At 65.9% G+C, this 57,671-nt stretch carries 47 protein-coding genes, 1 tRNA gene and 1 pseudogene (2 of these 49 only partly in view); 29 read left to right on the top strand and 20 right to left on the bottom strand.

Going from position 1 to position 57,671, the window contains the following annotated elements; genetic code table 11:
- The 5 genes from ACF8O7_RS04700 to ACF8O7_RS04680 all read left to right on the top strand — a co-directional run.
- Positions 1–191: the final stretch of a TIM barrel protein gene (locus ACF8O7_RS04700; protein WP_277849785.1), read on the top strand. It extends 631 nt beyond the left edge of the window; 191 of the gene's 822 nt are visible here — the last part of the coding sequence; its start codon lies off the left edge, out of view; its stop codon occupies positions 189–191.
- Between the two features lie 14 nt (positions 192–205).
- The gene (locus ACF8O7_RS04695) at positions 206–1,219 is read left to right on the top strand and encodes a Gfo/Idh/MocA family protein (RefSeq protein WP_026062169.1); all 1,014 of its coding nucleotides are present in this window, start codon (positions 206–208) and stop codon (positions 1,217–1,219) included.
- A 12-nt stretch (positions 1,220–1,231) separates the two neighbouring features.
- Entirely contained in the window at positions 1,232–2,164 is a 933-nt protein-coding gene (locus tag ACF8O7_RS04690) for a TIM barrel protein (protein WP_392442560.1), read from the top strand.
- Between the two features lie 39 nt (positions 2,165–2,203).
- A complete protein-coding gene (locus ACF8O7_RS04685) occupies positions 2,204–3,376 on the top strand; it encodes a Gfo/Idh/MocA family protein (protein WP_133073973.1) in 1,173 nt (390 codons plus the stop codon).
- A gap of 120 nt (positions 3,377–3,496) precedes the next feature.
- Positions 3,497–4,378 (top strand): MurR/RpiR family transcriptional regulator, encoded by an 882-nt coding sequence (locus ACF8O7_RS04680; RefSeq protein WP_016452430.1) that lies wholly within the window; start codon positions 3,497–3,499, stop codon positions 4,376–4,378.
- 83 nt (positions 4,379–4,461) lie between these two features.
- On the opposite strand, the gene ACF8O7_RS04675 is transcribed toward ACF8O7_RS04680, so the two are convergent.
- The gene (locus ACF8O7_RS04675; protein WP_043791482.1) at positions 4,462–5,790 is read right to left on the bottom strand and encodes a dicarboxylate/amino acid:cation symporter; all 1,329 of its coding nucleotides are present in this window, start codon (positions 5,788–5,790) and stop codon (positions 4,462–4,464) included.
- Positions 5,791–6,013: 223 nt separating this feature from the next.
- Here ACF8O7_RS04675 and ACF8O7_RS04670 point away from each other — a divergent pair, with 223 nt between their 5' ends.
- Positions 6,014–8,665 carry a PAS-domain containing protein gene (locus tag ACF8O7_RS04670; RefSeq protein ID WP_392442557.1) on the top strand — a complete coding sequence of 884 codons (2,652 nt, stop codon included), beginning with the start codon at positions 6,014–6,016 and terminating at the stop codon, positions 8,663–8,665.
- Positions 8,666–8,691: 26 nt separating this feature from the next.
- Here the strand turns inward: ACF8O7_RS04670 and ACF8O7_RS04665 are convergent, their stop codons facing one another.
- Positions 8,692–9,330, bottom strand: coding sequence for a response regulator transcription factor (locus ACF8O7_RS04665; protein WP_016449908.1), 639 nt, complete (start codon positions 9,328–9,330; stop codon positions 8,692–8,694).
- A gap of 528 nt (positions 9,331–9,858) precedes the next feature.
- Between ACF8O7_RS04665 and ACF8O7_RS04660 the strand changes: the two genes are divergently transcribed.
- Together ACF8O7_RS04660 and ACF8O7_RS04655 are read left to right on the top strand one after the other, a co-directional pair.
- Positions 9,859–10,887 carry a porin gene (locus ACF8O7_RS04660; RefSeq protein WP_016449909.1) on the top strand — a complete coding sequence of 343 codons (1,029 nt, stop codon included), beginning with the start codon at positions 9,859–9,861 and terminating at the stop codon, positions 10,885–10,887.
- 236 nt (positions 10,888–11,123) lie between these two features.
- Positions 11,124–11,288 (top strand): hypothetical protein, encoded by a 165-nt coding sequence (locus ACF8O7_RS04655; protein WP_016449910.1) that lies wholly within the window; start codon positions 11,124–11,126, stop codon positions 11,286–11,288.
- 59 nt (positions 11,289–11,347) lie between these two features.
- Here the strand turns inward: ACF8O7_RS04655 and ACF8O7_RS04650 are convergent, their stop codons facing one another.
- The 4 genes from ACF8O7_RS04650 to ACF8O7_RS04635 all read right to left on the bottom strand — a co-directional run bounded on the left by ACF8O7_RS04650 (position 11,348) and on the right by ACF8O7_RS04635 (position 14,501).
- Entirely contained in the window at positions 11,348–12,106 is a 759-nt protein-coding gene (locus ACF8O7_RS04650; protein ID WP_209802113.1) for a hypothetical protein, read from the bottom strand.
- Positions 12,103–13,095 carry an MlaD family protein gene (locus ACF8O7_RS04645; RefSeq protein WP_013803088.1) on the bottom strand — a complete coding sequence of 331 codons (993 nt, stop codon included), beginning with the start codon at positions 13,093–13,095 and terminating at the stop codon, positions 12,103–12,105. The genes ACF8O7_RS04650 and ACF8O7_RS04645 overlap by 4 nt, the downstream gene beginning before the upstream one ends.
- 65 nt (positions 13,096–13,160) lie before the next feature.
- On the bottom strand, positions 13,161–13,964 hold the full coding sequence (locus tag ACF8O7_RS04640; protein WP_012204765.1) for an ABC transporter permease: 804 nt from the start codon (positions 13,962–13,964) through the stop codon (positions 13,161–13,163).
- A gap of 72 nt (positions 13,965–14,036) precedes the next feature.
- The gene (locus tag ACF8O7_RS04635; RefSeq protein ID WP_212645971.1) at positions 14,037–14,501 is read right to left on the bottom strand and encodes a Cd(II)/Pb(II)-responsive transcriptional regulator; all 465 of its coding nucleotides are present in this window, start codon (positions 14,499–14,501) and stop codon (positions 14,037–14,039) included.
- A gap of 39 nt (positions 14,502–14,540) precedes the next feature.
- On the opposite strand from ACF8O7_RS04635, the gene ACF8O7_RS04630 reads away from it, so the two are divergent.
- From ACF8O7_RS04630 to ACF8O7_RS04585, 10 genes are all read left to right on the top strand, one after another.
- Entirely contained in the window at positions 14,541–16,745 is a 2,205-nt protein-coding gene (locus ACF8O7_RS04630; protein WP_392442555.1) for a heavy metal translocating P-type ATPase, read from the top strand.
- Positions 16,742–17,128, top strand: a complete 387-nt coding sequence (locus ACF8O7_RS04625; protein WP_016449914.1) for a DUF3703 domain-containing protein — start codon at positions 16,742–16,744, stop codon at positions 17,126–17,128. Before ACF8O7_RS04630 ends, ACF8O7_RS04625 begins: the two co-directional genes overlap by 4 nt.
- 48 nt (positions 17,129–17,176) lie before the next feature.
- Positions 17,177–17,635: a hypothetical protein gene (locus ACF8O7_RS04620; protein WP_017404570.1), complete on the top strand. Its 459-nt coding sequence runs from the start codon at positions 17,177–17,179 to the stop codon at positions 17,633–17,635.
- 121 nt (positions 17,636–17,756) lie between these two features.
- Positions 17,757–18,125: a hypothetical protein gene (locus tag ACF8O7_RS04615; RefSeq protein WP_392442552.1), complete on the top strand. Its 369-nt coding sequence runs from the start codon at positions 17,757–17,759 to the stop codon at positions 18,123–18,125.
- Complete coding sequence (locus ACF8O7_RS04610; RefSeq protein WP_392442550.1) at positions 18,122–19,570, top strand: TolC family protein; 1,449 nt, start codon at positions 18,122–18,124, stop codon at positions 19,568–19,570. The genes ACF8O7_RS04615 and ACF8O7_RS04610 overlap by 4 nt, the downstream gene beginning before the upstream one ends.
- A gap of 1 nt (position 19,571) precedes the next feature.
- Positions 19,572–20,954, top strand: coding sequence for a multicopper oxidase family protein (locus ACF8O7_RS04605; protein WP_016449917.1), 1,383 nt, complete (start codon positions 19,572–19,574; stop codon positions 20,952–20,954).
- A gap of 20 nt (positions 20,955–20,974) precedes the next feature.
- Positions 20,975–21,466, top strand: coding sequence for a plastocyanin/azurin family copper-binding protein (locus ACF8O7_RS04600; RefSeq protein ID WP_016449918.1), 492 nt, complete (start codon positions 20,975–20,977; stop codon positions 21,464–21,466).
- A gap of 34 nt (positions 21,467–21,500) precedes the next feature.
- Positions 21,501–22,010, top strand: a complete 510-nt coding sequence (locus ACF8O7_RS04595; RefSeq protein WP_392442548.1) for a DUF411 domain-containing protein — start codon at positions 21,501–21,503, stop codon at positions 22,008–22,010.
- A gap of 15 nt (positions 22,011–22,025) precedes the next feature.
- Positions 22,026–22,418 carry a copper-binding protein gene (locus tag ACF8O7_RS04590; protein ID WP_016449920.1) on the top strand — a complete coding sequence of 131 codons (393 nt, stop codon included), beginning with the start codon at positions 22,026–22,028 and terminating at the stop codon, positions 22,416–22,418.
- Between the two features lie 66 nt (positions 22,419–22,484).
- Positions 22,485–23,495, top strand: a complete 1,011-nt coding sequence (locus ACF8O7_RS04585) for a P1 family peptidase (protein WP_392442546.1) — start codon at positions 22,485–22,487, stop codon at positions 23,493–23,495.
- Between the two features lie 6 nt (positions 23,496–23,501).
- On the opposite strand, the gene ACF8O7_RS04580 is transcribed toward ACF8O7_RS04585, so the two are convergent.
- The 3 genes from ACF8O7_RS04580 to ettA all read right to left on the bottom strand — a co-directional run bounded on the left by ACF8O7_RS04580 (position 23,502) and on the right by ettA (position 29,155).
- The gene (locus ACF8O7_RS04580; protein WP_392442543.1) at positions 23,502–24,647 is read right to left on the bottom strand and encodes an FAD-dependent monooxygenase; all 1,146 of its coding nucleotides are present in this window, start codon (positions 24,645–24,647) and stop codon (positions 23,502–23,504) included.
- A gap of 170 nt (positions 24,648–24,817) precedes the next feature.
- Positions 24,818–27,433 (bottom strand): DUF1631 family protein, encoded by a 2,616-nt coding sequence (locus ACF8O7_RS04575; protein WP_392442541.1) that lies wholly within the window; start codon positions 27,431–27,433, stop codon positions 24,818–24,820.
- Between the two features lie 60 nt (positions 27,434–27,493).
- Positions 27,494–29,155 (bottom strand): energy-dependent translational throttle protein EttA, encoded by a 1,662-nt coding sequence (ettA, locus tag ACF8O7_RS04570; protein WP_016449924.1) that lies wholly within the window; start codon positions 29,153–29,155, stop codon positions 27,494–27,496.
- Positions 29,156–29,422: 267 nt separating this feature from the next.
- Between ettA and ACF8O7_RS04565 the strand changes: the two genes are divergently transcribed.
- The 6 genes and pseudogenes from ACF8O7_RS04565 (at position 29,423) to ACF8O7_RS04540 (ending at position 36,527) form a co-directional block, all read left to right on the top strand.
- A complete protein-coding gene (locus ACF8O7_RS04565) occupies positions 29,423–31,219 on the top strand; it encodes a DEAD/DEAH box helicase (protein WP_016452439.1) in 1,797 nt (598 codons plus the stop codon).
- Positions 31,220–31,458: 239 nt separating this feature from the next.
- Entirely contained in the window at positions 31,459–33,216 is a 1,758-nt protein-coding gene (locus ACF8O7_RS04560) for a M14 family metallocarboxypeptidase (RefSeq protein WP_016449926.1), read from the top strand.
- Positions 33,217–33,301: 85 nt separating this feature from the next.
- Positions 33,302–33,378: transfer RNA gene (locus tag ACF8O7_RS04555), tRNA-Arg, on the top strand.
- A gap of 159 nt (positions 33,379–33,537) precedes the next feature.
- On the top strand, positions 33,538–34,272 hold the full coding sequence (locus tag ACF8O7_RS04550) for a tyrosine-type recombinase/integrase (protein WP_392442539.1): 735 nt from the start codon (positions 33,538–33,540) through the stop codon (positions 34,270–34,272).
- A gap of 54 nt (positions 34,273–34,326) precedes the next feature.
- Positions 34,327–35,034: pseudogene (locus ACF8O7_RS04545) on the top strand (transposase).
- A 284-nt stretch (positions 35,035–35,318) separates the two neighbouring features.
- Positions 35,319–36,527 (top strand): GGDEF domain-containing protein, encoded by a 1,209-nt coding sequence (locus tag ACF8O7_RS04540; protein WP_392442536.1) that lies wholly within the window; start codon positions 35,319–35,321, stop codon positions 36,525–36,527.
- Between the two features lie 245 nt (positions 36,528–36,772).
- Here ACF8O7_RS04540 and ACF8O7_RS04535 read toward each other — a convergent pair whose 3' ends face one another.
- Complete coding sequence (locus tag ACF8O7_RS04535; protein ID WP_046240228.1) at positions 36,773–37,348, bottom strand: TetR/AcrR family transcriptional regulator; 576 nt, start codon at positions 37,346–37,348, stop codon at positions 36,773–36,775.
- A gap of 132 nt (positions 37,349–37,480) precedes the next feature.
- The gene (locus ACF8O7_RS04530; RefSeq protein WP_392442533.1) at positions 37,481–38,881 is read right to left on the bottom strand and encodes an efflux transporter outer membrane subunit; all 1,401 of its coding nucleotides are present in this window, start codon (positions 38,879–38,881) and stop codon (positions 37,481–37,483) included.
- A gap of 74 nt (positions 38,882–38,955) precedes the next feature.
- Here ACF8O7_RS04530 and ACF8O7_RS04525 point away from each other — a divergent pair, with 74 nt between their 5' ends.
- The 5 genes from ACF8O7_RS04525 (at position 38,956) to ACF8O7_RS04505 (ending at position 46,619) form a co-directional block, all read left to right on the top strand.
- Positions 38,956–39,540 (top strand): TetR/AcrR family transcriptional regulator, encoded by a 585-nt coding sequence (locus ACF8O7_RS04525; protein ID WP_016445447.1) that lies wholly within the window; start codon positions 38,956–38,958, stop codon positions 39,538–39,540.
- 23 nt (positions 39,541–39,563) lie between these two features.
- Positions 39,564–40,694 carry an efflux RND transporter periplasmic adaptor subunit gene (locus tag ACF8O7_RS04520; protein WP_392442531.1) on the top strand — a complete coding sequence of 377 codons (1,131 nt, stop codon included), beginning with the start codon at positions 39,564–39,566 and terminating at the stop codon, positions 40,692–40,694.
- On the top strand, positions 40,691–43,831 hold the full coding sequence (locus tag ACF8O7_RS04515) for an efflux RND transporter permease subunit (RefSeq protein ID WP_017404988.1): 3,141 nt from the start codon (positions 40,691–40,693) through the stop codon (positions 43,829–43,831). The genes ACF8O7_RS04520 and ACF8O7_RS04515 overlap by 4 nt, the downstream gene beginning before the upstream one ends.
- A gap of 29 nt (positions 43,832–43,860) precedes the next feature.
- A complete protein-coding gene (locus tag ACF8O7_RS04510; protein ID WP_026062277.1) occupies positions 43,861–45,183 on the top strand; it encodes an NAD(P)/FAD-dependent oxidoreductase in 1,323 nt (440 codons plus the stop codon).
- Between the two features lie 224 nt (positions 45,184–45,407).
- On the top strand, positions 45,408–46,619 hold the full coding sequence (locus ACF8O7_RS04505) for a patatin-like phospholipase family protein (protein ID WP_016445443.1): 1,212 nt from the start codon (positions 45,408–45,410) through the stop codon (positions 46,617–46,619).
- A gap of 48 nt (positions 46,620–46,667) precedes the next feature.
- Here the strand turns inward: ACF8O7_RS04505 and ACF8O7_RS04500 are convergent, their stop codons facing one another.
- From ACF8O7_RS04500 to ACF8O7_RS04460, 9 genes are all read right to left on the bottom strand, one after another.
- On the bottom strand, positions 46,668–47,567 hold the full coding sequence (locus ACF8O7_RS04500; RefSeq protein WP_016445442.1) for an alpha/beta fold hydrolase: 900 nt from the start codon (positions 47,565–47,567) through the stop codon (positions 46,668–46,670).
- Complete coding sequence (locus tag ACF8O7_RS04495; protein WP_016445441.1) at positions 47,564–49,090, bottom strand: NAD(P)/FAD-dependent oxidoreductase; 1,527 nt, start codon at positions 49,088–49,090, stop codon at positions 47,564–47,566. Before ACF8O7_RS04495 ends, ACF8O7_RS04500 begins: the two co-directional genes overlap by 4 nt.
- Positions 49,091–49,215: 125 nt before the next feature.
- The gene (locus ACF8O7_RS04490; RefSeq protein ID WP_239009427.1) at positions 49,216–50,646 is read right to left on the bottom strand and encodes a gamma-aminobutyraldehyde dehydrogenase; all 1,431 of its coding nucleotides are present in this window, start codon (positions 50,644–50,646) and stop codon (positions 49,216–49,218) included.
- A 49-nt stretch (positions 50,647–50,695) separates the two neighbouring features.
- Positions 50,696–52,336 carry a choline dehydrogenase gene (locus tag ACF8O7_RS04485; protein WP_279492788.1) on the bottom strand — a complete coding sequence of 547 codons (1,641 nt, stop codon included), beginning with the start codon at positions 52,334–52,336 and terminating at the stop codon, positions 50,696–50,698.
- Positions 52,337–52,370: 34 nt separating this feature from the next.
- Entirely contained in the window at positions 52,371–53,708 is a 1,338-nt protein-coding gene (locus ACF8O7_RS04480) for an aspartate aminotransferase family protein (protein WP_016445437.1), read from the bottom strand.
- A gap of 46 nt (positions 53,709–53,754) precedes the next feature.
- On the bottom strand, positions 53,755–54,453 hold the full coding sequence (locus tag ACF8O7_RS04475; RefSeq protein WP_016445436.1) for a hypothetical protein: 699 nt from the start codon (positions 54,451–54,453) through the stop codon (positions 53,755–53,757).
- A gap of 68 nt (positions 54,454–54,521) precedes the next feature.
- A complete protein-coding gene (locus ACF8O7_RS04470; protein ID WP_016452454.1) occupies positions 54,522–55,460 on the bottom strand; it encodes an alpha/beta hydrolase in 939 nt (312 codons plus the stop codon).
- Between the two features lie 53 nt (positions 55,461–55,513).
- Positions 55,514–57,010 carry an NAD(P)/FAD-dependent oxidoreductase gene (locus tag ACF8O7_RS04465; protein WP_016445434.1) on the bottom strand — a complete coding sequence of 499 codons (1,497 nt, stop codon included), beginning with the start codon at positions 57,008–57,010 and terminating at the stop codon, positions 55,514–55,516.
- 73 nt (positions 57,011–57,083) lie between these two features.
- A protein-coding gene (locus ACF8O7_RS04460; protein ID WP_236884656.1) for a YCF48-related protein crosses the window boundary here: on the bottom strand, positions 57,084–57,671 show its 3' portion. The gene runs 321 nt beyond the window's last position; only the last 588 of its 909 coding nucleotides appear in the window; its start codon lies off the right edge, out of view; its stop codon occupies positions 57,084–57,086.

The raw sequence follows: 57,671 nt of genomic DNA, 5'->3' as shown, positions 1-57,671 counted from the left end.
GCGACGGCCACCGCGTGCTGGTCGGCGAAGGAGACCGCCTGGGCAACATCGCCCAATTGCGAGAACTGCTCGATCGCGGCTATGGCGGCCCGGTCTCGTTCGAGCCGTTCGCGGCCCGGATCACGGACGCGGACAGCAACGAAGCCCTGCTGCGCCAGAGCATGGACTTCATCCGCCATTCATTGCTTTGAAAGAAGGGAACCATATGACGCTGCAGATCGGAGCAATAGGCTGCGGAGCCATCGGACAAGACCACATCCGCAGGATCTCCCGGGTGATGTCGGGCGCCCGGGTAGTGGCGGTGACAGACATCGATGCGCAGCAGGCGCGGGACGTGGTGGCCAGACATGATCCGGCCATCGAGATCATGGACAGCGGCCGGGCACTGATCGCCGCGCCACAGGTGCAGGCGGTGCTGGTCACCTCCTGGGGTCCCTCGCACGAGGAACTGGTGCTGGAGGCCATCGCCCACGGCAAGCCCGTGTTCTGTGAAAAGCCGCTGGCGGTGACCGCCGCAGGCTGCATGCGCATCGTGCAAGCGGAGGTGGCGCAGGGCCGGCGCCTGGTGCAGGTCGGCTTCATGCGCCCCTACGACGCGGGCTACCGTGCGCTGCGCCATGTCATCGCCGCCGGCGAGATTGGCGCGCCCCTGATGGTGCACTGCGCGCACCGCAATCCCACGGTGGCCGGGGGCTACACCACCAGCATGGCCATCACCGACACGCTGATCCACGAGCTCGATGTCCTGCGCTGGCTGCTGGACGACGACTACGCCAGCGCCCAGGTGGTGTTCCCCAGGAAGACGCGCCACGCACTGCCGCATCTGAACGATCCGCAGATCATCCTGCTGGAGACCGTGGGCGGTGTGCGCATCGACGTGGAGGTATTCGTCAACTGCCGGTACGGCTACGACATCCAGTGCGAAGTGGTGGGCGAGACGGGCATCGCGCGCCTGCCTGAGCCTGCGGCCGTGCCCATGAAGCGCGCGGCCAGCAGCTGCACGCCCCTGCTGACCGACTGGAAGCAGCGCTTCATCGCCGCCTACGACGCGGAGCTGCAGGCCTTCATCGACGGCGTGCGCGACCGGCAACTGACAGGTCCCTCGGCCTGGGACGGCTACGCCGCCGCAGTGGCTGCCGATGCCTGCCTGCTGGCGCAGTCCTCCGGCGCGATAGAGCGCATGGCGAGCGCAGCGCGCCCGGCGTTCTACCAGCCCTGAGCCCCTGACGCCATGACTGCGACCCTGACCATTGGCTGCGCGCCCTGCTGCTGGGGCGTGGACAACGTGGACAACCCGCACCTGCCGCCCTGGCGCCAGGTGCTGGACGAGGCCTGCGAGGCGGGCTTTCGGGGCATGGAACTCGGCCCCTGCGGCTACATCCCGCTCGAGGCGGCCCTGGTACGCACGGAATTCACGCAGCGGCGCCTGTGCATCACCGCCGGCACGATCTTCGACGATCTCGTCTCGCCGGCCCGGCTGCCGCAGCTGCTGCGCCAGACTCGCGAGATCTGCGGACTCATCAGCCAGCTTCCCAGGCCGGCCGCTGCAGCCGGGCAACGCTACCCGGCGCCCTATCTCGTGGTGATGGACTGGGGCCACCCCGAGCGCGACTTCGAGGCCGGCCACCCGGACCGCGCCCCGCGCCTGTCCGATGCACGCTGGGCCGCCATGGTCGATCACATCCGCCAGATAGCGCACCTTGCCTGGAGCGGCTTCGGCGTGCGCGCGGTGATCCATCCGCATGCGGGCGGCTACATCGAATTTGCCGGCGAGATCGACCGCATCGCCGCCGACGTGCCGGCGCAGGCCGCCGGACTGTGCCTGGATACCGGCCACCTGCACTACAGCGGCATGGACCCGGCAAGCTGGCTGCGCCGGCATGCGGCACGGCTGGAATACGTGCATTTCAAGGACATAGACGCCCAGGTGTACGGGCAGGTGATGGGCGAGCGCATTGCGTTCTTCGACGCCTGCGCCCGGGGCGTGATGTGCCCCATCGGCCAAGGCGTGCTCGACTATCCGGCCATAGGCGCCACGCTACGGGAGATCGGCTATGCAGGCTGCATCACGGTGGAGCAGGAGCGCGACCCGCGCAATGCGGGTGCCAGCCTGCCCGACGTGGCCGCCAGCCGCGCCTTCCTGGCCCGCACAGGTTTTTGCTGAAGACGCTTTTGCTGAAGACGCAACACAAAGGTGGACACCATGATCGACGGAACCCTTCTGCCCGGCCGCCCGATTGCCTGGGGCATGGTCGGCGGCGGACACAACAGCCAGATCGGCCATGTGCACCGGTCGGCGGCGCTGCGCGACCACAATTTCCGGCTCGTGGCCGGGGCGTTCGACATCGATGCCGCGCGCGGGCGCCGGTTCGGCGAACAACTGGGCGTGGACGTGCAGCGCTGCTACGCCGACTACCGGGCGATGTTCGAGGCCGAGGCCGGCCGCCCGGACGGCATTCGCGCGGTATCCATCGCCACGCCCAACAACACCCATTTCGAGATCTGCAAGGCCGCCCTGCTCTCAGGCCTGCACGTGGTCTGCGAAAAACCGCTGTGCTTCACCACGGCCGAGGCCAAGGAGCTGCTGGAGCTGTCCCTTGCCAGGAACCGCATGGTCGGCGTGGCCTACGGCTATGCCGGCCACCCGCTCATCGCCCAGGCGCGCGAGATGATCGCGCGGGGCGAGCTGGGCGACATCCGCATCGTGCAGATGCAGTTCTCGCACGGCTTTCACAGCGAGGCGGTGGAGCAGTCCAGCCCCGCCGCGCGCTGGCGCATGGACCCGGCCTTTGCCGGCCCCAGCTATGTGCTGGGCGACATTGGCACGCATCCGCTGTACCTTTCCCAGGTGATGCTGCCGGGGCTGAAGATCGAGCGGCTGATGTGCAGCCGGCAGAGCTTCGTCAGCAGCCGCGCCCCGCTGGAGGACAACGCCTTCACCCTCATGCAGTACCAGGGCGGCGCCATGGGCTACCTGTGGGCCTGCGCGGTCAACAGCGGCTCCATGCATGGGCACAAGCTGCGCGTCATCGGCGCCAGGGCCAGCCTCGAATGGTGGGACGAACACCCCAACCAGCTGCGCCACGAAGTCCAGGGCCAGCCGGCGCAGGTGCTCGATCGCGGCATGGGCTATCTGCACCCCGCCGCGCTGCAGGAAGACCGCATCAGCGCAGGCCATGCGGAAGGCCTGTTCGAGGCATGGTCCAACCTCTACCACCGCTTCGCGCTGGCGATGGAGGCCACGGACAGGCGCGATCGCGAGGCGCTGCAAACCATCCGCCATCCGGACATCCACGCTGGCATCGAGGGCGTGCGCTGGGTGGAGAACTGCGTGCGCTCGGCCGATGCCGGCGGGATCTGGGTGGACTACTGCTAGGGAATGCCATGCCCCGCCTGGGCTGCCAGCGGCCCGGGACCCGGGGATCGCCATGGCATCATGGCCCATCCAGAAATCAGTCGATCCCTTGCCCCGGGATCGCCCACCGGCCCGCCTGCGATGAGCCCTTCCCCGCCGCCCCCCGCATCCGTGGACCGACTCCTGCAGCAGATTGCCCAGGAATACGATGGCCTGAGCCGGCAGCTCAAGGCCATTGCCCGCCACATCGAGGTCCACCGCGACCAGCTCGGCCTGCAAGGCATACAGTCCCTGGCCGCGCAATGTGGTGTGCAGCCCTCGGCCGTCGTACGGTTTGCCAAGCATTTCGGGCTCTCGGGTTTTTCCGAGATGCAGCGCCTGTTCCGCGAAGGCCTTGCCGAGCAGATCGCGCCGGGCCGCGCCTATGAGCTGCGCGTGCGCGACATGGTCGAGGCCGGCCCCGCCGCCCTGGAGCCCGTGCAGATTGCCGACGAATTCCTCAAAGGCGGCATGGCCGGCATGCAGCAGCTGCGCCAGAACCTGGACGGTCAGGCATTCGACCGGGCGGTGGAGCTGCTGGCCGGCACGCAGGCGATCTGGATCGCCGGCTCGCGCCGCTCGTTTCCCGTGGCCGTGTATCTGGAATATGCGCTGCAACACACCGACAAGCGCATAGGCCTGTTCAGCGCGCTGGGCAGCATGCAGCAGGGGCAGATCCGGTCGGTGCGCAGCGGCGACGTGATGATCGCCATTTCCTTCATGCCCTATGCGGACGAAACCGTGCAGGTGGCGCAGTGGGCCAGGCAGCGCAGCGCCCACCTGATCGCCATGACCGACAGCCGCATGAGCCCCATTGCGCGCGAGGCCGAGGCGGCCCTGATCGTGCAGGACAGCGCCACCTTCGGCTTTCGCGCGCTGACGGCGGCCATGGGGCTGGCGCAAAGCCTTTTCGTGGCCCTGGCCTACCGGCTGGAGCTGTCGCTGCGCTCGTCAGCCGCGCCCGGCAGCTTGGCAGGCGAGTAGACAAAGCAAAGCGCCACCCTGGGGTGGCGCAGCGGTGGGGCAGGCAGGGGCCGTTGCCGGCCCTTGCCCTGGCCAGGGCGTTCTCAGGCCTTGGCCACGGCGGCCTCGGAAGGCAGTGCCTGCACGGGCTCTCCATCCAGGGCGGCGTTGAGCTTGCTGTAGTCCAGCTCGTTTTCCCAGCGCGAGACCACCACGGTGGCCACGGCGTTGCCCATGAAGTTGGTCAGCGAGCGGCACTCGCTCATGAAGCGGTCCACGCCCAGGATCAGGGCCATGCCCGCCACCGGCACCTCGGGCACCACGGCCAGCGTGGCGGCCAGCGTGATGAAGCCCGCGCCGGTCACGCCGGCAGCGCCCTTGGAGCTGAGCATGGCCACCAGCAGCAGCGCGATCTCGTGGCCCAGGGTCAGGTGGGTGTTGGTGGCCTGGGCGATGAACAGCGCGGCCAGCGTCATGTAGATGTTGGTGCCGTCCAGGTTGAAGGAGTAGCCCGTGGGCACGACCAGGCCCACGACGGACTTGCCGCAGCCGGCGCGCTCCATCTTCTGCATCAGCGAAGGCAGGGCCGATTCCGAGGACGAGGTGCCCAGCACCAGCAGCAGCTCGGCCTTCAGGTAGCGTGCCAGCTTGAGCACCGAGAAGCCGCACAGCCGCGCCACGAAGCCCAGCACCACGACCACGAAGAGCAGCGAGGTGATGTAGAACGAGCCCACCAGCCAGGCCAGGTTGACCAGCGAACCCAGGCCGAACTTGCCGATGGTGAAGGCGATGGCGCCGAAGGCGCCCAGCGGCGCAGCCTTCATCAGGATGCCGACCAGCTTGAACACGGGGGCCGTCAGCGCCTCCAGGAAGTTGAGCACGGGCTTGCCGGCGTCGCCGACCATGGCCAGCGAGATGCCGAACAGCACGGCCACGAACAGCACCTGCAGGATGTTGTCGCCCACGAAGGGGCTGACCAGCGTCTTGGGGATGATGTCCATGGCAAAGCCGGTGAGCGTCAGCTCATGCGACTTGGCCACATAGCCCTTGACGGCGGCCTGGTCCAGGTCGGCCGGGTTGATGTTCATGCCCGCGCCAGGCTGCACCACGTGCGCCACCACCATGCCGACCACCAGGGCCAGCGTGGAGAAGAACAGGAAGTAGGCCATGGCCTTGAGGAACACGCGGCCCACCGTGCGCAGGTGCGTCATGCCCGCAATGCCGGTGACGATGGTCAGGAAGATCACCGGCGCGATGATCATCTTCACCAGCTTGATGAAGGCGTCGCCCAGCGGCTTGAACTGCTCGGCGTACTGGGGCTCGAAGTGGCCGAGCAGCACGCCCGCCACGATGGCGACCACCACCTGGAAATACAGCTGGCGGTAGAAGGGCAGCCGCTCGGGGCTGGCGGCGTGGGTGGGGACGGCATGCATGGTGCGGCTCCGGCAGGATTTCTGTGGGGTTGACGCACCACCGAGGTGCGGCAAGTTGCGGGAAGGTGCAGGTTGTACCGCTGGCATCCTCCGGCGCCGATAACCTATTGGTATTAGGCGCAGGCGCTCTCCCAGGGAGAATGGACGCAGAATCAGGGTAATCCCCAACTCCTTCCCGTCCCTGGAAGGCACCAAGCTGGCGCCCAATCGGGCCCAGACCACCATGCCCCAACCCGTTCGACGCCCTTCACGCCGCTCCTTCTGGACCCTGCTGCTGCTGTTCGGCGGCATGCTCGCCTGCATGCTGCTGGCCGGGGAACTGGTCTACCACCGCGCCCTGCGCGGCGAGGCCGAAAGCGTGCAGCGCCAGCTCAGCCTCTACGCCCAGGCCCTGGGCCAGCGCATAGACCGCTACCGCACCCTGCCCGAGGTGCTGGCGCTGGATGCGCAGCTGCGCGCCGCCCTCACCCACCCGCTGTCTCCCGCCGAGGTCGATGCCCTCAACCGCAAGCTGGAGCAGGCCAACGGCGCCAGCCAGTCGTCCACGCTGACCCTGATCGACCGCCACGGCACGGCCCTGGCCGCCAGCAACTGGCGCGAGACGCGCAGCAACGTGGGCGTGGACTACAGCTTCAGGCCCTATGTGCAGCAGGCGCTGTCGCGCGGCAGCGGGCGCTTCTACGGCATCGGTCTGACCACGGGCCTGCCGGGTTACTTCCTGTCGCAGGCCATCCTGGACGAGCACAACGCCGTCGCGGGCCTGGTGGTGATCAAGATCGCACTGCTGGAGCTGGAGCGCGAATGGCTGCAGACGCCCGACGTGGTCATGGCCTCGGACGAGCACGGCGTGGTCTTCCTGGCCAGCCAGTCCGACTGGCGCTACCGCCTGCTGTCACCCCTGAGCCCCGCCGACGAGGCGGACCTGGCCGCCACGCGCCAGTACATCGACCAGGAACTGCACCCCATGCGCTACCGGGTGCGCCAGGGCCTGGAGCAAGGCAGCCGCCTGGTGCAGATGCAGGAACCCGCCCTGCCCGGCACCACGCTGTGGCAGACCCTGCCCCTGCCCGGCAGCGACTGGCAGTTGCACCTGCTGCATGACACGCAGGCCAGTACCGTGGCCAGCCGCTGGGCGGCGGCGGCCGCGGCGGGGGGCTGGCTGGCCCTGGGCATGCTGGTGCTGTTCGTGCGCCAGCGCAGGCGGCTGGCCGCGCTGCGCCTGCGCAGCCGCCTGGAGCTGGAAACCGTGCTGCGCCAGCATGCCCAGGAGCTGCGCACGGCCCAGGACGGCATCGTCCAGGCCGCGCGCCAGGCCGACACGGGCCTGAGCCGCAGCCTGGAGCACCTGCCCCAGGGCGTGGTGGTGATCGATGCCGACCTCAACCTGGTGGCCTGGAACTCGCGCTACGTGGAGCTGTTCCGCTTTCCCTCCGAACTGCTGCGCACGGGCCAGCCCATAGAGAACCTGTTTCGGTACAACGCCCGGCGCGGCCTGCTGGGGCCCGGCCCCATCGAAGAGGCCATCCACCGGCGGCTGCAGCATCTGCGCAGCGGCAGCCCGCACCTGCGCGAAAGCACCAAGGACGACGGCACGGTGCTGGAGATCCGCGGCAACCCGCTGCCCGATGGCGGCTTCGTCACCAGCTACGCCGACATCACCAGCTACAAGAACGCCGCGCGCGAACTGCGCTCGCTGGCCGATGCGCTGGAGCAGCGCATTGCCGAGCGCACGCGCGACCTGGCCGAGGCCAAGCGCGAGGCCGAGCAGGCCAACCGCTACAAGACCCGTTTCGTGGCCGCTGCCGTGCATGACCTGCTGCAGCCTCTGAACGCCGCGCGCATGTTCAGCGCCCTGCTGCGCAGCCATCTGCATGACGAGGCGGGCCGCCACGTGGCCGACAGCATCGACGGCGCCCTGGCCGCGCAGGACGCCATCCTGGGCAGCCTGCTGGACATCTCGCGCATGGAATCGGGCCAGCTGGAGGTGCGCGTGCGCGACTTCGCGTTGGGCCCGCTGCTGCAGGTCATGCGCCACAACTTCGGCATCCTGGCCGAAAGCCGGGGCCTGCGCCTGAGCGCGGTGGACACGCGCTGCGTGGTGCGCAGCGACGAGGCCCTGCTGCGCCGCATCCTGCAGAACTTCCTGTCCAACGCCATACGCTACACGCGCCAGGGCCGCATCGTCATCGGCTGCCGGCGCCAGGGCCAGCAGTTGCGCATCGAGGTGCACGACCAGGGACCGGGCATTCCCGAGAGCCTGCAGCACGAGATCTTCGAGGAATTCCGCCGCCTGGACGAGGGCCATGGCGACGACCGTGGCGCCGGGCTGGGCCTGGCCATCGTCGAGCGCCTGGGCCGACTGCTGGGCCATGAGATCGGCCTGCGCTCGCAACTGGGCCGGGGCAGCGTGTTCTGGGTCTGCGTGCCGCTGGGCGACCCGGGCGCCGTGCCGCAGATCGCCGCAAGCGCGCAGACCGGCGACCCGGACCAGGATGCACCGCTGCAGGGCATGAACGCCTGGTATGTGGAGGACGATCCCCAGTCCTGCACCGCCATGCGCGCCCTGCTGCAGCGCTGGGGCTGCAGCGTGCCGCTGGCCGGCGGCCCGGCCGAGGCGCTGGCGCTGGCCACGCCCGGCGAGGCACCGCAACTGGTGCTGCTCGATGTGCGCCTGGGCCAGTTGCACGGCCCCGATGTCTACGCGCAGCTGTGCCAGCGCTGGGGCCAGTCGCCGCCCGTGATCCTGGTCACGGCCGAGCGCGACGGCATGCTGCGCCGCCAGGCGGCCGAGCGCGGCTGGGGCTTTCTGGCCAAGCCCGTGCGCCCGCCCGCGCTGCGCGCGCTCATGAGCCAGATGCTGCTGCGCCACCGGTAGGGGCACGGCACGCCGCGGCATGGAGTTCAGGCCGTGCCGTCGTTCTCCAGGCTCTTGACCAGCACGGCAGCCTGCGTGCGGCTGTAGCACTCCAGCTTCTTGAGAATGGCCGTCACATGCACCTTGACGGTGTTCTCGGCCAGCCCCAGTTCATGGGCGATCTGTTTGTTGAGCAGGCCGTCGGCCAGGCACAGCAGCACGCGGAACTGCTGGGGCGTGAGCTGGGCCAGCCGCGCGGCCAGCGCGGCGTCGGCCTCGGAGCGCTCGGCGGCCATGGGCGGGAACCAGCTGCCGCCGTCCAGCACTTCCTGCAGGGCCGTGCCTATGGCCTCGGCCGGCGCCGACTTCGGAATGAAGCCTGCAGCACCGAACTGCTGGGCACGGCGGATCACGCGCGGATGGTCGTTGGATGAGATCACCACCACCGGAATGTCGGGGTACTCGCCGCGCACATGCAGCAGCGCGGAGAAGCCGCGCGCGCCCGGCATGGCCAGGTCCAGCAGCACCAGTTCGATCTCGGGGTGCTGCTGCAGCGCCGCCCCCAGGGTCGCAGCGCTTGCGGCTTCCAGCACGGCGAACTGCGGCAGGGCCTCGCGCAGCACATGGATCACCGCAGCGCGGAACAGCGGGTGGTCATCGGCAACGAGCAGGGTGGATTCGGACATGGGCGCGAGTCTGACACGTCTGCAAACACATGCCCGGCTCATGGACCCCCGTGGAGGCCGGTGGCCGGGTTGCAGGCTGGCACGCCGTTTGCAATCAGTTGCAGCCACAGGCCTGGCAACAGGCGGAAATCTTCCTCCAACCGACGAACAAGGAGCCCTGAATTGACCTTTGAGCCCTCTTGCAAGGACCTGCTGCACAGGCCTGGTGCCCCGGCCCCAACCCAGTGCACGGCAGCGTTCAAGCCGCGAGAGTGCAAAACACAAATTAAGTTTCGTCATAACTGTGTCAAAGACACCACTTTCTGGCCGGTGCAATGGCTGGGATGCGTTGTAATACGCGGCTTAGCCAGTCTGGACTGCCTCGCGCGCGCACCGCAAAGGCACGCCGACACCGGCCGGACCCTGATGCGAAAACGCCACTGTCCCAGGTTTGCCACATAGCCCGCCTAGGGCGTTTGCCTCATCGTCTGCCCCGGTCACAGCACTGGCCAACCGTTTCCACTATCCAACAATGAAAGACTCCTCAACATGAAACGTTCCTTCATCGCACTGGCCGCTGCACTGGCCTGCGCCGGCGCAGCACACGCCCAAAGCTCGGTCCAGCTGACAGGCCTGGTGGACGCCTATGCCGGCTCCATGCGCATGGCTGGCGACGCCAGCGGCAAGGGCGTCGTGGGTTCGGGCGGCATGACCACCTCCTGGTGGGGCATGAAGGGCCAGGAAGACCTGGGCGGCGGCCTGAAGGTCGATTTCCAGCTGACGGCCTTCATGCGCGTGGACACCGGCAGCCCCGGCCGCTTCGACGGCGACCCGTACTTCTCGCGCGATGCCAACGTCGGCCTGTCCGGCGGCTTCGGCACGGTGCGCCTGGGCCGCGGCATGGCGCCCAACTTCCTGCCCACCATCCTGACCAACCCCTTCGGCGACTCCTTCACCATCTCCCCGCTGGTGCTGCACGCCAACGTGGGCACGGCAGCCTGGGGCTCGGCCAACCTGACCACGCCGTCGGACACCGGCTGGAGCAACCAGATCGTCTACAGCACGCCCAAGTTCGGCGGCCTGCAGGCCAACGTCCACTACCAGTTCGGTGAAAAGGGCGGCGACTCCGGCAAGAAGAACATCGGCGTGAACGCCATGTACTTCGGCGGCCCGCTGAGCCTGGTGGCCTTCTACGAGCGCGCCCAGATCAGCAACCCCGTGAGCCTGGCCGTCATGCCCACCAAGACCGACTGGATGCTGGGCGGCACCTACAACTTCGAAGTGGCCAAGCTGTACGCGACCTATGGCCAGGCCAAGGTCAAGGACCTGGACCGCAAGAACAGCACCTACTCGCTGGGCCTGGACGTGCCCGTGAGCAGCGCCGGCACCATCAAGGCAGCCCTGGCCCGCACCAAGGCCGAGATCGGTGCCGTGGACTCCACGCGCACCACGGCCAGCCTGGGCTACGACCACTACCTGTCCAAGCGCACCGATGTGTACACCGTGCTGATGCACGACCGCATCACGGACCTGAAGTCGGGCACCAGCCTGATCGCGGGTATCCGCCACCGTTTCTAAGGCGACGCCTGGCCTGCCAGCACGGGCCGGGGACTTACGTCCCGAACTTTCAGCGAGGCCCTGCCTCGCTTTTTTTTCGGCCTTCTGAAGATCGATAGGGAATTTCTCCCACCGCTTTTTTCACGAACGTCAAGAGAGAAAGCGATTGTCCGACAGCCACGCTGCGCAATCCGGTGTGCAATGGAGTCCAGGCCCAGCCCCATGCTCTGCCTGCGCTGCCAGACAGGAGGTGCACCATGCGCAGACCCAGCCCCTTCGGACGTCATCCCTTCATTGCCTTCACCGCCACGGTATTGCTTGCCGTCGCCGCCAGCGTTGCCACCTTGTGGCTGGACAGCGCCGCCCCGGCCGCAGACACCTTGCTGCAAAAAGACCCGGGCGCCCTGCTGTCGTCGATGTAGGCCCTGCAAGCGCCTGCAAATGCCTGCTCAGCGCCATCCCTTGCGGACTGGCGCTGTTTTCATTTACCGGCCGATGCGCCGGTTGATGTACCTGCCGATGCGCCCCCACCGCTGGCCGTCTTCTCCAGCAGCGCCAGCCTGCGCCTGACGGCCTGGGCCTTGTCCACCTCGCCCGCCTGATCATGGGCCCTGGCCTGCAGCAGCAGCCAGGCCATCACCGCCCGGCGCCAGCCCTGGGCCGAGGCGGTCTCGGCACCCAGCTCCAGCAACTGCGGCTGTGCCGCCCCCGCCCGCAAGGCCGCGCCGGCCGCCACCAGCCGGGGCAGCGGCTCCTTGATGGCGCCCACGGCAGCCAGCGCCGAGGCAGGCGCACCCAGCAGCGCCTGCGCCACGGGGCGCTGTAGTTCCGGCAATAGCGCAATGTCTTCGGGCCGGGGCCTGCCTTGCAAATAGCGCGCATAGGCGGCCTCGGCTGGCGCCGCGTCAAGCGCCAGCGCCTGGTAGCCGGGGCAGTCGTCCCATTCCAGACTGGCCACCTGGGCCGCGCAGCGCATCAGTTCAAGGCGCGCGGCCAGGTCGGTGCGGCCCGTGGCGGCCACCTCGGCGCGGGCCTTGTCCCATTCCAGGGCCTGCACGCGCTGGCGGCCTTCCAGGTAGGCGGTGGAGGCGCGCTGGGACGCAGATTCGGCATTCAGCGCCCAGTCCGGTGCGGGCGGGCGGCTGCTGCAGCCTGCCAGCACCAGGGTCAGCACGGCGCCGGCGACGGCATGGCGCGCCAGGAGGGTTGCGGCAGAAAGTTTCTTGGCGGCAGCACTCATGGCAGCTTCAACTCCGGTTGATGGGCAAACGGCCACTTGCGCTGCAGGTCGGCCAGCACGCCTTCGAGGCGGCGCAGGTTGCCCTCCACCTCGGCGCGCAGGGCGCCCAGGTCGGCCGTGGCCTCGCGCGCATTGGAGCCCACGGCCTGGGCCTCGGCCAGCACGGCGTCCACCTTGCCCAGCGTGCGGCGCGTATCGGCCAGCAGGCCGTTGAGCTGCACCACGGTGGAACGCACCTCGGGCATGACGCCGCCGGCGTCGAACACCTGGCTGTCGGCCCGCGCCACCATGCGCTCCATGCGGGCCAGCGTGGCATTGGCGCGGTCCAGCAGGGCCGTGACCTTGCGCGCCTCCTGCTCGCTGCCCATGACCACGCCGAGCACGCCGCCCGGCCCCTGGGCCCGGCCGGCCAGGCCCCGCAGCTCGGTCAGCGACCCGCCCAGGGCCGAGTCCGGTGCGGTGAGCTGGGCGATGTTGCCCAGCACTTCCTTGGCCGTGGACATGATCTGCGGCAGCTCGGCCGTGGCATCGCCGCGCAGCACGGGGCGCACGGCCTCGTCGGGCAGCGGCGGATCGCTGAGGATGCCGCTGTAGGCCTTGATGGTGGTGCCGCCCACCAACCCCTTGACCAGGGTGAAGACGCTGGACTCGCGCAGCCAGTGCGCGTCCTTGCGCGGCACGTCGATGAGGATGCGCACATTGCCGTCCTCGGCCAGCTCGATGCGGCGCACGCGCCCGATCGGAAAGCCCGAGAAGGTCATGTCCATGCCCACGCTCACGCCCTCGGAGTCGTCGGCCGTGAGCACCAGGCGCTGCGTGGCGTCGAACACGCCGCGCGAGTACAGCAGGTACAGGGCCGATCCAAGAATCAGCACCAGCGTGAACAGCAGCAGGCCCGCCGCCTTGGCGCGCAGGTGCGCCACAGGCTTGAGGGCCTCGATTTCCTCGCCGTCCCAGGGGTCTGGCGGCGTGCGCCGCGTATCGGTCATGGCATTCCTTGTTCTGGCACGGGCCTTGCCGTGCATGTGGGGTTCGTGGAGTTCAGCGGGCGTGCTCAGTAGTAGTTGCCCATGAGCGAGATCACCTCGATCACCAGCAGCACGGCAAACATGCGCGCAAAGCCGCCCAGCGCCGCGCCGCCGAGCCGGTGGCGCCGCAGCGGCGCATACAGGCCCGAGGCCATGGGCATGATGGCCACGGTGAGGCTGAAGAACCAGGTCTTGAGCACGAAGACCAGGGTCACGGCCGGCGTGAAGATCTGGCCGAAGATGCGCGTGTAGCCGGGCAGGCCCGCCAGCGTGAAGCCATAGACGCTCAGGTAGACGGTGACCAGGGCCACCACGCAACTGAGCACGGCCAGCGTGACCGAGGCAAACACGCCACCGGCCGCGCGCGGCACCAGGGCCATGCGCAGCGGATCGGAGCCGCGCTCCTGCCAGGCCTGGAGCTGGCCCCGCGCGCGCAGCTGCGCAATCAGCGTGCCGTTGGGAATGGTGCAGCGCATGGCCACGAACAGCGCGGCCGTCAGCGGGATCAGCTCGATCACCAGCACGCGCACCACCATCTCCAGCGCATAGCGCGACAGCCCATAGCTCAGCGCCGTGACGATGACGATGCGCGTGATGACCGCGCACAGCAGGGCCGCAAGCGCCGTGAAACCCAGCAGGATGGGGCCGGTCTGCACATAGATCTGGTGCGCCATGGCACGCCGCGCGCCGCGCCGGTAGCTGGAAGGGGACATGGCCAGCACCAGCAGCACGGCGCCCAGGTAGACGCTGCGCCACCAGGCCAGCGCATGGTCGCGCAGCGCCGCCCAGATGCGGTCGGGAAGGGACAGGGCTGCGTGGCTGAGGCTCATCGGTCGATGATAGCGAGCCGTACCGGGACGGTCCGTCGGACGCCGGCGCAAGACAGGCAGCCGCGGACGGCGCTACACATGGCGCTTGGCGCCGGAGCTGCCCAGGGCAGGCGCCAGCGGCTCGTCGGCCTGGGCATGCAGGGCCTCGATCAGATGGCAGTAGCTGGCCGACCCGTCGCACTGGCTGCGCAGTTGCATCAGCTCATGCTCCAGCGCGCGCAGCTCGGCCAGGCGCTCGCGCACATGGCCCAGGTGGGCATCCAGGGTTTCGTTGGCAGCCACGCAGTCGGCCTTGCTGGCGCCGTCCAGCGCCAGCAGGGTGCGGACCTCCTCCAACGACATGTCCATGGCGCGGCACAGGCGGATGAAGCGCAGCCGGTGCACATCGCTGTCGCTGTACAGCCGGTACTGGTTGTCCTCGCGCGCGCCTGCACTGAGCAGCCTTTCCTTCTCGTAGTAGCGGATGTTGGCGGCGGCCACGCCGGAACGCTTGGCCGCCTCGCCGATGCGCCAGCGCGCAGATTCATGCTGTGACATGCTTGACCTTGAAGTGACTTCACCGTTTCCAATGCTCGCATGAACTCCAATCGCCTGCCAAGCCCTCAGGGCAACGAGGCCCTGAAAGCCTTCCCAGCCCATTCCACGCCCGCCTCGACTTCGCCGTCTTCCGCCTGCGGCACCGATTGCTGCGCGCCCTTCACCATCACCCAGCCCACGCCGGCCCGCAAGAAGGCCCATGGCCACTCGCATGCGCACGGCGAGGGCCACGATCACGCCCATGACCACGACCATGACCACGGTCACGACGAGAGCGATCCCCATGCCGGCCATGACCACAGCGTGCTGCCCGGCTGGCCGCGCATCACGGCCGCGCTGATTGCAGCCGTGCTGGCCGAAGCCGCCCACTGGCTCAGCGGCTCCCAGGGCGGCGTGCCGGCCCTGCAATACGGCGGCATGGCCGTGGCCGTGCTGGCCATTGCCCTGTCGGGCCTGGGCGTCTACAAGGCCGGCATCCGCGACGTGCTGCGCCTGAAGCTGGGCATCCATGCGCTGATGGCCATTGCCGTCACGGGTGCCTTCGCCATCGGCCAGTGGCCCGAGGCCGCCATGGTCATGGCCCTGTACGCCGCGGCAGAGCGCATCGAGGACCAGGCCATGGACCGCGCGCGCAATGCCATCCGCAGCCTGCTGCAGATGGCGCCCGAGACGGCCGACGTGCTCCAGCCCGATGGCAGCGTGCAGCGCGTGGCCGCCGCCGACGTGGCACTGGACGCCACCGTGCGCGTGGCCCCCGGCGCGCGCGTGCCGCTGGACGGCGTGGTCCTGCGCGGCGAAAGCTCGGTCAACCAGGCCCCCATCACCGGAGAAAGCGCTCTGGCCGACAAGGCCCCGGGCGACGAGCTCTACGCCGGCAGCATCAACCAGGATGGCGAGCTGCAGATGCGCGTCACCTCGGCGGCCAATGACAGCCTGATTGCGCGCATCGTCCATGCCGTGGAGCAGGCCCAGGCCTCCAAGGCGCCCACCCAGCGCTTTGTCGACCGCTTTGCCGCCGTCTACACGCCCATCGTGCTGGTGCTGGCCATTGCGCTGGCGGTGCTGGCGCCGCTGGTCATGGGCTGGAGCTGGCATGACGCGGCCTACCAGGCCCTGGCCCTGCTGGTCATCTCCTGCCCCTGCGCCCTGGTGCTGTCCACCCCCGTCACGGTGGTCAGCGCGCTGACGGCGGCTGCACGCCGCGGCCTGCTGATCAAGGGAGGCCAGGCGCTGGAATCGGCGCGCAAGCTGCGCGCCATTGCCCTGGACAAGACCGGCACGCTGACCACGGGCAGCCCGAAGCTGGTCGAATGGAAGTCCTGGAGCGAAGAGGATGCAGCCCGGGACACCGCCCCTGGCCCCGCCCTGCCCGCCGCGCGCGCCCTGGCCCTGGCCGGCCGCTCGGACCACCCGGTCTCGCGCGCCATTGCTTCCGGCCTCCAGGCCGACGCCGCCGTGGCCGCCGATGCAGCGCGGGCCTCGGTCAGCAAGCTGCTGGCCCTGCCCGGCCGTGGCGTGCAGGCCGAGATCGACGGCCAGCTCTGGACCCTGGCCAACCTGCGCTGGGTGCAGGAGCAAGGCTGGGACAGCGCCGCGCTGCGTGCCAGCCTGGCGATGCACGAAGCCCAGGGCCGCACCGTGACCCTGCTGGCCGATGCCGGTGGCGTGCGGGCCCTGTTCGCCGTGGCCGACCCGCTGCGGCCCCAGGCCCGCGAGGCCGTGGCACGCCTGCAGGCCCTGGGCGTGCAGCCCGTGGTGCTCAGCGGCGACAACACGGCCACCGTGCGCTCCATCGCTGCCGAAGCCGGCATCCAGGATGCGCGCGGCGGCCTGCTGCCGCAGGACAAGCTCGACGCACTGGCCGAGCTGCAACGCACACGAGGCCCCACGGCCATGACGGGCGACGGCATCAACGACGCGCCGGCACTGGCCCAAGCCGACATCGGCTTTGCCATGGGCGGCATGCACAGCACGGGCATGGCCATGGAAACCGCCGACGTGGTGTTGATGAACGACGACCTGCGCCGCCTGCCCGAGGTGGTGGAACTGTCGCGCAGCGCCCACGCCGTGCTCTGGCAGAACATTGCCCTGTCGTTGGGCGTCAAGCTGGTGTTCTTCGCGCTGGCCCTGGCCGGCAACGCCAGCATGTGGCTGGCTGTGCTCGCCGACATGGGCGTGAGCCTGCTGGTGGTCGGCAACGGCCTTCGGCTGCGCCGCTGGGGCAGCGACAGGGAGGCGGCATGACCGACGCCCAGCGCCGTGCCGCCTTCACCCACCTGCTGCACAGCTTCCGTTCAAGCCAGGACCAGGCGCCCGCACAGCGCTGGCTGCTGCTGGAGGCCAGCCATGTGCTGGGCCAGCAGCTGCTGGGCCTGCACTGGCGATCCCACTGCTGGATGCTGCGCCACGCGCTGCAGTTGCGCGACGGCAGGGAGGTCGCCGGCCAGCTGCTGCGCCTGGCCCTGGTGCCCGCAGGCCATCTGCTGGACCGGCTGCCGCGCGGCAACACCGGCCGCACCACGGTGCCGGCCACCCTGCCCATGGACATGCCACCCGCCATATCGGCGCTGATCGCCGAGGCACTGCGCACCACGCGCCGCCCGCCCGGGCAGAGGGCCCGCACCTGAGGAACTTCGTGGCACCGTCCGGTATCATCCATGCCTATGCGTCGCCCCTTGTCCATTGTCCTGGTCTTGCTGCTGGTCCTGCGTGGCCTGCTGGGCGATGCCATGGCCATGGGGGCGGCTCCGGTGATGGGCGTCCCGGCTCCGGCCGTCGCATTGGCGTCGGACTCCGCACTCCACCACCATGCGCCGGAGATAGCGCAGACGCCGGACAGCCATGAACGGCATCCGGCACACGCCACGGAGCAGCCCTCTCACCCCTCGCATACGTCGCACGCCGAGCACAGTGCAGACTGCTCCCCCCAGGCCGGCAGCCCTGCGGGCGGCGGCTGCGGCGAGCATGAACACGGCCCCAGCTGCACCCTGTGCGGCATCTGCCATTCGGCCCTTTTCACCCCTGGCCAGATCGGTTCGGACGGCGCTGCGCCGTCCGCCGCACTGCGCCCCCAAGGCAGCACGCGCTTTGCCAGCGCGGCCAAGCTGCAGGCCATCAAGCCACCCATTTCCTGAAGCCTGACGCCCGAAGTGCGTCCGCGCCATCCCTGCCGCCCGTCCATGGGCAGCCCGTTCTCGGGCATGGCAGGGCGCTTGGCTGCGGATGCGTCACCCGTTACGCATTCAGGAGAACACCATGCGCCGTGCGCATTTTCTCGCCCCCCTCATCCCCCTCATCCATTTCGGGCTGGCGGCCCTTGCCGTCTCCAGCCCCGCGGCCTGGGCCCAAGCCCATGACGGCAGCCTCCCCCCGGCCTCTTCCTCCGCAGGCCTGACCGGCGCCATCGATCCGGCAGCCGCCAGCCTGCCCCTGCGCCATGCGGCCCTGCCGCCCAGCGGCGCCGTGGAAACCGAGCTGACCGACTGGCGCCAGGCCAACGCCGCCGTGGGCGAGTTTCCCAACGGCCATGTGGACATCCTGCGCTGGGAGGCGGCCCAGGCCGGCCGATCCACGCCTGCGCCGTCCCCGCACGGCTCTCACATGCAGCACGGAGGCCGGCCATGAAGCGCACCGTCTTCGCCCCCACCCGGCTGGTCGGCGCCATGGCTGCCGTGCTGGCCCTGGCCGGCTGCGCCAGCATCTCGCCCGACGGCCTGCGCGGCGCGGTCCAGTCCCATACCGCCAGCCGCCTGCCGGACGGCGCCCAACTGCCACCAACCGATCTGCAGGCCCGCGACGCGGCGCAGCAGCGCATCGACGAGTGGCTGCGCCAGCCGCTGGACATGGACCAGTCCGTGCGCATCGCACTGCTCAACAATCCCGGCCTGCAGGCGCGCCTGGCGCAACTGGGCGTGCAGGATGCAGACCGCGTGCAGGCCCTGACGCTGCCCAACCCCACGCTGACCCTGGGCCGCATGGTCAACAGCGACGAGCGCGAGATCGAGCGCCAGCTGAGCTTTGGCCTGGTCAGCCTGATCACCCTGCCCTGGCGCAGTCGCTGGCAGGGCATGCAGATGGAACAGGCCACGCTGACCGCCGCGCAGGACGTGCTGCGGCTGGCCGCCGACACGCGCCGCGCCTGGCTGCGCGCCGTGGCCGCACGCCAGCAGCTGGCGTCCAGCGAGCGCATGCACGAGGCGGCCGAGGCCGGTGCCGAGCTGGCGCGGCGCATGGCCCGCGTGGGCAACTTCAGCCGGCTGCAGCAGGCGCGCGAGCTCAGCATCCAGCAGGACACCGCAGCCCAGCTGGCGCGTGCGCGCCTGGCCGCCACGGCCGAGCATGAGCAACTGGCCCGCCTGATGGGCCTGTGGGGACGGCGCATCGATTTCAAGCTGCCCGACCAGTTGCCCGCCATCCCGCAGGCCGCCACGCAGTTGCGCGCCGGGGACGATGCCGAGGCCACCGCGCTGCGAGAGCGCCTGGACCTGCGCGCCCTGCGCCGCGACCTGGACCATCTGGGCGAGCGCCGGGGCTGGGCGCGCGCCGGCGCCATCTTCGGCGACATCGGCCTGGGCTACAGCCGCAACACCGCCACGGACCGGGCCACTGGCCACAGTGATGTGACACGCGGCTGGGAGATCGACCTGCCCCTGCCGCTGTTCGACTGGGGCGGCGCTGCCAGCGGCCGCGCGCGCGCCGAGCTGCAGCGCAGCGCGGCCCAGCTGCAGCAAGGCGCCATCCAGGCGCGCGCCGAGGCGCGCAGCAGCTGGATGCGCTACCGCACGGCCTGGGACCTGGCCCACCAGCAGCAGGCCGAGGTGCTGCCGCTGCGCCGCTTCATCCAGGACGAAACCATGCTTCGCTACAACGGCATGTTCGTCAGCGTCTGGCAATTGCTGGCCGAGGCCCGCAGCAGCGCCCAGGCCGTGGCCACCGCCACCGATGCGCAGCGCGACTTCTGGCTGGCAGAGACCGACCTGCAGCTGGCACTGACCGGCACGTCGCCGGGAGCCATCCAGGCTGCCGCCAGCGCTGCCGCGCCCACCCCCACCAACGAAGCGAGCCACTGACATGAACCGCCGCAATTTCTTCACCGGCGCCGCCGTGGCCGCCGTCTCCAGTGCCGCCGTCAGCCGCGTGGCCCTGGCCGCCCTGCCCGAGGCAGCGACCCAGTCCTCGGCCGAGACCGCCGCCCCGCTGGCCCCGCCCAACGGCCGCCCCTACCGCCCCGTGGTCACGCTCAACGGCTGGACCACCCCCTGGCGCATGAACGCAGGCGTCAAGGAATTCCACCTGGTGGCCGAGCCCGTGGTGCGCGAGGTGGCGCCGGGCTTCTTCGTCAACATGTGGGGCTACAACGGCCAGAGCCCGGGACCGACCATCGAGGTGGTGGAAGGCGACCAGGTCCGCATCTTCGTGACCAACCGCCTGCCCGAGCACACCACCGTGCACTGGCACGGCCAGCGCCTGCCCAACGGCATGGACGGCGTGGGCGGCCTGACCCAGCCGCACATCCCGCCCGGCAAGACCTTTGTCTACGAGTTCACGGCGCGCCGTCCCGGCACCTTCATGTACCACCCGCATGCCGACGAGATGGTGCAGATGGCCATGGGAATGATGGGCCTATGGATCACGCACCCGAAGGCCGCGCACCCGCAGATCGCCGAGGTCCAGCGCGACTACGCCTTCCTGCTGTCGGCCTACGACGTGGAGCCCGGCTCCATGACCCCACGCGTGGCCGAGATGACGGACTTCAACATCTGGACCTTCAACAGCCGGGTGTTCCCCGCCATCAGCCCTGTCGTCGCCCGGCGCGGCGACCGCGTGCGCCTGCGCGTGGGCAACCTGACCATGACCAACCACCCCATCCACGTGCATGGCCACGAGTTCGAGGTCACGGGCACAGACGGCGGCCCCGTGCCCCGGTCTGCACGCTGGCCCGAGGTGACCACGGACGTGGCCGTGGGCCAGATGCGGCAGGTGGAGTTCATCGCCGACGAGCTGGGCGACTGGGCCCTGCACTGCCACAAGAGCCACCACACCATGGGCGCCATGGGCCACGACACGCCGACCATGATCGGCGTGGACCACCGGGGCCTGGTCGGCAAGATCCAGAAGATCGTGCCCGACTACATGGTCATGGGCGAGCGCGGCATGGGCGACATGGCCGCCATGGAAATGCCGCTGCCCGACAACACCTTCCCGATGATGACGGGCACGGGCCCCTTCGGCCCCCTCGAGATGGGCGGCATGTTCACCACCCTCAAGGTGCGCGAGCAGCTGGGCGCCAACGACTACGGCGACCCGGGCTGGTTCACCCACCCCAAGGGCAGCGTGGCCTATGAATGGAAGGGGCCGGCGGCCGAAGCCTCCGCACCGCGCCAGACCACGCCCGGCCAGTCCCCCGGCGCGCCCAGCGTGCGCAAGCCCGGTGCGGGCCATGAGCACCACTGATGCCACCCAAGGAGTCCCTCATGAACACCTTTGCCCTCCTCCTCGCCACGGCACTGCTTGCCGGCCCCGCTGCCGTCTTCGCCCATGGCAGCGGGGCCCACGATGACGCTCCCAAGGCCGCCGCGGTCAAGGAGCAAAAGCCCTGGGGCATCGCCGGCGATGCCTCGGCCGCCCGGCGCACCATCACCCTGGACATGAGCGACAACATGCGCTTCACACCAGAGCGCATCAGCGTCAGGCGCGGCGAGACGGTGCGCCTGCGCGTGGCCAACAAGGGCCAGGTCATGCACGAGATCGTGCTGGGCACGCCGGCCTCGCTGGACGAGCACGCGCAGATGATGCTCAAGTTCCCCACCATGGAGCACGGCGAGCCCTACATGGCCCATGTCTCGCCCGGCCAATCCGGCGACCTGGTCTGGAATTTCAACCGCGAAGGCAGCTTCGACTTTGCCTGCCTCATCCCCGGCCACTACCAGGCCGGCATGCGCGGAACCATCACGGTGACGCAATGAGCGCGCCACTTCTTTCCCCCTTCAGGAGCACCCCATGAAACATGAACGCATGGCATCCGCCCACCCGCGCCGCAGTGCACTGCGCCGCATGGCCGTGGCCTGCACGGCATTCGCCGCCCCTTCGCTGTGGGCGGCCGCACCCACGGCCCGCATCCCGGTGGAGGTCTGGAAGGACCCCAACTGCGGCTGCTGCCAGGACTGGGTGGTGCACATGGAGCACAACGGCTTTGCCGTCACCGTGCACGACACCGGCAACAGCGCCGTGCGCGCCAGGCTGGGCATTCCGGCGAGCCTGGGCTCCTGCCACACGGCCCTGGTCGAAGGCTATGCGCTCGAAGGCCATGTGCCTGCGGCCGACGTGCACAAGCTGCTCAGGCAAAAGCCTAAGGCGCTGGGCATTGCCGTGCCCGGCATGCCCGTGGGCAGCCCCGGCATGGACGGCCCCGAGTACGGCGGCCGCAAGGACCCCTACGAGGTGCTGCTCATCACCAAGAACCTCATGAACAGCGACGTTTCCACCCGCACCTTCACCAGCTACCGCTGAACCCCGGAGCACACCATGCACAACACAGCCCTCCTTGTTTCCCGTACGTCCCGTACCGCCCTTGCCGTGCGCCTGGCCCTTGCCGCCGCGCTGATCCCGGCCTGGGCCTGTGCCCAGGCCACGGCCCACGACCATGCGGCGCATGGCGCGCAATCTGCCGAAACTGCACCTGCCGCCGCCAGCCAGGACCTCAGCGAAGGCGAGGTCACGCGCTGGGATGCACGCACCAGCAAGGTCACGCTGCGCCACGGCGAACTCAAGAACCTGGGCATGCCGCCCATGACCATGGTCTTCCAGCTGCGCGTGGCAGCACCCGAGCCCGCCCTCAAGGCTGGCGACAAGGTGCGCTTTCGCGCCGAGCAGGACCAGGGCGCCTTCGTGGTCACGCAGCTGGAAGTGCTGCGCTGAAGACCGGGTGCAGGGCTGCCGTTTCGGCTAAGGTGAAGGCCTGTCCATCACAGAGCAGAGCAGCGCATGCCAAGCACCGACTCAGACCCCGGCTCCATCACCCGCGTACAGGGCATCGAGGTAGGCCACCACACCGATGCCCGCCGCCCCACGGGCTGCACCGTCGTGCTGGCGCGCGGCGGCGCCGTGGGGGGCTGCGATGTGCGTGGCGCCGCCCCCGGCACGCGCGAGACCGACCTGCTGCATCCCTCCAACCTGGTGCAGCAGGTGCATGCCGTCATGCTCTCGGGCGGCAGCGCATGGGGGCTGGACGCGGCCAGCGGCGCCATGCGCTGGCTGGACGAGCAGGGCATAGGGCTGGATGTGGGCGTGGGCCGCGTGCCCATCGTGCCGGCCGCCGTGCTGTTCGACCTGGCGGTGGGCGACAGCCGCATCCGCCCAGGGGCCGATGCCGGCCATGCGGCCTGCCAGGCCGCCAGCGCCGCGCGGCCTGCCGAGGGCAATGTGGGCGCCGGCATGGGCGCCTGCGTGGGCAAGGTCTTCGGCATGGATCGCGCCATGAAGGGCGGCATCGGCACGGCCTCGCTGACCGTGCGCGGCGTCACCGTGGGCGCGCTGATCGCCTGCAATGCCGTGGGCGATGTGGTCGATCCCCACAGCGGCGTGCTGCTGGCCGGCGCGCGCAGCCCCGATGGCCGCCAGCTGCACGACACCTGCCGTGCCTTGCTGCGCGGCGAAGAGCCCCGGCCGCTGCTGGCAGGCACCAACACCACCATCGGCGTGGTTGCCACCGATGCACGCATCACCAAGGCCCAGGCCCAGCGCCTGGCCGTGGTGGCCCATGACGGCCTGGCACGCGCCATACGACCCGTGCACACCATGAGCGATGGCGACACCCTGTTCGCCCTGGGCACGGGCCTGGCCGAGCACTCGCTGGGCATGCTGACCCTGTCCGCCATGGCCGCCGAGGCCGTGGCCCTGGCCACGGTGCGCGCCGTGCTGGCCGCGCAGTCGCTGACCACGGCCGAAGGGCTGGAGCTGCCCTGTGCCAGGGAGCTGGCCGCCTGCCGGCCCTGACCGGGTTCAGGCCTGCAGTGCCACCGCCCAGGCGTCGTAGCCGTAGACGCCATCGGCATTGCCACCGGCGCGCAGCCAGTTGTTGCCGCGCGAGCCGATCTGGATCTCGCTGGTGCGCTGCATGCGCATGGCCTGGTAGCGCGCCAGGGCAGCGGGCACCTGCTGCGATCCATGGGCAGCGTCCAGGTTGCGCGCCAGCACCACGGCATCCTCGATGGCCATGCCCGCACCCTGGGCCATGAAGGGCATCATCGGGTGGCAGGCATCGCCCAGCAGCGTGATGCGGTCCTGCGACCAGGCCGGCAGGGGATCGCGCTCGTACAGCGCGGTCTTGAGCACCGTGTCGCAGGCGTCGAGCAGCGCACGCGCGTCGGGATGGAAATCGGCGTAGAAGCCGCGCAACTCCTCGACGCTGCCCGGCGTGGTCCAGGATTCCTCATGCCACGATTCCTGGGCCGTGGTGGCAAAGATGAAGGTATCGCGCCCCTGGTTCAGCGGAAAGGTCACGATCTGGCTTTGCGGCGTGGCGCCCCACCATTTGGTGAAGGCCTGGATGTCGGGCACATGGCGCACGCGCTCGGTAGGCACCACCGCGCGGAAGGCCACCACGCCCGTGAAGCGCGGGCTCTCGGCGCCGAACAGGGCCGCGCGCACCACGGAGTGGATGCCGTCCGCGCCAATGAGTGCGTCCAGCCCGGCCACTTCGCTGCCATCGGTGAAGGCGATGTCCACGCCTTGCCCCGTCTGCGTGATCTGGCTGGCGCGCTTGCCCAACTGCACCTGGTCCAGCGGAAAGGCATCGGCCAGGGCCGCCAGCAGGTCCGCGCGGTGGATGGTGAGCTGGGGTGCGCCGTATTTGCGCTCGGCCTCGTCACCCATGGTCAGGCGCGAGGTTTCCTCGCCCGTGTCCCAGTTGCGGCTGATGCGGTGCGTGGGCCGTGCGGCGCTGGCGCGCACGGCGGCGGCAATGTCGGCGCCCAGGCCATCGAGGGCGCGCACGGCATTGGGCGTGAGGTTGATGTCCGCGCCCACGCGCAGGAACTGCCGGCTTTGCTCGAACACCAATACTTCATGCCCTGCCTGGTGCAGCGCATTGGCTGCCGCCAATCCGCCAATGCCTGCTCCGACGATGCCTATCCTCAAACGCGCCATGGTTCCTGTCTCCTGCTGGTGGGGTCTATTCGGTGGTAATGCGCCCCGTGATCCGGGGCGCATCGATGCAAGACATTGTCTTTTTGACGCGCCTCAAGCCTCAACCTCCGCAACGCCCGAATTGGGCACGATTCGTCCCCATCGGCGCCGGCGCATGTCCGGCAGGCGCCTCAGTCCACGCGCCGCAGCTGCCCTTGCGCCAGCAGCTTGTCGCGCATGCGGCGCGTCATGGACTGGGTGCTGCCATCCGTGGCCGTGAACAGGAACAGCGTCTGCTGCGGGCTGACCCAGGTCAGCTGGGTGCGGATGCTCTGCCGGGCATTGGACAGCTCCACCCAGGTGCCCAGCGCCCAGTCCTCGGAGACCACGGGCGCCACAGGTTCAGGTGCAGGTGCAGGTGCAGGTGCAGGTGCCACGGATGTCGCATGCGGCGTCACCTGGGGCCCGGCAGGCTCGCCAGGCATCCTGGTCGGCGACGCCGCAACGGCCGGGGGGGCAGGCAGCTCGTCCTGCAGCGCCTCGGGCAGCTCCAGGTCCTGCTCGGTCAGGGTGGCCATCTCGTGCGCCATATCGCTCGCCATGGGCTGCGGCACATCCAGCGGCACCGGCATGGAGGCCGCCACGCCGAACAACGACTGTGGCAGGCGCGCTGCCGAGGAGCCGGGCCTTGCCTGGACGGGCCTGGTCTGGCCGGGCCCGGCAGCATCGAACCGGGAAGGCAGGGACGCCAGCACCGAGTCCGACCCATAGACGGTGGGCGGCACGGAGTCCAGATAAATATCCACGCTCTCTATGGGCTGGCGGACCACACCGGCATCCAGCGCATCCTGGTGCAGGCCGGCCAGGCGCGCGGCAAAGGCCTGGATTTCCTCCTCCGTGCGCCCCACGCTGCGCAGGCCGGCGCGCAGCCGGGCCTGCAGGCGCGGCGCCAGCGCCACCAGCCGGTCGGTATCGCGGCCGGCGTGTGCGGACACGCTCCACAGCAGGCTGGGCACCAGGGCGAGGTAGCCGCCGGGGTCGCGGGCTTCGCTGCCGTCCACAGGCTCCTGGACGCTGGCAATCACCTGGGCCCACGGCCCCGTGGCGAATTCCAGGATGTCATCGGGTACGCCCTGGGCACTGGGCAGGCGCCGGATGGCGGCTGCGATCTGCTCGGCCCGGGGCATGGCGGTTTCCGGCCAGCGCGGGTCCGCACGCCGCCCTTCCACGCGCCGGAGCGCGGCCGAGACGGGGCCGGTCACCGTGCCATCTTCAGGCGCTTCGCTCGGTCCCACGGGCTGCATGCCGCTGCCGCCCCAACCGTCACGCAGCTGCTGCAGCACCGTGGCAAAGGCCGATGCATCGGCGCGCTGCAGGGCTGCCAGCCGCATGGCAGCGGAATCGGCCACCTGCAGGAACTGGCGATAGCCCGGTGCGGATTCACTGTCGAACCACAGGCTGCGCGCCGTCAGCTCGTCGAGCAGCTGGCGCGCAGGGTGATTGCGATCCTCGAAAAAGCGCGTGTCCTGGACCACCAGCTGCTGCAGCAGCGGCTCCAGCCGGCCCACCGTGCGCTGCACGGAAGGCAGCAGGCGCGTGTCGGCGGCCATGAAGCGCATCATGCGCTGCAGCGTATGCAGCGCCGCGCCGTCGTCGGCGCGCGCGCCCGGGGGAGGCTCCTGCGGCTCCTGCGGCTGCAGGGCCTGCATCAGCTGCTCCAGCTGGGCCGAGTGGTGCTGCACGGACTCCAGCGCCATGCAGCTCAGCGAGGTCCAGCCTTCGGGCAGCGCCGCCAGCACGGTGGGTGCCGTCTCGCTGCCCTGCCAGGCGGTGGTCTGCAGCCGGCTTGCGCCGTCCATGGCCGGCGCAAACTGCCCGGGCACGGAATAGGCGGATGGTTGGGCCAGCGCCAGCATGGAAGAAGGCGCCGCAGCGGGCGCCTCGCGGTGTGAATCCATCCAGCGGGGGTCGGACAGCAGGGCGGCCACCAGGCGCCGCGTCAGCTCATCTTCCTGCGCCTGCTGGCCGAAGGCGCCGTAGGCGCGGCTCTGTGCCACGGCATCGCCATAGTGTGAAGGCGCACGCCAGCGGTTCGGCCCCGGCATGTCGGTCTGGCGCCGGCCCGGCTCGGGCGGCGGTGCCACGCCATAGGCGGCAGGCTGCACGCCCTGGTCGCGCAGGGACTGGGCCACATGGCCGTACTCGGATACCAGCAATGCGCCCAGATGCTCGCGCATGAAGCCCAGCCAGCAGGCGGCGCATTCGGGCTCGACCCCGGTGTCGTCGATCACGCGCTGCAGCGCCTGCACATAGTTGTGGGGCCTGAGCGGGTTGCGTTCGGGCTGGACACGGTCCAGGCCCTGGATGGCGCTGACCAGGGCATCGAGCTCAGCCAGTGCGATCTCCACCTGCGGCGCCACATGCTGCAGCAGGCGCTGGTGTGCCAGCTGCGACTGCAGCACGGAGTCATCCAGCAGGGAGAGGGAGGCGAAATCAGTGGTGCCGGGCACACCGGACGCCCCGGAGATGCCCGGCACCGGCGGCCAGGCGGCAGCGCCACCGGATTGGCCAAAGCATTCCAGCAGCGCCAGCCCATAGCCCTTGAGCATGGCGGCCCGGTGGCGGGCCAGCAATTCCAGCGCCTCGGGGATTTCAGCGCGGCGCGGCAGGCCGGAGCCAGGCAGCTCGGCCTGCTCCATGGCATGAGCCGTGCGCTGCAGCAGCCGCAGGATCAGCGCCTCCGAGCCGCGGACAGCCTGCACCAGGCAGGCCTGCAACGCGGCAACAGAAACGGGTGGAGGATTCATGGCCCGAAGAATACAGGCTCCAGCCCGTGCCGGAGGCGCTTTGAGGCTTGCCTTTGATGCTTACTTCAGTGCCTTGTAGCGCATGCGCTTGGGCTTGGCGCCTTCTTCGCCCAGACGCTTTTTCTTATCGGCTTCGTACTCCTGGTAGTTGCCGTCGAAATACACCCACTGCGAATCGCCTTCGGCGGCCAGGATGTGCGTGGCGATGCGGTCGAGGAACCAGCGATCGTGGGAGATCACCAGCACCGTGCCCGCGTACTCCAGCAGCGCATCTTCCAGCGCGCGCAGGGTTTCCACGTCCAGGTCGTTGGAGGGTTCGTCCAGCAGCAGCACGTTGCCGCCCTGGATCAGCGTCTTGGCCAGGTGCAGGCGGCCGCGCTCGCCGCCGGAGAGGTTGCCGACCTTCTTTTGCTGGTCCTGTCCGTTGAAGTTGAAGCGGCCTGCGTAGGCGCGCGAGGCCATCTGGAACTTGCCGACGTTGATGATGTCCAGCCCGCCCGAGATGTCTTCCCACACCGTCTTGTCGTTGGCCAGCGCGTCACGCGTCTGCTCCACATAGGCCATCTTGACCGTCTGGCCCACGATGACTTCGCCGGAATCGGCCTGCTCGCGCCCCGCGATCAGCTTGAACAGCGTGGACTTGCCGGCGCCGTTGGGGCCGATGATGCCGACGATGGCGCCAGCGGGGATGTTCATGGTCAGGTTGTCGATGAGCACGCGGTCGCCAAAGCTCTTGGTGACGTTGTTGAACTCGATGACCTGGGTGCCCAGGCGCTCGGCCACAGGAATGAAGATTTCCTGGGTTTCATTGCGCTTTTGGTATTCGAAATCGCTCAGTTCCTCGAAGCGCGCGATACGCGCCTTGGACTTGGCCTGGCGGCCCTTGGCGTTCTGGCGAACCCACTCCAGTTCCTTCTTCAGGGCCTTGGCACGGGCTTCCTCGCCCTTTTGCTCGGACTCCAGGCGGTTTTGCTTCTGGATCAGCCACTCGGAGTAGTTGCCCTTGTAGGGAATGCCGTGGCCACGGTCCAGTTCCAGGATCCACTCGGCAGCGTTGTCCAGAAAGTAGCGATCGTGGGTGATGGCCACCACGGTGCCGGTGAAGCGGTGCAGGAACTGCTCCAGCCATTCCACGGACTCGGCGTCCAAGTGGTTGGTGGGCTCGTCCAGCAGCAGCATGTCGGGCTTGGACAGCAGCAGCTTGCACAGCGCCACGCGGCGCTTCTCGCCGCCGGACAGCTTGCCGATCACGGCGTCCCAGGCCGGCAGGCGCAGGGCGTCGGCGGCGATCTCCAGCTGGTGCTCGGAGTCGGTGCCGGCAGCGGCGATCTTGGCTTCCAGCTCGCCTTGCTCGGCAGCCAGCGCGTCGAAGTCGGCGTCGGGCTCGGCGTAGGCGGCGTAGATTTCATCGAGGCGCGCGCGGGCCGCGTTGACTTCGGCCATGGCCTCTTCCACAGCCTGGCGCACCGTGTGCTCTGGATTGAGCTGAGGCTCCTGCGGCAGATAGCCGATGGACAGGCCCTGCATGGGCAGCGCCTCGCCTTCGAATTCCTTGTCCACCCCGGCCATGATCTTGAGCAGCGAGGACTTGCCAGAGCCGTTCAGACCCAGCACGCCGATCTTGGCGCCCGGGAAAAAGCTGAGAGAGATATCCTTCAAGATCTGCCGCTTGGGCGGCACGGTCTTGGTGAGGTGGTTCATCGAAAAAACGTATTGAGCCATTCTGGTCCGAGTACTTGAATCGTTGATTTCTGCAAAAACCGGGCAACAAATCGGTTGCACGCCAGCCGTGATTATCGGCGCATGCGACAATACCCTGCGTTGCGGGTTCCAGTTGCCCGTGACATCAGCATTCCAGCTGGGGACGATGGACGCTGTTTTCCAGGCTCCCGACATTGAACCTCATCCGCCTACGACTGGTCCGGCAACCGCCCTGGTTGCCTCGGCAGGCTGATACCCAGCGCCCCGGACGGGCGCATCTTTGATCACATGACATTTGAAGAACTGAATCTGGCTCCCGCCATTCTGAAGGCCGTGCTTGAGGAGGGTTACGAGAACCCGACTCCCATCCAGGCACAGGCCATTCCGGCGGTGCTCGCCGGCCACGACCTGCTGGCAGGCGCCCAGACCGGCACCGGCAAGACCGCGGCCTTCACCCTGCCCATGCTGCACCGCCTCTCGCAAGGCCAGGTGCCGCGCAACAAGTTCGGCGGCAAGGGCATCCGCGCCCTGGTGCTGACGCCCACGCGTGAACTCGCAGCGCAGGTCGAGGAATCGGTGCGCAGCTACGCGAAGTACCTGGACATCAACTCCACCGTCATCTTCGGCGGCGTGGGCATGAAGCCCCAGATCGACCGCATCAAGAAGGGCGTGGACATCCTGGTCGCCACGCCGGGCCGCCTGCTGGATCTGCAGCAGCAAGGCTTCATGGACCTGTCCACCGTCGAAGTCCTGGTGCTCGACGAAGCCGACCGCATGCTGGACATGGGCTTCATCCACGACGTCAAGAAGGTGCTGGCCCTGGTGCCCAAGGAAAAGCAAAGCCTGCTGTTCTCGGCCACCTTCAGCGACGAGATCCGCGACCTGGCCAACGGCCTGCTGCGCAATCCGCAGTCCATCCAGGTCACGCCCAGCAACACCACCGTGCAGCGCATCACCCAGGTGATCCACCCCGTGGGCCGCGGCAAGAAAAAGCAGGTGCTGCTGCACATCATCAACGAGAACAACTGGAGCCAGGTTCTGGTGTTCACGCGCACCAAGTTCGGCGCCAACAACGTTGCCGAATTCCTGACCAAGAACAACATCAGCGCCATGGCGCTGCACGGCAACAAGAGCCAGAGCGCACGCACCCAGGCACTGGCCGGCTTCAAGACCGGCGAGCTGCGCGCACTGGTGGCCACCGACATCGCTGCACGCGGCATCGACATCGATGAGCTGCCGCACGTCGTGAACTACGAAATCCCCAACGTCTCCGAAGACTACGTGCACCGCATCGGCCGCACGGGCCGTGCCGGGCGCGAAGGCCATGCCGTCAGCCTCGTGTGCATGGACGAAGAAGGCTTCATGATGGACATCGAGCGCTTCACCAAGCAGGAAATCCCCGTGCAGGTGCTCGAAGGCTTCGGCCCGGAAGAAGGCGAAGTGGCCGAACCCATCGCCATGGGCCGCCAGACCATCTGGGGCGGCGCGGGCAAGCCGCCCAGCCGTGACGTCATGCAGGCCGCCGCCAAGGCTGCGCGCCAGGAAATGATGGACCGCATCCGCACCAACAAGGCTGCCCAGCCCGACCGCGGCGGTCGTGCAGGCGGCCGTGGCCAGGCAGCACCCAAGGCAGGCTCGGACGAAGGCCGCTCCGAAGGCAGCGCAGGCGGCCAGGGCCGTGGCCGCAACCACGCCGGCGCAGGCGCCAACAACAAGCCGCGCCGCGACCGCTTCGACGGTCCGGGCAACGGCTCCGGCGCTGCTCACCGCCCCAAGGCAGGTCCCCAGAACGCCCCCCGTCGCGGCCCGCGTCCTGACGGCGAAGGCGGCGGTGGCCGTCGCTTCGACGACCAGCCCCCACGCGCTGACGCCCACCTGGGCACGCAGCTCGGCCATGCACGCAGCAGCGGACCGCGCGGCGGCGCCGGCGGCGGCCAACCCGACCCGATGCGCACCAGCGTGGACACCATGGCCGAACGCGGCCGCCGCGGCGGCGGTGGTTTCAACCGCGGTGGCGGCGGCGGCGGTGGTGGCTTCGGCGGCGGTGGCCGTGGCGGCTCCTCGCGCGGCGGCTACGGTCGCTGACCTGCACTGAATACCCGGCGTGCCAGGCGGCATGCCGGACATTGCACCAGCCCAAAGGGCTGCATCTCCCCGGGGCTGCAGCCCTTTTGCATTGCACAGATTGCGCCTTCAGCCGACAGCGCGCCGCAAGCCTGCATGGCTATCATCCCGATAGCATTGCGGCCTGCGGCGACTGAAGGCCGCACCCCTTTTCCCGGATTCCCCAAGATTCCCCACGACTGGTTCCTCAAGGCCACGCCATGACACTGCTGACTCCACCCGCCATACCCTCCAGCCAGCGCCCCGATCCGGAGCTGCCACAGGGCCGGCTGCGGTGGTCGGCCCTGGCATGCACCGCCCTGCTGGCCGCCTGCTCCAGCACGCCGCTGCCGCCCTGGCCCACGTCCTCCAAGCCCCAGGTGGCCACGCCCACCCGCCCGGCCCCGGAAATACCCGTGGTGCCCCAGGCGACCACGCAGCCGATCGCACCGGCCAACAACCTCGTCCCCCTGCCCTACAACGCGGCCGTGGCGGCGCGCTTCCCCGACCCGGCCACGCGCTATGACACGCCCGGCCTGGCGCCGCAGCGCAACCAGTTCACCACGGCCAGCGAACTGTCTTCCTGGCTGAACAGCCAGGCCAGCAAATCCCTGGGCCGCGACACGCGCCTGGGAATCGTGCAGCCCGGCAGCTCGCAGCGCGGCAGCCCCATCCAGGCCCTGGTGGCCACGCGCGCTCCCGGCATCCAGCCGTCGGCGCTGTATGACAGCCGCCGCCCCACGGTCATGCTCGTGGCCGGCCAGCATGGCGACGAGCCTGCAGGGACCGAGGCATTGCTCATCATTGCCCGCGAACTCGCTCCCGGCGGCCTGCTGGAGCCGCTGCTGCAGCAGATCAACGTGATCCTCGTGCCGCGCGCTAACCCCGATGCCGTGGAAGCCGGCACGCGCAATGCAGCCGATGGCACCGACATCGCCCATGACCACCTGCTCCTGAACACGCCGGAGGCCAAGGCCCTGGCCACGCTGGCACGCGACTACCGCCCCGTCGCCGTGGTGGACCTGCAGGAATTCCCGGCCGCCAGCATCTTCCTGCAGAAGTACCAGGCCATACAGCGCTACGACGCCCTGCTGCAGTATTCGGCCACGGCCAACCAGAATGAATTCGTGACCAAGGCTGCGCGCGAGTGGTACACGGCACCGCTGCGCACCGCGCTGTCGCAGGCCGGCCTGAGCAGCGACTGGTACTACACCACCAGCCAGGACCTGCAGGACAAGTCCATCTCCATGGGTAGCCTGGCGCCCGATTCGCTGCGCAACATCAGCGGACTCAAGAACTCGGTGGGCTATCTGGTCAGCAGCCGTGGCTCGGACCTGGGCCGCGCCCACATCCAGCGGCGCGTGCACACCCTGGTCACCGCCGCCACACGCATGCTGCATTCGAGCGCCGAGCGCGCCAAGGACCTCACCCAGGTGCAGGCCTTCGTGGCGCGCGAGACCGCCTCTCTCGCCTGCCACCAGCAACTGGCCGTCCAGGCCGAGCAGACGCCCGAGCAGCGCACGCTCACCATGATCCAGCCCGACACGGGTGCCGACCAGCAGGTGCGCGTGGACTGGAACGCCTCCCTGCAGGCCCGCACCACGCTGTCGCGCCCGCGCTCCTGCGGCTACTGGCTGTCCGCCAGCGCCCAGACCGCCGTGGACAGGCTGCGCCTGCTGGGCCTGCAAGTGCTCAAGGTGGCCGAGCCCGGCCAGCTGCTGGCCGACTCGTACAACGAGGCCCGCTCGGCCACGCCCGCCAGCGGCGCCTATGCGCTCACGCGCGGCGCCGTCGAAGCACCCGTGGGCAGCTACTACCTGTCGATGAACCAGCCCATGGCCAATATTGCCGCTGCGGCGCTGGAGCCCGACACGCCCTACAGCTACCTCGCACGCGGCCTGGTGCCCACGCTGAGCGACATGGCGCGCGTGATGGCCCCCCCTTCGGTGGTGTTCGAGGAAGAAGAAGACGCTGAATGACGGTAAGGGCGCCAGGGCACGCCGCCAAGCCCTGAGCGTCCGCCCATTGCGGGTATGATCCGCGCTGGCCCGTCAGCGGCCATACCTGCCCGTAGCTCAACCGGATAGAGCAATTGCCTTCTAAGCAATAGGTCGGGGGTTCGAGTCCCTCCGGGCAGGCCATCCTGGCATCCCAAGAAGTTCAAAGAAGTCCAAGAATAGGCGCTGGCCTTGGGCTTCAAGGACATCCAGCGTTCAAAGCCGTCCAACGGCATCCGGGGACATCCAGGATGTTTGTTGGTATCCCGTGTACTTGACACGCAAGATGCCAACACGACCTGAATGCCCCTGACAGACACCTTCATCAAAGCCCTCAGACACTACCCCAGCAAGAGCGCTGGATCGAAGCACTCCGATGGGCATGGCTTGTACCTGCACGTGAAGGAGTCTGGCAAGTACTGGCGCATGGCGTACCGCTTTGCAGGCAAGCAGAAGACGCTTGCACTAGGGGTGTATCCCACTGTAGGACTCGCCCAGGCCCGCCGTCGCCGCGATGAAGCCAGAGAACAGCTCGCATCCAGCATCGACCCCAGCCTTGCAAAGCAAGTCCAGAAGCTCGCCCTCGCCCATGCCCAGGAGAGCACTTTTGAGGCTGTCGCGCGTGAATTTCATGGCGTCAAGTCCGGTGCATGGAGCGACACCTACGCAGAGAAATGGCTGCGCAACATGTCCAAGGATCTGTTCCCGCATGTGGGCCGCATGTTGCTTCCTGAGATCACCCCTCCCCTGCTGCTGGGCGTGCTCCGCAAGGTCGAAAAACGAGGGGCACGCGAAACTGCTCACACGCTTCGCCAGACAGCAGGGCAGGTGTTTCGCTACGGCATCCAGACGGGACGATGTGAGCGCAACCCGGTCTCTGACCTGCAAGGTGCTCTTGAGCCAATCGTGGTGAAGCACATGGCAGCAGTCCTCGAGCCAAGCAAAGCTGGAGAGCTTCTACGTTCAATAGACGAATACAGGGGTCAGCCCACAACCAAGGCAGCTCTGCAGCTGTCAGCCCTTGAGTTAACCCCTTAATTCCCCGGCCCCGCCCTATCGCTTGTCTTCTGAGATAGGAACAGGACTGTGCATATGACTAAGCATACGGAGTCAATAGAGGTAGTCGTGAAGGATCAGCGCCTCAGGCGCTGGCCCTTCACAGAGAAGGCGGCGCTGGTGCGCCGAACCTACGAACCGGGCATGAGCGTGTCATTGGTCGCTCGGCGGGAAGGCGTTTCGCTGGACTGCTGTGCCAGTGGCGCAAGCTCGAACGCCAGGGTGCTTTGACCGCCGTCTCCGTTGGCGAGGCAGTCGTGCCGGCATCCGAGCTGGCGGCTGCACGCGCAGAAATCGCCAAGCTGCAGCGCGTGCTCGGCAAGAAGACCTTGGAGAACGAAATCCTCAAGGAAGCCGTGGAGTACGTCGCAGAAAAAAGTGGATTGCGCGCTCGCCCTTGTTGCCCGGGGACGACCAGTGAAAACTGGTCTGCGGATGATGGGGCTGGCGCGCTCGCATGTGCCCGACCTGATTGGGCGCGGTGAAGACTGGGCCGATGGCCGCAGCCATCGCACACCCAGCGACGATGCAGGGCTGCTCGCCGAACTGCGCCAGGAAATTGCCGACTTGCCCAGCTATGGCTACCGACGTGCCTGTGGCTTGGTGACGGTAGTGGCACAACTGCCAGCTGCCTTCGAGCACTTCAACGAGGTGCATCCGCATTCTTCGCTGAAAATGCGGTCGCCTCGGGGGTTCAGGCGGCAACAGGCTGCAGCGGCTGACCAGATGCTTTATTGCGAATAGGGTGGGGGCGGGAATTTGGGGGCAACATCAGATGAAGACAGGGATCGAGCCATGCAGAAGCTGCAGCGCGCCGCCACCTTCATCACATCGATGGACTGGTCCCACGAGCGCATGCACGCCTTGTTCGCCAAGAGCAGCCGAAGCACCTTGGGCCATCTGCTAGCCCCCATGTCGGCTACATTGCCAAAGCATGCACCTGGCACCCAACATTTTCCTGGTGATGCGACAGTGGCCGCAGCCCGGCAACACCCTTTTAGACAAAGCACTTCCCACCTGACATCCCCATGGTTGCAACCATTCTCGTCGGCATGCTCTGCGCACACCTGCTGTGCTTTTCGATCATGTTCTTGCTTATCAGCCGACGCCTGCAAGGCAACAGGATGGGAATGGATGTCTTTGCCCTGGGCGACCTCCTGCTGGGGTCGGCCTATGTGCTGCAGTTGGTTGAAGGAGAGCCCGCCTGGAGCGTGATGAGCGTGGTCAACCACACCCTCACGTTGGCAGCGCCCATCGCCTACTGGCTTGGTGCCATGCGTTTTTTTGGGCAGCCCGTTCCAGTGTGGCGCCCGTTGATCGCGTTTTCAGTGGCCTACGGCATGGCGCAATGGCTGGTGCATTGGAGCGCCGGGCCTGTGGCACGCTACGCGATGCTCGCAGCAATGTCGGCAGTGCTCTTCTTCGCCATGACACTGAACGTCATCTATGGCTTACGCACTTTTGCCAAGGATTTCTACGGGGAAATGATTTTCTTTGCTTTTGTGATTGGCGGCATCTGTGTGCTCAATGCATTGAAATTCTTGAAAATTATGGACAGCGGCCTGGAAGCACTGCACATGGAAAGCCGCTTTCAGATGGTTTTCTACATTTACATGTCCACCCTGGCGACCGTGCTGCCTCCCTCCATTGTCTGGCTGGTGTTGCGGCGCCTGACGGATGACCTGCGCACAATGGCGGCACGCGATCCCATGACCCATCTGCTCAATCGCAGAGGGATTTCAGAAGCGATGCAGTTGTACTTCAACAGCCGCAACGCTGCGCCGACATGCCTGCTACTGATGGATGTCGACCATTTCAAGCGCATCAATGACACCCATGGACACCAGGCAGGGGATGAAGTTCTGCGGCACGTGGCCGCATTGCTTCGCGCCACCGTACGCCACGGCGACCTGACAGGCCGCATTGGAGGCGAAGAATTCGTAGTCATTTGCCTGGAAACGGACACCAGGGGCGCCACACAGTTGGCAGAACGGCTGCGCACCGGCATTGCAAGCCATGCGGTCTCGGTTGCTGGCTCCAGTCATCCGCTGCGCTGCACGGTCACCATCGGGATCTCGCCTCCTTTCCATGGCACGCATGATATGGAAGAGGCCCTTCGACAGGCCGATACCGCCCTCTACAGGGGAAAGGCGGCCGGGCGCAACCGGATCGAAACAGCCAGTTCCTCTCCCGGCATTTCAGACCAGGATGCGAGGGTGGCAATGGTTTATCTGTAGAACGTGGTATTCACTTTTTCGATCCTGCGAAAGGCGCCGAGCTGGACAAGGGACTCGGAATGGGGATGGCATGCGCCAGCATGCAGGTCTGAGGCACCGACAAGGTGAGTGGCCCCTGGCACCCGCAGGCATTGCCGTGGTCCGGCTGCACGGTCAAGCGCCTGATCCATGTAGCACGAGACTGCGCGGCGCGACCCGCGGCAAGATAGTACGCACCACCTTCGGCGATGCCAAGGCACCCTGCCCTATGTGACTGATGCAGGATCGGAACTGGCACCACACAGGAATATCTTGTTCACGCTTCCCGATATTCCCAACGTGGCAATCTCTCCTCTCTGGGCTGAATCGAGAGCGCCATAAAGCAAAAAGCTATAGGATTTCGCCAGCCATCTTGCTGACATGTCAATCCGGAAAACGCCAGCCTTTTGCCCTCTTAAAAAAAAATCCTCGAGCGCACCTCCAAAAAAGGAAAGCGCGTAGCCTTTCATGTCGTGGTCTTTGGTACCTCCGAGGTCGACCGATACAACGGCACTCCAGAACAGGTAGAGCTCACGATGGGTCATAAGGTGTTTTGTCAGGCGATGAAGCGCATCAGCAAAAGGTAGCCGCGTGAGATCTGCCTTTTCCAGCGCCTCTCGCATGTGCCGTTCAGTGCGTTGCATCAACAAATCAATCATCCCCTCCCGAGTCGCACAGATTCGGTAAAGCGTTCCCTTGGAAGTACCTGCCGCGCGTGCAAGCTGTTCAAGGTTTGCTCTTGGGTGTTGAGACACCGCCAGTGCCAGCGCACTGGCCAGCTTGTCATCCAGTTCGATGGTCATGGGCGTGCAAGCAAAACATCTCCAACCTTCCCGATACGCAACCTCTTCTGCCTTTTGGTCATCCGACATCTCTGTTCGTCAAGGCATATGAATGTCAGATCGATTCGCGGCTTTTGCACACAGGGGATGCATTCAGACAGTTCCGGCAAACACGCGGCGAAGACGAACGGCCGATGTCCAGCGCTGCCCCTCGGCCTGTGCGACTGCGTCCCGTACCCGCAGCTGTTCGCGTTGAGTGTCCAGCACTGCCGTGGCGTCAGCCATGCCGGCAGCGAACATGCGCGCCGCGCGTTGCGCTGCCATGTCGCCCGCCTCTCGTGCATCCAGCAGTTCGCGCAAACTGGCTTCCGATGCCGACCATTGCACCAGCGAAGTTTCGGCGTCGGCCAGCGCGGAGATCATCGACTGCTCGTACCCCGCCATTGCCTCTTGGGCGCGGGCTTCCTGTATCTCTACATTCGAGCGAATCCGGCCACCGTCCAGAATGGGCAGGGATAGCGAGATGCCGTATCCCACCACGGAAATGGGAGACGCGGAGCCACCGATGGCCGCCAACCGCTCGCGCGCTCCGGCCCAGGCGATCTGCAGGCGAGGGTAAATCTCGCGTCGGGCGACACCCACCCGTGCCAGCGCAGCATCCAGAGCGCGGGCCTGGCGTTGTACATCAGGGCGGCGCTCCAACAAATCGGCAGGCAGCAAGGGAGCGGGCGCCTGGGGCATGACGGCTTCAGCCTTCAGATCCAGCACCGGTGGCTGGCTGGCGCCCAACAGCACCGCCAGCTGTCGCTGACGCACTTGCAACTCACCCTTCACTTGCTGGACTGCCGCGCGCTCTTGTGCAAGCTCTGTCTTCCAGCGCTCAACGTCCAGTGCACTGGACTGGCCCGCCTCAAATTTTTTCTGCGCCACGTGCAGCTGGCGCTCAGCCAAGGTCATGACTTCGTGCCTCATCCCCACGCGGGCATCCAGGGTGCGCAGTTCAAAGTACGCAGTGGCGACATCGGCAGCCAGAGCGATACGCGCGGCAGCGAGTGCCTGGCGATTGCTCTGTATGTCTGCCTTGGCGGCGTCCACGCCCAGTGCGCCGCGCCCAAACAGATCCACCTCCCAGCTTGCGCGCAAACCGACGGAACTGCGTTCAGCCTTCACTGCGTCGGCGCTGTCTCGCCCCCGCTGCGCACCGGCTGTGGCGCCCAACTGTGGGCGGCGTTCGGCTTCAGCACTTCCCAACAGTGCCTGGGCTTGGGCCATGCGGGCTGTGGCGATGCGCAGATCCCGATTGGAATCCAGTGCCATGCGGACCAGACGGTCCAGTTCAGCGCTATGGAAGTCTGTCCACCAGTCAGCGTTGACGGCAGCAACACCTTGGTATGGGGCACCCCATTGCCCAGGCACGTCCACCGATGCAGCGTCAGGCCCGACCGAGGGCGGAACCGACGCGCAGCCTCCCAAGCCAAGAGCGGCCAGGCTGAGAACGCCAAGCAGCAGGGGTCGACAGAGAAAGCGTTGGGAACGTGGAGAAATTTCGAGCATATGAGGACCAGGCGTTGACGTTGCGATGACATTACTATACTATACGTATAGATAAGTTTTCAAGTGGAGTTTTCATGACCAAGACGACAAGACGCCCAAGCTCCCGAGACAAGATCCTTGACGCCGCTACCGCCCTGGTGAGTGAGCGCGGGGTTCAGCAACTGACCATTGAAGCTGCTGCTGCCGCAGCGGGAGTGACCAAGGCCGGTCTCATATATCACTTCAAGACCCGCGACGAGCTCCTGGTGGCTGTGGTGGAAAGCATGGCCCGAACCATCGATCTCTACAGCCGCGCCGCCGAAGAGCAGCGCGCATCGCGCGTGAATGACGCCTCCCGCGGGAGCCAAAGCGAATTGCAGTCCGCCATGATGGAACTGGTCGAAATGACGTTCCAAATGCCCCCGCAGCTGCAGCGACTGATGCGCAACCTGCTTGAAGCCCATTTCTCTCATCCTGACCTGCTGCCACCTGTACAGGCCTTGTTCGAGCGCAGCTACGGTATCGCCAGTGAGTGCGCCGATCCAGGCCGCGCTTTGCTGATCAGTCTGGCAATGGATGGGATGCAACTCATTGATTTGCTCCGTCTTCACCAATTCACCTCTGAGCAGCGCAATGCCGTCAGGAAGACTGTTGAAGAGTTGATTGCACAACTGCCCTGAACCATTCACACACGCATCCAATCATGCATTTCTCTCTCAACTCCATCTCCCGGTTACTGGCATGCGTGCTATCGACCGTCACGCTGGCTGCTTGCACACAACATGCCACCACTACAACGGCTACGCCCAAACCGGTGAAAATCGAGGTCGTTGGCGAAGCGGGCATTGCATCCCGCGCAGATAACTTTGTCGGCACGTTGCGCGCGCGCCAACGCACTGATCTGGGTTTTGAAACATCTGGCCGACTCACGGCCATTTCCGTCGAAGTGGGCGACCGTGTGCGGGCAGGTCAAGTGATTGCGCGGCTGGACGAGTCACCTGCCCGATGGCGCGTGGACAAAGCTGCTGCGGACCGTGCGGCAGCAGCCGCATCGCTGCTAGAGCGCAGCACCCAACTCCATCAACAGGAGATGCTTGCCAATGACAAGATCATCTCCCCCACTGCCCTGCAGTCTGCTCGCGCTGCGCACCAACTGGCGCGCAGCCAGCTCGATGCGGCAGATGCCGCACTTGCATCGGCACGCCGTGACCTGAGCCTGACAAAAATCACCGCGCCTTTTGATGGTGAAGTGGTGGGCCGACAAGCACAGCCACATTCCGACGTGTCTGCCGGACAGACCATTTTGCAGTTGCAGGCGGGAAGTGCGCTGGAGGTGGTTGCCATGTTTCCGGATACCGTCGCCAGTACGCTTGCTGTGGGTGATAAGGCGCAGGGCCGCAGTGGCGAACGCACTTTCCCGTTGGTGCTCGAATACTTGTCCACACGCAGTGACAACGGCTCACTGGTTCAGGCCATTTACAGCGTCCAGCGCACAGAACGAAGCAGCAGCCCCGGACTTCGAAGCGGCGGAATGGTGTCGGTGGAGCTACCACAGAAACCAGCCCAGGCTGCCACACTGACCTTGCCCGTTACTGCGGTCATGGCTGGCACTGAAGCGTCTCAGGCCCAGGTGTACGTGATCGATCAGGAAAACAAACTGGAGTTGCGACCTATCAAGACCGCAGGCCACTTGACGTCCCACGGGCGGGTTGTCATCGACCAGGGCTTATCCGTCGGGGACCGCGTGGTGACCGCCGGCACCGCCTTTCTGAACGCTGGACAACAAGTGGTAGTGCATGTGCCCCAGACTGTCCTGAAAGGGGCGAAATCATGAAGCTGGCCGAAGGAGCGCTGCAATCCAGCAGGCTGACCCTTTTTGTCGCGCTGCTGATTTTGATTACGGGGATCTTTACCTTCCTGAGCTTTCCCTCGCAGGAGGAGCCCTCCGTCACGATACGTGATGCCGTGATCATGATCTCCAATCCTGGCATGCCCTCCGAGCGCATGGAGCAGCTGATTGCCCGTCCCGTGGAAGAAAATCTGCGCCAGATGGCGGAACTGAAAAACGTCGTTAGCACGGTGCGCTCCGGCTCTGTGCTGGTGAAGGCTACTTTGCGCGAAGACGTCAAGGAGTTGATGCCGGTATGGCAGCGATTGCGTGCCAAGGTGCAGGAGGTGGAACCCCTGTTCCCCACGGGTACCTTGCCTGCTCAGATCGATGACGATTTCGGCCGCGTGGCAATCGCGTCGATTGCCGTGACAGCGCCGGACTTCTCCATGAGCGAGATGCGCGAGCCGCTCAAGATGCTGCGAGAAGGCATCTTCCGTTTACCTGGCATACAGGGCGTAAGCGTGCACGGCTGGCAAGAGGACCGTGTCTATCTTGAGTTCGACCGTGCACGCATGGCGGGTCTGGGTTTGTCGCCCGCTGCGGTGCTGCAACAACTGCGCCAGCAGAACGTGGTGCAGTCAGGGGGCCAGGCTGTTCTGGCTGGCGTCAACAGTGTGGTAATCGCATCGGGCGAAATCCGCTCCGTCGCCGAACTGGAAAACTTCATGTTGTCGGTGCCATTGGCACGCCAGGGCGCCGACGCGTCGCACCTTGGCCCTGCCCAAATCCGTCTGGGCGCCTTGGCGCGTCTCCAGGTGCAAAAGGCCGATCCTCCGGAAAGCGCGGCCATCTACAAGGGCCAGGATGCCGTGGTGTTGGGCATCTCGATGCGATCAGGCCAGAACGTCAAGACTGTGGGCGCCGCATTGCAGCAACGCGTGACGGAGCTGCAGGCCCAGTTGCCTGCGGGCTTCAGCCTGGACTACGTGACCTTCCAGCCCGACGTGGTCAAAACCGAGATGGGTCGCATGAACCAAGTGATGGGCGAGACGGTGGTCATCGTGATGATCGTGGTCGTCCTCTTCCTGGGGTGGCGGGCGGGCCTGGTGGTGGGCAGCATCGTACCGCTGACGATTCTCCTCACGCTGCTCATCATGCGCAGCCTGGGGATTGAACTGCATTCGGTATCCATGGCGGCCATCATCATTGCGTTGGGACTGCTGGTGGACAACGGCATCGTGATCGTAGAAGACGTGGAGCGGCGACTCGCATTGGGTGAAGATCGCCGCAACGCCTGCATCGAAGCCGGGCGGACGCTTGCCATTCCGCTGTTGACCTCATCACTGGTCATCATTTTGGCCTTCTCTCCTTTCTTCTTTGGAAACACCACAACGAATGAATACCTCAAGCCGCTGGTCATCGTTCTGGGGTTGTGCCTGCTCGGCTCCTGGCTCCTATGCCTGACAGTGACTCCGCTGCTTTGCTACTACTTCCTGAAAGCCCACCCCAAGCCGGCAGACGAGAATCACGATGCACCCGCCGAACCCCAGCTCACCGGCTTCTATGCCGGCTACGCCAAGGTGATCCGGTACTTGTTGGCGCACAAAGCCATCTTCATGGGGTTCATGGTCGCGCTGTTGACCGGTGCCCTGCTGCTGCTGGCCAACCTGCCCGCAGGCTTCTTGCCGCCATCGGATCGCCCCCAGTTCCAAATGGGGCTGGAGCTGCAGCCGGGCACGGACACGCGACAAACCAAGCAGGTGGTAGAGGATCTGAGCCGCTGGCTCGCTGACAGGCAGGTGAACCCCGAAGTCAGCACCAGCATTGGCTATGTGGCCGAAGGCGGGCCCAGGGTCGTGCTGGCACTGACCCCTCCTATGCCAGCCTCTCACGTGGGCTACTTCACTGTCACGGTGAAGGATGCCAAGCAACTCAAGACGGTGATGGAACGCACCACCGCCTGGATGAATGACCATCACCCGGATGTGCGTATCGACCCCAAGCTGTTCTCGCGCAGCAGCAATGACGCGGGTGCGGTTGCCTATCGGATCTCCGGGCCTGACGAGAATGTGTTGCGAGCCATCGGCGAACAGGTGAAAGCTGCGCTGCGACCTATTCCCGGAATGGTGATGGTTCGCGATGATTGGGGCCCCCGTGTTCCACGCATGAATGTACAGATTGATCAAGCCAAGGCACGAGCGCTGGGAATCAGCAGCGAAGACATTGCGACGACGCTGGCAGCGCGCAACAGCGGTATTCAGGCATCCGTCATGCGCGACAACGACACCTTGGTACCGCTGGTCATACGCGGTACGGCTTCCGAGCGCGCCAGTGCGGAGAACCTCGCCAATACACTCATCTATCCTGCCAATGGGGGGGCGCCGCACCCACTTTCGGCCATGGCTGCAGTGAGCCTCGACTTCGAGCCCGCAGCGCTCTTACGCCGCAACCTGGTGCGCACCTTGACGGTTGAGGGCCGCAGCACCCATGGCACGGCACTGCAGGCGGTACAAGCTGCCGCTCCAGTCGTGAGCCAGATCGCCTTGCCACCAGGCTATCGCATCGAAATGGGCGCAGAGATTGAAGACTCCGCTGAAGCCAACGTCTCGTTGGAGCAGTACCTACCGCATGCAACCGTGGCCATGCTGGTTCTGTTCCTATGGCAGTTCCGTTCCTTCCGAAAGCTCGCGCTGATCCTCGCCATCATTCCGTTCGCAATGATTGGTGTCGGGCCGGCGATGATGATCGCGGGAGAGCCCATGAGCTTCATGGCAACGTTCGGCTTGCTGTCGCTGGCAGGCATCATCGTCAACAACGCGGTGCTGCTGCTCGAGCGGATCGAGGAAGAGCTGGCCGAGGGCAAGACCCGGCGCGAAGCGGTCGTCGCGGCAGCGGTAGCGCGACTGCGCCCCATCGTGATGACCAAGATGACCTGCATCGTGGGTCTGATCCCGCTGCTACTGTTTGCCGGCACTTTGTGGACCGGCATGGCCGTGACCATCATCGGCGGCCTGATGCTCGGCACCCTGATCACGCTGGGCCTGGTGCCTGTCTTGTACGAACTGCTGTTCAGCGACCGAATCGCCCAATGGGCGGCACGCTTGACAGGCCGCAATAACGCCCAAGCGGTAGCTGCCTGACAGGACATCTCTACCCAGGGAACCATGACATGAATACATCCCAAGCACCGATCATCATCGTAGGTGGTGGCGTGGCAGGTCTTGCCGTTGCCACGGCGATGGGCAAGCTGAGTGCCAATTCCGGCAGCAAGCTGCCACCAGTCCTGCTGATTGATCGCGAGTTCGCCCACGTGTGGAAACCCATGCTGCACACCATCGCAGCGGGCACGCGCGATATTTACCAGCAACAAACGGCCTACATAGCACAAGCACATGCCTGCAATTTCTCTTACGAGCCCGGTGAACTGCTGGGCGTTGACCGCGAGTCGCGACAAGTGGAGATTGCGGCGCTGCTGGCACCCGACGGACGGGTGCTTGTCCCGGAGCGTAGCGTTCCGTATACCAAGCTCATCATCGCAGTAGGCAGCCAGGCAAACGACTTTGGCACACCGGGTGCGGCCGAGCACTGCTACACCATCGACTCACGCCTGCAGGCAGATGCATTCAACCAGGAGATCCGCACGCAGCTGCTCCAATGCCTGGGACACGAAGGCAGCAATGAGAAAAATGCCACCCTTTCCATCGCCATCGTTGGTGGCGGAGCGACTGGTGTGGAGTTGGCTGCCGAACTCGTCGGTTTGGCTGACGCTGCAGAGGCCTATGGAGCCAAGGGTCTGAAGAGGCGGATAAACATCACGCTCATAGAAAGCGGCCCTCGCCTCCTTGCGGCCTTTCCGGAAGATATTTCCGCCAGTGCCCAAGCTCGGCTGGAAGCTCTGGGTGTGCAGGTCAAGGTCGCGACGCGTGTGGCAGCGGTCAATGCGCACGGCTTCGTGTTGGGCGACAACACGGAAGTTCATGCATCACTGAAGGTTTGGGCGGCCGGAGTCAAGGCCCCGGAGATTCTGAGTGATCTGGATGGGCTGGAGACCAACCGTAACCATCAGTTGATCGTGCGCCCTTCATTGCAGACTACCCATGACGCGGACATCTATGCATTGGGCGACTGTGCCAGCCTGATACCCGAGGGGGCCGAGCGGCCGTTTCCTCCTACCGCACAGATTGCTCATCAACAAGCGCAGCACCTGATTCGCCATCTTCCAGCCGCACTGCTGCACGACATATCACCACCGGATTTCAAGTACCGTGATATGGGGGCCCTGGTGTCACTGGGTGAATATGACGCCTATGGCTCGCTCGGCAAGACAGGCTTGTTCAAGGGTGTGACCTTCAGAGGGCGCCTGGCGCAACTGAGCCATGCACTGCTTTACCGCAGCCACCAGGCCCAGCTGCATGGCTTCTGGCGTGGCAGCCAGATGTGGCTGGTCGATCTGATGAATGCCCGGCTCCGTCCCACCATCCGGCTCGATTGAAATGTGCAAAACATGTACAGGTCACCAGGACAAGGCAGATTGACACCGGCTTTCCTCACGGTATACACATGCGCAAGTTAGCTTCACCCTGGACTCGCACCCTGCAAGCCATTTCGATCTTATTGCTGGCAGGATGCTCCACTTACAGGCCCTGGATCAATGAACCGTATCCCCATCAGCCTCGGGAGGTGCTAGCGGCCGAGCAGCATCAACCAAAGTCTGTCATGGTTGCCGTGACCTTGTCCGGAGGGGGTGCGCGTGCCGCAGCCTTTGGCCTCGGTGTGCTGCGTGAACTCAAGGCGCAGGAGTTCAAGATCGGAGAACGCACAACGACGTTGCTGGACGAGACCGTATTGATCAGTGGCGTGTCAGGTGGCAGCATCCTGGCCGCACACTACGCAGCCTTTGGCGACGCGACGCTCAAGCGATTTGAGCCAGAATTCCTGCTCACGCCATTCGAAAGCCGTCTCATACGCGATGTGTTCTGGCCTGGTGAGCTCTACACATTGACCTCACCCTGGTATGGCAGAACGCAGTTGCTGATGGATCGCCTGAACAAGCTCTACGAAGGCAAGACCTTCGCCGACGCTCGCAGCCGCCCTGGAGCACCGGACCTCATGATCACGGCTACCGACCTGACCACCGGGGCCCCCTTCAACTTCACGTCCGAACAGTTCCAGCTGATCTGCTCCGATCTTGACGCTACCCCACTGTCATTCGCAGTTGCAGCGTCCTCCGCCGTACCGCTGCTGCTGTCGCCCGTCGCCATACGCAACTATGCCGACCAATGTCCCGATGTAAAAGCATCGGTACTCCAGCCCGCGTCAGGCTACCGCGCACACATATTGCGGCGCAGTGCCGTCAGCTACCGCAATGCCAAGGAGCGCCCCTATATCCACCTGGTGGATGGCGGAGTCAGCGACAACCTCGGCGTTCGCTTGCTGCTCGATCAAATGACCGCTGTAGGCTCCATGGGCGCGAACTTCCCTGAAGCAAAAGCTGGCTCCATCCATCGCCTGGTGCTGGTCACAGTCAACTCTGCACGTGCGCTTGCCGAGCGTGTGGACAAGAGTGATCAGGTCCCTACCATTCCACAGGTATTGGAGACACTGATCTTTGGTGCCGGGACCCGCGACAGCCAGCAGACGCTGGCGATGCTCAACGATGATCTGCAACGCTGGCGTAACGAGATTCAGCGCACCAGAGGTTTGCCTGGCAGCCCGTTTGCAGCAGATTGCGAGGTATATGTCGTCAGCGTAAGCCTGAACGATGTCGACGACGACAGTTTCCGTTACAGGCTTTTGCGTGTGCCGACGGCCTTCACGGTCGAAGCACAGGACGTCCGCGACCTGCAGCAGGCAGGTTCGGAGGCTGTTCGAAAATCCCCGGCCTACCAGGAGCTGGTTGAATCGCTGAAGGCTTTGGCGCCACCATGATCTAATGTCGCGCGCGCCAAAGTCCCAAAGGCCGACAAGCACCCTCGCCTAGCTCGCAGGGCGCAGGCAGGACCGCACATGTCCCGCGATCAGGTCGACGAGGATGTTGACCAGACCCGGTGCAATGTCATGCCCCATGCCCGGCAAGATGACTAGGCGTGCGCCACCGATGGCCGCTGCGGTGGCGTAACCGCCACTGGTCGCCACCATCAGATCCCGGTCGCCATGGATGACCAGCGTGGGGCACCGCACGCGGCCCAACTCGGCCGTCCGATCACCGGAATTGATGATTGCCCCGATCTGCCGCGCGGTGCCGACGTTGTTGCGCAGGCCACCACCGCGCTCCCAGGCTTGTTCTGCATATTGCCGGTGCCGAGGCTCGCTCCACTCCAGGCTCGAGCCGACCACTCGCAAGAGGTCGACGTAATCTCGAGCAGCCTCCCGCTGATCACGTGGCGGCCGACGGATCAGCTGCAATATCGACTTGAGCGCCGGCTGGCCGACCTTCAATGATCCGGTGGTCGAAAAGACGGAGGTCAACGACTTCATCCTCTCGGCATGGCGCGCCGCCAGGGTCTGCGCGATCATGCCGCCCATGGACATCCCCATGACGTGGGCAGAGGCTATGGACAGGGCATCCATCAAACCGACCACATCGCTGGCCATGTGCCCCAGGTCGTAGCCGCGCGTGGGCCGGCGAAGGAGTTGCTGGAATGTGCTGGGCGGCTCGGCGTCGGTGAAGGACGACTGTCCCGCGTCGCGGTTGTCCAAGACAACCACCCGCAAACCGGCCTCTACCAGACCATCGATCAAGGCCTGTGGCCAGTACGTCAGTTGCAACCCCAGGCCCACCACCAGAATTAACGTCTCCCCACCATCGGGGCCGTGGCTGCGGTAGCAGATGCGTCGGCCATCGGCCATATTGCAGAAGAGGTCTCCCGTGTTCATGCGCGAGCCTTTGAAAGTCGCAGATCAAGCGGAGCCTGGGAACTCGCGCCGGGGGCCGGCGAGAACGCCAGGCACTTTTCTGCCACCCGCCCGCGTCGCAGCAGTTTGACGTCGCGGAAGTAGTCCATGGACATGACCCAAGGTTCGCCGGGTCCCTGTCGTGGCACGCTGTGCAACGCGCGCTGCACGTAGCCTGCACCGAAATCCAGCAGCGGGCGGGTCTCGATCCCTTCTGGCGCCTGTGCCTCGCAGACGGCGTGCCGATGTTCATCCATGTAAGCCAGGAGCCGGCAGAAGTGATCGCACAGCAGGCAGACCTTCAGCGTCCAAGACGAGTTGGTGTAGCCGACGGCAAAGGCAAAGTTCGGCACACCGGACAACATCATTCCCTTGTAGGCCAATGTTTCGCTCAACACCACCGGCTGCCCATCCTTGCGCAAGGCCACTCCCCCAAAGAGCTGGACGTTGAGTCCGGTGGCCGTGACGATGATGTCGGCCTCGATTTCCTTGCCCGACTTGAGAAGGATGCCCGATTCGGTGAAGGTCTCGATCTGGTCGGTCACCACGGACGCCTTGCCCGAACTGAGGCATTTGAACAAGTCACCGTCGGGCACCGAGCACAGCCGCTGGTCCCAAGGGTTGTATGGCGGGTTGAAGTGCACGTCGACGGGGTACCCCTTCGGCAGGTCCCGGCGCACGAGCCCCACGAGAAGCTTTCGGGCCAGCTTCGGAAAGCGTTGGCAAAAGCTCCAGAACCCCAGAGTGATCCTGGCGTTCTTGTAGCGGGTCAGCGAGTAGGCGGTTTGGGCCGGCAGTATCTTTTGCAGGAAGCCGGCGACGGAGTCGGTAGCAGGCTGGTTGATGATGTACGAAGGCGTGCGCTGCAGCATGGTGATGTGCGCCACCTGATCGGCCATCGCCGGGATGAGCGTCACTGCCGTGGCGCCGCTGCCGATCACGACGACGCGCTTGCCGCAGTAGTCCAGATCCTCAGGCCAATGCTGCGGATGCACGATCCGCCCCTTGAAACGTTCCGAGCCTTCGAAGCGCGGGCTGTAGCCTTGATCGTATCGATAGTAGCCGCCAGCGCTGAACAGCCAGCGGGTCCTGACCGTGCGGACATCGCCGCCGATTCCGTCGCGGACCCGGACCGCCCAAAGGCCCTCACCGCTCAGCCAGTCCGCCGATTCCACCTGCTGCTGGTATTGGATGACCGGCCCCAGATCGAACTCCTCAACGGTTTCGCGAAGGTACTCGAGGATGTCCCGTGCGTCCGCCAGCGTTTTGTTCTTGACCCAGGGCTTGAAGTCGAAACCGAAGGTGTAGAGGTCCGAGTCGGATCGAATGCCGGGATATTTGAACAGATCCCATGTTCCGCCAATCCGCTCTCGAGCCTCGAGAATGGAAAAGCGTTTTCCGGGCTGTTTTCGGCGCAGATAGGCGGCAAGGCCGATGCCGGAAACTCCCGCCCCAATGATCAGGACGTCCAGAGGTTCATCGAGAGGAGCTGATTGCGAGAGCATGCTGTTCCTGTTTCCTTGTGTTTTGACCAGTTTTCAATAAGTAAAAAAGCTCGAGGCTGCCGCCCTTGCCGCCCTCGATCTGCGCCACATGGGCGCCGGCGATCGCGTTGACCCTGTGCATCGTTTCAGCCTGTCTTGACCATGACATGCCGCGCGACCGTGTAGTCCTCCAGTGCGTACATGGACAGATCCTTGCCGTAGCCCGATGACTTCACGCCGCCGTGCGGCATTTCGCTCGTCAGCACGAAGTGCGTGTTGATCCAGGTGCAGCCGTACTGCAATTGGGCGGCCGTCGCCATGCCGCGTGAAATGTCCTGGGTCCAGACCGATGAGGCCAAGCCATAGTCGGAATCGTTGGCCCAGCGCACTGCTTCATCGGCATCGTCGAATCGCGTCACCGAGACGACGGGACCGAAGACTTCGCGCTGGACGATTTCGTCGCCTTGCAGCGCGCCAGCCACGACGGTGGGTTCGTAGAAGAAGCCGCTACCACCACCCACGCGGCCGCCCGCCGTAATCTCGATGTGCTTGTTTTCAGACGCCCGCTGAACAAAGGATTCGACGCGGGATTGCTGCCTGGCCGAGATCAGTGGGCCCAGGTCGTTGTCGTCATCGTTGGGCTGATTGAACTTGAGGCTCTTGACCGCACCGGAAAGGTCGGCAACGAGCTTGTCGTAGATCTTCTTGCCGGCATAGATGCGGCAGGCGGCGGTGCAGTCTTGGCCAGCGTTGTAGTAGCCGAAGACCTTGACGCCTTCCACGACGCTGGCAAGGTCGGCGTCATCGAAGACTATGACGGGCGCCTTGCCGCCGAGCTCGAGGTGGGTCCGCTTGACGATCCTGGACGCGGCCTGCAGCACCTTCTTGCCCGTGCCGATATCGCCGGTGAGCGAGACCATCGCCACCTTCGGATGGTGGATCAGCGCATCGCCCACGCTAGCGCCGCGCCCCGTGACCACGTTGACGACACCGGCGGGAAAGATGTCCGCAATGATCTTCGCAAGCTTCAGCAGCGTCAGGGGCGTCTGCTCCGAAGGCTTGATCACGACCGTATTGCCGCCAGCAATCGCGGGTGCCAATTTCCAGGCCGCCATCATCAGAGGGTAGTTCCAGGGCGCGATGGATGCGACGACGCCGATCGGGTCTCGGCGAATCATCGACGTGTGGTTGGCAACGTATTCGCCGGACACAGCGCCGTGCATCGTTCGTGCGGCGCCGGCGAAGAAGCGAAAGCAATCGACGATCGCCGGGATCTCATCCTCCAGCACGCGGATGCGCGGCTTGCCGCAGTTGAGCGCTTCGAGCGTCGCGAATTCCTCGCCGGCGCTCTCAATGGCATCGGCCAGCTTCAACAGCAGGCGCGATCGCTCGGCAGGCGTGGTTCGAGACCAGGCGGTGAAGGCCTTGGACGCTGCCTCGACCGCCGCATCGACCTGCGCAAGCGAGGCTTCGGCCAATTCGGTCAGCAGCGCCCCGGTCTTTGGATTAAGGATCTTCTCCTTGGTTTCCGCGCCCACGACAAAGGCGGAACCGATCAGCAGTTCTTGGTCAAACACGCGAGTCTCCTGTCTACGGGATGAGGTTGAGGGGATATGCCGCGGACCGCTAGGCCGCAACGGCGGCGACCGCGGTCGCGGCCTTGGCGCCGCGGGAGCCCGCAGCGAGGATGAAATCCGCCGCCTTTTCGGCGATCATGATCGTGGGTGCATTGGTATTGCCGCTCACGATGGTCGGCATGATGGATGCATCGATGACGCGCAGGCCGCTCACGCCGCGCACGCGCAGCCGATCGTCCACGACAGCCATCTCGTCGCTGCCCATCTTGCAAGTGCCTACCGGGTGGTAGACGGATTCGACGTTCTCCCTCAGGTACTGGTCGATCTGGGCATCGGTCGTGGCCTGCGGTCCGGGGGCGTACTCCACGCCGCGATAGGGATCGAACGCCTTTTGCGCCAGCACTTCCCGGCCGACACGAATCCCCTCGCGATAGATGCGAATGTCATCCGGATCCGAGAAATAGTTGGGCTGAAGGCGCGGGTGCTGAGTGGGGTCCGCCGACTGGATCTTCAACCAGCCCCGACTCTTGGGGCGCGAGATGTTGAACAGGGGCGTGAAACCGTGCTCGGGAATGATGACCCGACCGTTTTCGCGGTACATGATCATCTCGAAGTGGTACTGGATGTCCGCGGCGATCAGATCGGGCTGGCTTTTCACGAAGGCCAGCGCCTCCACGCCGTGATACGCGCCAGGGCCTCCCTTGTCCCACATGTACCGCGCCAGGGCGGCGGCAGCACGAACGGGACGCACATAGGTCAGGAGCGAGTTGGGCTGCGTCGAGCGGCATTGCACTCCGACGGAGAGGTGATCGTGCAGGTTCTGGCCCACGCCAGGCAATGCCACCGTGACGTCGATGCCCACAGCGCGCAGATGCGACGGATCGCCAATGCCGGACAACTGAAGCAGCTGCGGCGAGTTGATCGCGCCGCCCGACAGCAGCACCTCCTGACGCGCACGCACAACTTCCTTGCGGCCACGGCGAAGAAACTCGACGCCGACCGCGCGGCCATGCTCGACGATGACCCGGGTGGCCAATGCCTTGGTGATGATCTTGAGGTTCTTTCGGTCCTTGACCGGATGCAGGTAAGCGAAAGCCGTGCTCGCCCGGATCCCCTTGTTTCCGTAGGCCTTGATCGTGCTGTCGCAGGGGCCAAAGCCTTCCTGTTCACCGCCATTGAAGTCGTCCCGGTACGGGTATCCGGCCTGAACGCCCGCCTCCACGAACGCCTTCGACAAGGGGTGCTGGACACCGTAGCGGCTGGTATGCAACGGACCGTCGTGTCCATGGATGGGACTGCTGGGGCCGTTCCAGTTCTCGGCACGAAGAAAATAGGGCAGGCAATCCTCGAAGGACCAACCACTGTTGCCCAAAGCCGCCCAATGGTCGTAGTCCGTGGCGCTGCCTCGGATATAGACCATGCCGTTGACGCAACTGCATCCGCCCAGCACTTTCGCCCGCGGCCAGAACAGCCGTCTGCCGGCAAGATGCTCCTGGGGCTCGGTGTTGTAGCCCCAGTCGATCTGCCCGGTTTTCATCAGTTGGAAATAGCCGGCCGGCATGCCGATGAAGGGACTGCTGTCCCAGCCGCCGGCTTCGATCAGCGTGACTTCGACGTCCGGGTTCGCGGACAGTCGATTCGCCAGAACACAGCCTGCGGACCCGCCGCCGACAATGATGTAGTCCGTCACAGTGTGGCCCTCGCTCGCAGGTTCTTGGGAAAAGTCATGACACCACCCCCGCGCCCACCGGCTCCAGCCGCGCATCGACGATGCGGCTGACGGCGCTGATGAAGCTCTCGATGTCCGCTTCGGTCATCGGGGTGGAAAGGAATGCCTTACCGGTGCGAGCAATATGGAAGCCCGCCAGCGTCAAGGCGCGTTGAAGTGCGACAACGCGCTTTGTTTCCTCAGGGCTGGAATAGCCGGAGCGGTAATCGGTCACCTGCCGTTGATGGCCGAACACCATGAAGCTCGACCCGAAGCCTGTGACCTGCCCTGGAAAGCCGGACCGCGCGAATGCCTGGTTCAGCGCCCCCACCAGCCGGGAAGTCAGCTGTGCCATGCGATCGATCGCGCTGTCGTCAAGCAGATCCAGCGTGACTTTGCCCGCGGTCATCGTGACCGGGTTGGCCGTGAAGGTGCCGCTCCACGGCAAGCCGGGCTTGCCTTGGCGATGGTCGTAGATCTGCATGAGCTCACGCCGTCCCGCCACTGCGCCGACGGGGAAGCCGCCACCAATGATCTTGCCCAAGGTGGTCAGATCCGGATGGATGCCCAGCAGCGTTTGAGCGCCACCCGTGTGAGACCTGAACGAGATGACTTCGTCAAGAATGAAAAGTGCTCCGATCTCGCGGGTCACACGTTCAATCATGTCGGTGAAGCGCGGGGAGACCTGGATGAATCCCAAATAGCTGGGCGCTGCGTCGAGCAGGACAGCCGCGATGTCTGCGGCATTTGCGCGGATGATTCGCTCGGAGGCCTCGACGTCGTTGAAGGGGATGACTACAACATCGTCGGTCACCCCTTTGGGCACCCCTTTTGAGTAGCCGATCGAGTTCGGATCCTCGCCCCAATTCGACGGTGAAGAATCGAGGCTGACCTCGGCATAGTCGTAGGCACCGTGATAGACGCCCTCCGCCTTGACGATCTTGGACCGGCCCGTGATCGCACGGGCGGCTTTGATCGCGCTCATGACGGCTTCCGAACCCGAGTTGCAGAATCGCACCTGCTCGAAGCTCTCTGCCCGTCCGCATAGGGTTTCCGCCAGCGCGACCTCCTGCTCCGTGGGCAGCGTGAAGGCCGTTCCATTGCCGACCTGGTGACGGACGGCTTGCACGACGCCTGGATGCGCGTGACCGTGGATCAGAGAGGCAAAGTTGTTCAGCAGGTCAAGGCGGCGCGTTCCATCGACGTCGACCACGTAGGCCCCTTCGCCATACGAGGCATAGACCGGAAAAGGTTCCTGCCATGGCAATGTGCGCGTGATGCCGCCGGGCAGCACTTTCAAGCCGCGTTCATACAGTTCCCGGGAACGGGAAGCCAGGTCTGGCCAGTGAGCCATGATTGCACTCCAAAGGATTAAGCGATGAGGGGGGCTTTGCGCGCTGTCAGGCGTGACGGCGCAAACGGGTCTTGGCAAGCGGCTCACGGGCATAGGCGCTGAACCGCGCCTGTGTGGCACGCTCGAGTGCGCAATAGCCGTAGTACAGCTCGACCATCATGAAAGCCCAGACGGACAAGGCTGCGGTGTAGAACACCGTGCGATCCGCGTCGTCGCCGGGTATCGGGACATAGTCGTAGAAGACGGCGATGGCCAGGCCGCTCAGCGCAACGAACACCGTTCCCATCGCATGCAGCGCCTCTCCCGCTTTGTGCAGCCTCCAGGCGAAGTACGCCAGATAGGCCAGGAAGACCAGGCACATCAGAAGGTAGAACGGCGGCTTGTAGACCGCGAACGCCGGCGCATGGTCGGCCGCCACAAGCACGGCAGCGCCTGCGAAACCGAGCAGGAAATACAGGACATCCGCAAGGCGCGAGGGCTGGTAGCTGTGGGTCACCACCATCATGCCCGCGACCGCGACCACAGGAAAACCGAAGGACCGCGAGAACGCATCGAAGAAATGCGCAACGCTGTAGCCGAAATCCCATCCCAAGAGCGCCCACAACAGGAAGTGGGTGCCTGAGATGGCCATGACGAACCATTCGATCCCACACAGATAATTGCGCTTTTTGAGAAACTTCGCGCCATAGATGATCCCGGCAAGGATCAGCAGCACATCGGCCAGCAAAAGAAAAATCGTATTCATGGTGATTGGGCCTCGGTGAGCGTCGAGCTCGTTGATCTCAAGCCGGCACAGGCGTGACGGCCCTCGCTTCATTCATGCAACATCGCCCCGAATTGCTGGATGCTTCGCTGCATCAGCTGTTGCGCGCCAGGCGACCACGGTCCCATTTCAAAGAAGCCATGGATCATTCCTGGACCCGGCATATGTTTTGCGGGGCTGCCGGCCGCGTTCATGGCCGCCGCGTAGGCAGCGCCCGAGTCGCGCAATGGATCGAATTGCGCCGTGACCACCAGCGCCGGTGCCAGCCGGCTCAAGTCCTTGGCCTGCAACGGCGCCAGGCGTGGATCCATCGGGTCTGGATAGTCGCCCGCGTAGTGGTCATAGAACCAATTGATGGTGGCCACATCGAGCAGATATCCCTCGCCGTTCTCCGCGACACTGGGGTACTGCGCCGCCACATGATCCACAGCGGGGTAGATGAGGAACTGCGCTGCCAGCGGGATACCTTCATCGCGCAGTTGCTGGGCGACGACCGCCGAGAAGTTGCCGCCCGCGCTGTCGCCAGCGACGCCGACGATGCGGCCGCCGCCCAGCTCGCTCGCATGCGCCACGATCCATTTCGTGGCCGCGACGGCGTCTTCAATGCCTGCAGGAAACGCATGTTCGGGCGCCAGCCGGTAGTCCACGGACACCACCACGGCACTCGCGCCGCGGCAGATGTCACGGCAGATGTTGTCGTGCGTGTCCAGGTCGCCAATGACGAATCCGCCGCCGTGGAAATAGGCCACGGTCGGAAACGGGCCCTCGCCTTCCGGGCGGTACACGCGGGCCTTCAGTGGCCCGACAGCGCCACCGACGGTGATGTCCTGGACACGGGCCACGGGGACGACTTGCTCGGGCGTCAGTGCGCCGGCCGTCGTCGCCAGATAGAAGGCCCTGCCCTCCTCGGGCGTGCCTTCGTGCAGCGGCTTCGCGCCAGCCTCGGCCAGCATCTTCATGGCGCCGGCGATATGGGGATCGAGTGACATGGAATGGCTTTCTTTTTTTGGAGCGATGAAGGGGTCGCAGGCGTCACGAGCGATCAGCGGTATGTGAGGGCATCTTCGTCAGGCCGCACCGAGGGGAACGAGACACGCTCCTCTTCGTACTCAAGGCCTTGCTTCCAGGGATGACGATCGCCCTGGCGGGGCAGCAGGTGCAGGGCACGCATGATGTAGCCCGAGTTGACGTTCTCCGAATCGATCCAGGGCAGGCGCGGCATGTCAGCGTCCGCGGTAGGCACGGTGGGAACCACCATGCTGTGACCCTCCCTCTGCATGTGCTCGGCGATGCGGCACACCAGGTCGGTGACCAGGTCTGCGCGCAGCGTCCAGCTTGAGCGGAAGTAGCCCATGACGTAGGCCATGTTGGGGATGCCTTCGATCATCACGCCGCGATAGCTGACACGCTTGGTGAAGTCCACCGCCTCGCCGTCAACGAAAAATGGCACGCCTCCGAACATCTGCATGTTGAAGCCCGTCGCGGTGACGACGATGTCGGCATCAAGATGCGCTCCACTGGTCAACTGGATGCCCGTGGCGTCGAAGCGCTCGATACCGTCGGTCACTACCGAAGCCTTGCCGCAGCGGATGGCCGCAAACAGGTCACCGTCAGGAACCAGCGCGATGCGTTGCTGCCATGGGCGATAGCTCGGGTTGAAATGCTTGTCCACGTCGAAGCCTTCAGGCAGGAGGGCTCGCGCCTGCTCAAGAATCCACGCGCGCATTTCCTCGGGATGCTCGAAGGACATGCGGACTTCGCTGTCCACCTTGGCAACGAATGCGCGCCGCATGATCTCGTGCACCCAGTCGGGACGCACATCCAGTTCGCGCAGTTGTGTCTCCAGCGGATGGATAGGGGAATCTGCCGCGAAAAACGTGGGCGAGCGCTGCAACATGGTCACGTGTGCAACGGTGTCCGCCAACGACGGGATCAAGGTAGCGGCCGTGGCGCCTGAACCGATGACGACCACCTGCTTGCCCGTGCAGTCCAGATCCTGGGGCCAGTGCTGCGGATGCACCCACTGCCCCTTGAATTCACCCATGCCGGACCACTCGGGCGTGTAGCCCTTGGTGTGGTCGTAGTAGCCCGAGCACATCCACAGAAAACTCGTCGTCAGCGTCAGCGTTTCGCCCGAATGGATACGAGTGACTTCCAGCGTCCAGCACTTGTCCTGGGACGACCACCGGGCTGCCGTGATCCGGTGTCCGTAGTAGATGTGGCGCGTCAGCTGGTTCTCTTCGATCAGCTCACCTAAGTAGGCGCGGATCTCGTCGGCCGTGCCGATGGCGCGTCCCGTTTCCCAGGGCTTGAAGCTGTAGCCGTAGGTGTAGCAATCGCTGTCCGAACGCGCGCCAGGGTAGCGATGCGTCCACCAGGTGCCCCCGAATCCGTCCATGGCTTCGAGTACGGCGAATGAATGATCGGGAAATCGCTTGTGCGTGTTGTAAGTCGCACCAAGACCCGAGATGCCGGCGCCCACGACAATAAAGTCGAGATGCTGGCCGCTCACGAGCGCGGCCTGAGGTTGGGTGATCACGTTTGTCTCCTGTTTGGATGAAATTGAAGATGGGCGAAGGCCAGGCCTCAGGCTGGCAATGGACGCCAGTGCATTAGGGCGGCCCGCCGCCGCGCACCACGCCTCGGCGTGTGAACAGCAGCGCTTGTCTGCCCCCATCGCGCGGCGTCACCAGCGCGGAGGTGATCGCCACCCCGTCGGGCCTGGTTTCGATCGTGAAATCGCGGCCATCGCCGCTGCGCGCTAGGAGTCCGTCGAGCCCCACCAGCGTCACGCCCTGCGACGCGCCCGCGATTGCGGTGACTGAGCTCTTGGTATCCAGCCGCAATGGCTTCCAGGTCTGGCCGTGGTCCTCGCTGCGCAGCAGCGTGCCGCGCTGCCCGCCGACAAGCAGCGCACCATCCGCCAACATGGCACCGCACCAAAGGCTTCCGTTGTAGCCCGTGGAAAGGTATGTCCAGGTGGCACCGCGGTCGTCGCTGCGCAGGACCTGGCCGCGCTCTGCGGCGGCAAAGAGCGCGCCATCGCTGCCGGCAAAGAGGCCCAGCAGATTGAGGTCGGCCTTCTTGGCGCCGGGCATAGGCTGCAATGGCCGCTCCTGCCAGGTTTCACCGCCATCGGAAGTCACCAGAACCAGCGACCACAGCCCAACCGCGACGCCGGAATGCGCATCGAAGAAGTG

The organism is Delftia sp. WSY_16, from assembly GCF_043104415.1.
In the GTDB taxonomy this organism is placed as follows: domain Bacteria; phylum Pseudomonadota; class Gammaproteobacteria; order Burkholderiales; family Burkholderiaceae_C; genus Comamonas; species Comamonas tsuruhatensis.
This window is presented reverse-complemented; position numbering and strand designations above follow the sequence as displayed.

Coding starts and splice junctions, on each gene's coding strand:
- ACF8O7_RS04695 (WP_026062169.1), top strand. CDS start 206: ATGACGCTGCAGATCGGAGCAATAGGCTGCGGAGCCATCGGACAAGAC.
- ACF8O7_RS04690 (WP_392442560.1), top strand. CDS start 1,232: ATGACTGCGACCCTGACCATTGGCTGCGCGCCCTGCTGCTGGGGCGTG.
- ACF8O7_RS04685 (WP_133073973.1), top strand. CDS start 2,204: ATGATCGACGGAACCCTTCTGCCCGGCCGCCCGATTGCCTGGGGCATG.
- ACF8O7_RS04680 (WP_016452430.1), top strand. CDS start 3,497: ATGAGCCCTTCCCCGCCGCCCCCCGCATCCGTGGACCGACTCCTGCAG.
- ACF8O7_RS04675 (WP_043791482.1), bottom strand. CDS start 5,790: ATGCATGCCGTCCCCACCCACGCCGCCAGCCCCGAGCGGCTGCCCTTC.
- ACF8O7_RS04670 (WP_392442557.1), top strand. CDS start 6,014: ATGCCCCAACCCGTTCGACGCCCTTCACGCCGCTCCTTCTGGACCCTG.
- ACF8O7_RS04665 (WP_016449908.1), bottom strand. CDS start 9,330: ATGTCCGAATCCACCCTGCTCGTTGCCGATGACCACCCGCTGTTCCGC.
- ACF8O7_RS04660 (WP_016449909.1), top strand. CDS start 9,859: ATGAAACGTTCCTTCATCGCACTGGCCGCTGCACTGGCCTGCGCCGGC.
- ACF8O7_RS04655 (WP_016449910.1), top strand. CDS start 11,124: ATGCGCAGACCCAGCCCCTTCGGACGTCATCCCTTCATTGCCTTCACC.
- ACF8O7_RS04650 (WP_209802113.1), bottom strand. CDS start 12,106: ATGAGTGCTGCCGCCAAGAAACTTTCTGCCGCAACCCTCCTGGCGCGC.
- ACF8O7_RS04645 (WP_013803088.1), bottom strand. CDS start 13,095: ATGACCGATACGCGGCGCACGCCGCCAGACCCCTGGGACGGCGAGGAA.
- ACF8O7_RS04640 (WP_012204765.1), bottom strand. CDS start 13,964: ATGAGCCTCAGCCACGCAGCCCTGTCCCTTCCCGACCGCATCTGGGCG.
- ACF8O7_RS04635 (WP_212645971.1), bottom strand. CDS start 14,501: ATGTCACAGCATGAATCTGCGCGCTGGCGCATCGGCGAGGCGGCCAAG.
- ACF8O7_RS04630 (WP_392442555.1), top strand. CDS start 14,541: ATGAACTCCAATCGCCTGCCAAGCCCTCAGGGCAACGAGGCCCTGAAA.
- ACF8O7_RS04625 (WP_016449914.1), top strand. CDS start 16,742: ATGACCGACGCCCAGCGCCGTGCCGCCTTCACCCACCTGCTGCACAGC.
- ACF8O7_RS04615 (WP_392442552.1), top strand. CDS start 17,757: ATGCGCCGTGCGCATTTTCTCGCCCCCCTCATCCCCCTCATCCATTTC.
- ACF8O7_RS04610 (WP_392442550.1), top strand. CDS start 18,122: ATGAAGCGCACCGTCTTCGCCCCCACCCGGCTGGTCGGCGCCATGGCT.
- ACF8O7_RS04605 (WP_016449917.1), top strand. CDS start 19,572: ATGAACCGCCGCAATTTCTTCACCGGCGCCGCCGTGGCCGCCGTCTCC.
- ACF8O7_RS04600 (WP_016449918.1), top strand. CDS start 20,975: ATGAACACCTTTGCCCTCCTCCTCGCCACGGCACTGCTTGCCGGCCCC.
- ACF8O7_RS04595 (WP_392442548.1), top strand. CDS start 21,501: ATGAAACATGAACGCATGGCATCCGCCCACCCGCGCCGCAGTGCACTG.
- ACF8O7_RS04590 (WP_016449920.1), top strand. CDS start 22,026: ATGCACAACACAGCCCTCCTTGTTTCCCGTACGTCCCGTACCGCCCTT.
- ACF8O7_RS04585 (WP_392442546.1), top strand. CDS start 22,485: ATGCCAAGCACCGACTCAGACCCCGGCTCCATCACCCGCGTACAGGGC.
- ACF8O7_RS04580 (WP_392442543.1), bottom strand. CDS start 24,647: ATGGCGCGTTTGAGGATAGGCATCGTCGGAGCAGGCATTGGCGGATTG.
- ACF8O7_RS04575 (WP_392442541.1), bottom strand. CDS start 27,433: ATGAATCCTCCACCCGTTTCTGTTGCCGCGTTGCAGGCCTGCCTGGTG.
- ettA (WP_016449924.1), bottom strand. CDS start 29,155: ATGGCTCAATACGTTTTTTCGATGAACCACCTCACCAAGACCGTGCCG.
- ACF8O7_RS04565 (WP_016452439.1), top strand. CDS start 29,423: ATGACATTTGAAGAACTGAATCTGGCTCCCGCCATTCTGAAGGCCGTG.
- ACF8O7_RS04560 (WP_016449926.1), top strand. CDS start 31,459: ATGACACTGCTGACTCCACCCGCCATACCCTCCAGCCAGCGCCCCGAT.
- ACF8O7_RS04550 (WP_392442539.1), top strand. CDS start 33,538: ATGCCCCTGACAGACACCTTCATCAAAGCCCTCAGACACTACCCCAGC.
- ACF8O7_RS04540 (WP_392442536.1), top strand. CDS start 35,319: ATGGTTGCAACCATTCTCGTCGGCATGCTCTGCGCACACCTGCTGTGC.
- ACF8O7_RS04535 (WP_046240228.1), bottom strand. CDS start 37,348: ATGACCATCGAACTGGATGACAAGCTGGCCAGTGCGCTGGCACTGGCG.
- ACF8O7_RS04530 (WP_392442533.1), bottom strand. CDS start 38,881: ATGCTCGAAATTTCTCCACGTTCCCAACGCTTTCTCTGTCGACCCCTG.
- ACF8O7_RS04525 (WP_016445447.1), top strand. CDS start 38,956: ATGACCAAGACGACAAGACGCCCAAGCTCCCGAGACAAGATCCTTGAC.
- ACF8O7_RS04520 (WP_392442531.1), top strand. CDS start 39,564: ATGCATTTCTCTCTCAACTCCATCTCCCGGTTACTGGCATGCGTGCTA.
- ACF8O7_RS04515 (WP_017404988.1), top strand. CDS start 40,691: ATGAAGCTGGCCGAAGGAGCGCTGCAATCCAGCAGGCTGACCCTTTTT.
- ACF8O7_RS04510 (WP_026062277.1), top strand. CDS start 43,861: ATGAATACATCCCAAGCACCGATCATCATCGTAGGTGGTGGCGTGGCA.
- ACF8O7_RS04505 (WP_016445443.1), top strand. CDS start 45,408: ATGGTTGCCGTGACCTTGTCCGGAGGGGGTGCGCGTGCCGCAGCCTTT.
- ACF8O7_RS04500 (WP_016445442.1), bottom strand. CDS start 47,567: ATGAACACGGGAGACCTCTTCTGCAATATGGCCGATGGCCGACGCATC.
- ACF8O7_RS04495 (WP_016445441.1), bottom strand. CDS start 49,090: ATGCTCTCGCAATCAGCTCCTCTCGATGAACCTCTGGACGTCCTGATC.
- ACF8O7_RS04480 (WP_016445437.1), bottom strand. CDS start 53,708: ATGGCTCACTGGCCAGACCTGGCTTCCCGTTCCCGGGAACTGTATGAA.
- ACF8O7_RS04475 (WP_016445436.1), bottom strand. CDS start 54,453: ATGAATACGATTTTTCTTTTGCTGGCCGATGTGCTGCTGATCCTTGCC.
- ACF8O7_RS04470 (WP_016452454.1), bottom strand. CDS start 55,460: ATGTCACTCGATCCCCATATCGCCGGCGCCATGAAGATGCTGGCCGAG.